The following is a 55,874-nucleotide window of genomic DNA, read 5'->3' on the forward strand; positions in this document are numbered from 1 at the left end:
GTATCTTCGGACCGGTCGGTCGTGAGCTTCGTGACAAGAAGTTCATGAAGATCGTCTCGCTGGCGCCGGAGGTCATCTAATCATGGCGAAGATCAAGAAGGGTGACCTGGTTCAGGTCATCACGGGTGCCACGCAGGAGCGTGGCGGCGACCGCGGTAAGCAGGGCAAGGTCCTCGACGTCCTTTCCGACAAGAACCGCGTCATCGTCGAAGGCGTGAACTACGTCACCAAGCACACCCGCGTCGGACAGACGCAGCGTGGCACCAAGACCGGAGGCCTCGAGACCGTCGAAGCCTCCATCCACATCTCGAACGTCGCACTCGTCGACCCCTCGACCAAGAAGCCGACCAAGGTCGGCCACCGGGTCGAGGAGCAGACGAAGGACGGCGTGAAGCGCACCGTCCGCGTGCGCTACGCGAAGAAGAGCGGTAAGGACCTCTGATGAGCACCGACACTGCCGCGCCGGCTGGCAAGATCCAGCCGCGCCTGAAGCAGAAGTACAACACCGAGATCAAGAAGGCGATGCAGGAAGAGTTCGGTTACTCGAACGTCATGCAGATCCCCGGACTGGTCAAGGTCGTCGTGAACACCGGTGTCGGCGAGGCAGCTCGCGACAGCAAGGTGATCGATGGCGCGGTCGACGACCTCACCAAGATCACCGGCCAGAAGCCGATCGTCACGAAGGCCCGCAAGTCCATCGCGCAGTTCAAGCTGCGTGAGGGTCAGGCCATCGGCGCGCACGTCACCCTCCGTGGTGACCGCGCGTGGGAGTTCGTCGACCGCCTCGTCTCGCTCGCTCTGCCCCGAATCCGCGACTTCCGCGGTCTCTCGGCCAAGCAGTTCGACGGCAACGGCAACTACACCTTCGGTCTCCAGGAGCAGAGCGTGTTCCACGAGATCGATCAGGACAAGATCGACCGGGTTCGCGGTTTCGACATCACCGTCGTCACCACCGCGAAGACGGATGACGAGGGTCGGGCACTGCTCCGCCACCTCGGCTTCCCGTTCCGCTCGGAAGACGCACAGGCGTAACACCCTTGACGGGCTCAGTGGTCTCGTGTCACTGAGCCCGTCGATGTGCACGTACAATTGAAAATTGCGTGTCATCGCAGGCCGTCTGTCGTGTAACGGCAGCCGGAACCTCATGAACAAAGGAAAACAACAATGACAATGACAGACCCGGTCGCAGATCTGCTGACCCGTCTGCGCAACGCGAACTCGGCGCACCACGATTCCGTGACCCTGCCGTCGAGCAAGCTCAAGACGCACATCGCTGAGATCCTCCAGCAGGAGGGCTACATCGCCGGTTGGGAGACCTCTGACGCTCGCGTCGGGAAGAACCTCACGCTGACGCTGAAGTACGGTCCCAACCGTGAGCGCTCCATCGCCGGTATCAAGCGCGTCTCGAAGCCCGGTCTCCGCGTCTACGCGAAGTCGACCGAGCTGCCCACGGTCCTCGGCGGCCTCGGCGTGGCCATCCTGTCCACTTCCTCCGGTCTTCTCACCGACCGTCAGGCTGAGCAGAAGGGCGTGGGCGGAGAAGTTCTCGCCTACGTGTGGTAATTCGAAATGTCGCGTATTGGACGACTTCCCATCGACGTTCCTGCGGGCGTGACCGTTTCGGTCGACGGCCGTGAGGTCGCGGTGAAGGGCCCCAAGGGTGAGCTCACCCTCACGGTGGCCAGCCCCATCGAGGTCGCGGTCGAGGAGAACCAGGTTCTGGTCTCCCGTCCCGACGACGAGCGCGAGTCGCGGTCGCTTCACGGCCTGACCCGCACGCTCATCAACAACAACATCATCGGCGTGACCCAGGGATACACCAAGGGTCTCGAGGTCGTCGGCACCGGTTACCGCGTGCAGCAGAAGGGGAGCTCGGTCGAGTTCGCCCTCGGCTTCTCGCACCCGGTCCTGGTCGACCCGCCCGCCGGCATCACGCTCACGGTCGAGGGCACCACCAAGCTCACCGTCAGCGGGATCGACAAGCAGGCTGTCGGTGAGGCAGCTGCGAACATCCGCAAGATCCGCAAGCCTGAGCCGTACAAGGGCAAGGGTGTGCGCTACGCCGGCGAGAACGTGCGTCGCAAGGCCGGAAAGAGTGGTAAGTAACCATGGCTCTCAAGTCAAAGTCTGACGCCCGCGCGCGTCGTCACGCCCGCCTTCGCAAGAAGGTCGTCGGCACCGAGGCGCGTCCGCGTCTCGTCGTCAACCGTTCGGCCCGCCACGTCTTCGTGCAGCTGGTCGACGACAGCAAGGGTCACACCGTCGCGTCGGCTTCGACGCTCGAGACCGACCTGCGCTCGCTCGAGGGTGACAAGACCGCCAAGGCCCGCAAGGTCGGCGAGCTCCTCGCCGAGCGCGCGAAGGCCGCAGGCGTTTCCGAGGCAGTGTTCGACCGTGGCGGCAACCGCTACGCCGGTCGTGTCGCCGCCATCGCCGACGGCGCCCGTGAGGGGGGTCTGGCACTGTGAGTGACAACAAGGAGAACGAAGTGACCGAAGCGGCTGCTGCCACTTCCGAGACGGCTGCAGGCACCACGCAGGCAGAGCCGACTCGCGATCAGCGCGACGGCCGCCGTGGTGGCCGTGGTGACCGCAACCAGGGTGGCCGCGACCGCAACTCGCGCGACCGTGGTGACAACCAGTTCCTGGAGCGCGTCGTCACCATCAACCGTGTCTCGAAGGTCGTGAAGGGTGGTCGTCGCTTCAGCTTCACCGCTCTCGTGGTCGTCGGTGACGGCAACGGTCTGGTCGGCGTCGGCTACGGCAAGGCCCGTGAGGTCCCCCTGGCCATCTCGAAGGGTGTCGAAGAGGCCAAGCGCAACTTCTTCCGCGTTCCGCGCGTCGGCAGCACCATCCCGCACCCCGTGCAGGGTGAGGCCGCCGCTGGTGTGGTCCTGCTCCGCCCGGCCGCTGCCGGTACCGGTGTCATCGCCGGTGGTCCGGTCCGCGCCGTGCTCGAGTGCGCCGGCATCCACGACGTGCTGTCGAAGTCGCTCGGCTCGTCGAACACGATCAACATCGTGCACGCGACGGTCACCGCCCTGAAGCAGCTCGAGGAGCCTCGTGCGGTCGCCGCACGTCGTGGCCTCGAGTTCGACCAGGTCGCCCCTGCGCGTCTCGTCCGCGCCGAGGCCGAGGCCATCGCCGCACAGAAGGTAGGTGCCTGATGGCCGCGCGACTGAAGGTCACGCAGATCAAGTCCAAGGTGAGCGAGAAGCAGAACCAGCGCGACACGCTGCGCAGCCTCGGTCTCAAGCGGATCGGTGACACCACCGTCCGCCCCGACGACGCGCAGACGCGCGGTTACGTCAAGACCGTCGCCCACCTCGTCAAGGTTGAGGAGATCGACTAATGGCTGAGAAGAACGAGGCCGTCGAGGCTGAGAAGGCCCCGAAGAAGGCTGCAGCCCCCAAGGCCGCCGCCGAGAAGAAGCCTGCTGCGAAGAAGGCTCCGGCCAAGAGCGCAGCAGCCGACGCCAAGGCTGAGGCTCCCGCCAAGAAGCCGGCTGCCAAGAAGGCTGCGCCCGCGAAGGACGCTCCGGCGTCCCGCCCCGGCGTGCTGAAGGTGCACCACCTGCGTCCCGTCCCCGGATCCAACACCGCCAAGACTCGCGTCGGCCGTGGTGAGGGCTCCAAGGGTAAGACCGCTGGTCGTGGTACCAAGGGCACCAAGGCGCGCAACACCGTTCGCGTCGGCTTCGAGGGTGGGCAGATGCCGCTGCACATGCGCACCCCGAAGCTGCGTGGGTTCAAGAACCCGTTCCGCGTGGAGTACCAGGTCGTGAACCTGGAGAAGCTCGCGGAGCTGTACCCCAAGGGTGGCGACGTCACCGTGGGCGACCTGGTCGCCAAGGGTGCCGTTCGCAAGAACGAGAAGGTCAAGGTTCTCGGTAACGGCGACATCGCCGTGAAGCTCACCGTTTCGGTCGACAAGGTCTCGGGTTCCGCCGAGCAGAAGATCGTCGCGGCGGGCGGATCCGTCAAGTAACCGCAGTGCAAGAGGGGCCGGAGATTCTCCGGCCCCTCTTGTGGTTTCACACTGCGAGACCTCGCTCTGGGGCCGCATCCGGCGGGCCTGGTATCGGTGGCGAATTCCGGGAAGCCCGGTTTGCGTTACCCTGGTCTTTCAGCCGTCCTTCGGGAATCGGCAACCTTTTCAGGAGGAACGTCCTTGTTTAGCGCCATCGCGCGGATCTTCCGCACCCCCGACCTGCGTCGGAAGATCGGTTTCACCCTCGCCATCATCGCGATCTACCGGCTCGGCTCCAACGTCCCGGCACCGTTCGTGAACTTCCCGAACGTCGAAGAGTGTCTCGCGGCCAACGCGGGCACCGATGGTCTGCTCGGACTGGTCAACCTCTTCTCCGGTGGCGCGCTGCTGCAGCTGTCGATCTTCGCGCTCGGCGTCATGCCGTACATCACCGCGACGATCATCACGCAGCTCCTGCGCGTGGTCATCCCGCACTTCGAGGCGCTGCACAAGGAAGGTCAGGCCGGTCAGGCCCGCCTGACCCAGTACACGCGCTACCTCACGATCGCTCTCGCGCTGCTCCAGTCGACGACCCTCGTCACGGTCGCGCGCAGCGGTCAGCTCTTCGGGACGACAGATCTCGCGGCCTGCCAGCAGCTCCTGACCAACGACGTGTGGTGGGCGCAGCTGCTCATCATCATGGCGATGACGGCCGGTACCGGTCTGATCATGTGGTTCGCCGAGCTCGTCACCGAGCGCGGCATCGGCAACGGCATGTCCCTGCTCATCTTCACCTCGATCGCCGCGACGTTCCCCGGCGCCATGGGGCTCATCTGGCAGACCAAGGGCTTCGAGGTCTTCCTCCTGGTGCTGCTCGTCGGAATCGTCGTGATGGGGCTCGTCGTCTTCGTCGAGCAATCCCAGCGAAGGATCCCCGTCCAGTACGCCAAGCGCATGGTCGGTCGCCGTACCTACGGCGGGACGAACACCTACATCCCGATCAAGGTCAACATGGCGGGTGTGATCCCCGTGATCTTCGCGTCGTCGCTGCTGTACATCCCTGCGCTCATCGCTCAGTTCAACACCCCACAGGACGGCTCGACGCCGCCCGCCTGGGTCTCGTGGATCAGCGCGAACTTCACGACGGGCAACAGCCCGGTCTACATGGCCGCGTACTTCCTGCTGATCATCGGCTTCACCTACTTCTACGTGGCGATCACGTTCAACCCGGTCGAGGTCGCGGACAACATGAAGAAGTACGGCGGCTTCATCCCGGGCATCCGTGCAGGGCGTCCCACGGCCGAGTACCTCGACTACGTGCTCACCCGCATCACGCTTCCCGGCTCGCTGTACCTCGGTCTCATCGCGCTCATCCCGCTGATCGCGCTGGCCACGGTCGGCGCCAACCAGAACTTCCCGTTCGGTGGCGCGTCGATCCTGATCATCGTCGGTGTCGGTCTCGAGACGGTCAAGCAGATCGATGCGCAGCTCCAGCAGCGTCACTATGAAGGGCTTCTCCGATGACAGCATCCGCACGTCTTCTCATCGTCGGTCCGCAGGGCTCCGGAAAGGGCACGCAGGGCGTGCGCATCGCCGAGTTCTACGGCATCCCGGTCGTGTCGACCGGTGACATCTTCCGCGCGAACACCAAGGAGGGCACGCCCCTCGGCCAGCAGGTCACGGCGATCCTCGACAAGGGCGACCTCGTTCCGGACGAGCTGACGAGCGAGATCGTGCGCGACCGGCTTTCGCAGCCCGACGCCGCGCAGGGCTTCCTGCTCGACGGGTACCCGCGCAACACCGCGCAGGTCGCTCACCTGGAGTCGTTCCTCGCGGAGCGGGGGGAGGCCCTCGACGCCGTCATCCTCCTCGACGTGCCGCGCGAGGAGAGCCTGTCGCGTCTGTCCCTGCGCGCGACCGAGCAGGGACGTTCGGATGACACCCCGGAGGCCATCGGCCACCGCCTCGACATCTACGAGCGCGAGACCGCGCCGATCCTCGAGGTCTACGGCGCCAAGGGCATCGTCGACCGCATCGACGGCGTCGGCTCCCTCGACGAGATCACCGAGCGCATCGCGGATGCTCTGGCCGCGCGCGGTCTGCGTCTCGCGGCCTCCGCCTCCTGAGATGTTCCGCCGGTCGATCTACAAGACCCCGGCTCAACTGCGAGCCATGGTCGAGCCCGGGCTCATCACCGCCGCAGCACTGGACGCCGTCCGCCCGATGATCAAGGCCGGCGTCACCACGCTGGAGCTCGACACCGTCGCGAACCGCGCGATCTTGTCACGCGGTGCGGAGTCCAACTTCCAACTCGTGCGCGGCTACCACCACACCACCTGCATCTCGGTGAATGAGCAGGTCGTCCACGGCATCCCGGGGGAGCGGGTGCTGCAGCCGGGGGACATCGTATCCGTCGACTGCGGTGCGCAGTTCCAGGGATGGAACGGCGACAGTGCCATCACCGTCGTGGTGCCCGATCCGGAGCGGCCCGAACTGGTCGCACAGCGCGAGGAGCTCTCCCGCGTCACGGAGGGCTCGATGTGGGCCGGAATCGCCGCCATGGCATCCGCGTCGTCGATCGATGAGATCGGTGCGGCCATCCAGGGGTACATCGAGGCGCAGGGCCCTTCCGCGGTCTCCGGTGAGCCGTACGGCATCCTTCGCGAGTACGTCGGTCACGGCATCGGGCGCAAGATGCACGAGGCCCCCAGCGTCTTCAACTACCGCACACCCGATCGCGGGGAAGACGTCAAACCGGGACTCGTGCTCGCGATCGAGCCGATGGTCACCGCCGGCGGAGAAGCGACCTTCATCGAAGAGGATGACTGGACCGTCACGACCGTCGACGGAACCGATGGCTCCCATTGGGAACATAGCGTCGCCCTGCATGATGGAGGTATCTGGGTGCTGACCGCGCCCGATGGTGGAAGAGCCGGACTCGCCCCGTTCGGGGTCGAGCCTCGAGAGATCGGAAAGTAATGGCAGCGGCGAAGAGCAACACCAACTGGTTCGCGATCGGCGTCTCCATCGCCGTGGTCGTGGTGCTGGTGGCGATCGGTGGACTCGTGGTGTTCCTCAACAACCAGGCGACCTCACCCGGCGCCGCACCCAGTGCCAACGACACGTTCGACCCGGAGACGGGCGCGATCTCCTTCGGGGACGGTGAAGACACGGTCGCGGTGTTCCTGGACTTCCAGTGCCCCATCTGCAAGAGCTTTGAGGATCAGTACGGAGAGCAGCTGGAGGCGGCTGCGGCAGACGGGCGCATCACGCTCGAGTACCACCCGATCGCGATCCTCGACCGTTTCTCGCAGGGCACGGACTTCTCGTCGCGCTCTGCCGGTGCGGCCTTCTGCGTCGCGGAGTCGAACCCTGACCTGTACCTCGATTTCGCGAAGACGCTGTTCGAGAACCAGCCGGCGGAGAACTCTTCCGGTCTCACGAACGACCAGATCGCCGGCTTCGCGACACAGGTCGGTGCGGACGACGCGGTCTCGTGCATCACCGACGAGACGTACCGCAAGTTCGGTGCGGCGCAGGCGAAGGCCCACGAGATCGCCGGAACGCCGACCATCGAGGTCAACGGCGAGCGTCTCGACCTCCAGGCCGGGGACATCTCCAAGATGGAGCAGCTGATCGGCTGACCGGTCGGCTTCGCGCCCCGGACGCCCGAGTTGCCGGATGGTAATCGAGCGTCTAACATAGATCTTTGGTGCTTTGTGCCTTGATTCGGCGTGTCCGTCGGTGCAGCACCACAACCCATTCACCCACCGCAGATCGACCGATCTGCAGAAGCGTCAGCGAGGCTATGGCTAAGAAAGACGGTGTCATCGAGATCGAGGGCGTGATCTCCGAGGCTCTGCCCAACGCGATGTTCCGCGTTGAGCTCAGCAACGGACACAAGGTCCTTGCAACGATCTCCGGCAAGATGCGGCAGAACTACATCCGTATCATCCCCGAGGACCGTGTGGTCGTGGAGCTCAGCCCCTACGACCTGACCCGCGGCCGTATCGTCTACCGCTACCGCTGATCGGTCGAGAAGTAACGGCCTGCCCCGGTCCGGGGCGGTACGAAGACAGCGAACAGGAAACATCATGAAGGTCAACCCCAGCGTCAAGCCCATCTGCGATCACTGCAAGGTGATCCGCCGTCACGGCCGCGTCATGGTGATCTGCAAGAGCAACCCGCGTCACAAGCAGCGCCAGGGCTGAGTCCCTCGCTGTGCGGCATCGCTCACGCACATCTCACAACTGAACACACACGACGGCAGGATCAGAACCCGCGGAAGCGGGGGACACCTCGGGCGGAGGCCCGGGCACCGATCCTGTCCCACACCTCCACAACACCCAGGAGAACCGCATGGCACGTCTTGCCGGCGTTGACATCCCGCGCGACAAGCGCGTGGTGATCGCCCTTACCTACATCTACGGCGTCGGCCGTACCCGCTCGGTCGAGATCCTCAAGGCGACGGAGATCGACGAGAGCATCCGCGTGAAGGACCTCAGCGACGACCAGCTGATCGCCCTCCGCGACTACATCGAAGGCAACTACAAGGTGGAGGGTGACCTGCGCCGCGAGGTCGCCGCAGACATCCGCCGCAAGGTCGAGATCGGCTCCTACGAGGGCATCCGCCACCGTCGTGGTCTCCCGGTCCGTGGTCAGCGCACCAAGACCAACGCCCGTACCCGCAAGGGCCCGAAGCGCACCGTCGCAGGCAAGAAGAAGGCCCGCTAAGCGCGGCCCCAGGGACTAGGAGAACATTTTCATGGCTGCACCCAAGGCCGCCGCGCGCAAGCCGCGCCGCAAGGAAAAGAAGAACATCGCGCTGGGCCAGGCCCACATCAAGTCGACGTTCAACAACACCATCGTTTCGATCACCGACCCGTCCGGCGCCGTCATCGCCTGGGCATCGTCGGGTGGCGTGGGCTTCAAGGGCTCCCGCAAGTCGACCCCGTACGCCGCCGGCATGGCAGCCGAGTCCGCAGCCCGTCAGGCCGCGGAGCACGGTGTCAAGAAGGTCGACGTCCTCGTGAAGGGTCCGGGCTCCGGCCGCGAGACGGCGATCCGCTCGCTGCAGGCCGCCGGCCTCGAGGTGGGTTCGATCCAGGACGTCACTCCGCAGGCGCACAACGGTTGCCGCCCGCCGAAGCGTCGCCGCGTCTGATACGCGCTTCGAGCCGCTCGGCCCTCCATGGTCCGAGCGGCTCGACGCCCGCGTACGGGCATCGACTTCCACAACTCAAGACCTCACCCCACCACATGTCATATAGCGGGCATGTGATCGAAAGGAACACAGAGTGCTTATTGCACAGCGTCCCACACTGACCGAGGAAAAGATCGTCGAGAACCGTAGCCGGTTCATCATCGAGCCTCTGGAGCCCGGCTTCGGTTACACGATCGGCAACGCGCTGCGCCGCAGCCTGCTGTCGTCGATCCCCGGTGCTGCTGTCACCAGCGTTCGCATCGACGGCGTGCTGCACGAGTTCAGCACCATCCCCGGCGTGAAGGAGGATGTCACCGAGATCATCCTCAACATCAAGCAGCTCGTCGTCTCCTCGGAGCGCGATGAGCCCATCACCGCGTACCTGCGCAAGACCGGAGCGGGCGAAGTCACCGCCGCCGACATCTCGGCTCCGGCCGGTGTCGAGGTGCACAACCCCGAGCTGGTCATCGCGACGCTCAACGACACCGCCAAGTTCGAGCTCGAGCTCACGATCGAGCGTGGCCGTGGCTACGTCTCCGCGACGCAGAACCGCAACGAGTACGCCGAGGCCGGTCAGATCCCGATCGACTCGATCTACTCGCCGGTCCTCAAGGTCAGCTACCGCGTCGACGCGACCCGTGCCGGGGAGCGCACCGACTTCGACAAGCTCGTCCTGGACGTCGAGACCAAGTCGGCGATCAGCCCCCGCGACGCTGTCGCTTCGGCTGCCAAGACGCTCACCGAGCTGTTCGGTCTCGCCCGCGAGCTGAACGTCGAGGCCGAGGGCATCGAGATCGGCCCGGCGCCGGTGGAGGCTGTGAACTCCAGCGAGCTGTCGATGCCGATCGAGGACCTCGACCTGTCGGTCCGCTCGTACAACTGCCTGAAGCGTGAGGGCATCAACACCGTTTCTGAGCTCGTCGCCCTGTCGGAGACGCAGCTCATGAACATCCGTAATTTCGGCCAGAAGTCGGTCGACGAGGTGCGCGACAAGCTCATCTCGCTCGGTCTGTCGCTCAAGGATTCGGTGCCCGGTTTCGACGGCTCCCACTTCTACGGCGGCAGCGAAGACGAGTCCTTCTGATACCCGACCTTTCTGACCAGGAGTTAGACGATTATGCCCAAGCCCACTAAGGGTCCCCGCCTCGGAGGCGGCCCCGCACACGAGCGCCTCATGCTTGCCAACCTCGCGGCGGCGCTCTACACCCACAAGTCGATCAAGACGACCGAGACCAAGGCGAAGCGCCTTCGTCCCCTCGCTGAGCGTCTGATCACCTTCGCCAAGCGTGGCGACCTGCACGCGCGTCGTCGCGTGCTGTCGGTCATCGGTGACAAGGAAGTCGTGCACATCCTTTTCTCCGAGATCGCGCCGCTCGTCGCCGAGCGTGAGGGTGGCTACACCCGCATCACGAAGGTCGGCAACCGTAAGGGCGACAACGCTCCGATGGCCGTGATCGAGCTCGTCCTCGAGCCCGTCACCCCGAAGGCGAAGTCGACCAAGAAGGCCGCTGCGCCGAAGGCCGAAAAGGTCGAGGAGCCGGCTGAGGTCGTCGAGGAGACGCCCGCTGAGGAGGCTCCCGCGGAGGACGCCGCTGACGCCGGCGCCGAGTCGCAGGCCGAGGGCGAAGCCGCTGAGGCTGCTGCCGAGGACGCTGTCGAGAAGAAGTCCGAGTAAGCACCTCGCTCACGAAGAAGCCCGCCGCCCCATTCGGGGTGGCGGGCTTCTTCGTTTCCGAGCCGGTCAGCGTGCACGCAGATCCTTGCGGAGGATCTTTCCGGAGCTCGACTTCGGGATCACCTCGATGAACTCGACCTGTCGCACCTTCTCGTGCGGCGCGACGTGGGCGGCGACATGCGCCATCACGGCCTCCGCATCGAGGTCGGCGTCCGGCTGTCGAACCACGAAGGCCTTCGGGACCTCCTGACCGTCGGCGTCGAGCGCGCCGATGACAGCAGCATCGGCGATGGCGGGATGCTCGAGCAGCACCGCCTCGAGGACGGCCGGGGCGACCTGGTAGCCCTTGTATTTGATGAGTTCCTTGAGCCGGTCGACGATGCGGTAGATGCCGTCCTGGGTGACGGTCGCGACGTCTCCGGTGTGCAGCCAGCCCTCGGCGTCGAGCATCTCGGCCGTGGCGTCGGGGCGGTTGAGGTAGCCGACCATCACCTGCGGTCCGCGCACCCACAGCTCACCCGGCTCGCTGGCACCCTCGGCCGGTACGGCCACGTCCTCGCCGGAGTCCGGATCGACCAGGCGTGCTTCGGTGTTGGGCACGAGCGGGCCGATGGCGGAACGATCGATGTCGTCACGGGTCTCGGAGATGAGGTTCACCGCCGGACTCGTCTCGGTCATGCCGTAGCCCTGCGTGACGGTGCAGCCGAGCCGGTTCGCCACCGCCGAGGCCAGGGCCCCGTCGAGCGGGGCGGCTCCGGAGAAGATCACCTTCACGGCGGAGAGGTCGTACTGGTCGACGATCGGATGCTTCGCCAGCGCGACCGCGATCGGGGGAGCGACGAACACCCAGGTCGTCCGGTGTTCCGCGATGATGCGGAGGAACTCCGGCAGGTCGAACCTGGGCATCGTGACGAGGCCCGCGCGCTGCCGTAGCGCGAAGTTGAGCAGCACCGTCATCCCGTAGATGTGGAAGAAGGGGAGCACGGCCAGCACGCGATCGCTCGCCTCGACGCCCAGGACCGGACGGCATTGCGACACGTTGGCGACGAGGTTGCGGTGGGTGAGCATGACACCCTTCGGGCGGCCGGTCGTGCCGGAGGAGTACGGCAGCACGGCCAGGTGTGTCGCCGGGTCGAACGACACGTCCGGCGCCGGGTGGCCTTCGCCCAGGAGCGCCGGAAGCGACGGGTGCCCCTCGGCGCCGTCGAGCACGATGACGTGGTCGGCCGCGAAACCGAGCTTCTCCGCGGCAGCAGAGGCACCGGGCAGCAGCGGAGACACCGTCACGAGCCACGTCGCTCCGGCGTCGGTGAGCTGATTCGCGATCTCCTCTGCGGTGTAGAGGGAGTTGATCGTCGTCGCGGTCGCTCCGGCGCGGAGGATGCCGTGGAACACCGTGGCGAACGCGGGGACGTTGGGGCAGAGGACTCCGATCGTGGTCCCGACTCCGACTCCGCGGGCGGCGAGGGCACCGGCGAAGAGATCGATCTGGCCTACGAGCTGTCGGTAGGTGGTGGTCGCCCCGCTCACTCCGTCGACGAGAGCGATCGTGTCGAGCTCCTCCTCGCCGAGACCTCCGAAGAGGAATTCGTGGATGGAGACCTCGGGGATCTCCACATCGGGGTAGGTGCTGCGAACCATGAGATCTCCTTCGATCCTGGGTGTGCTGACGGCGTCGTCGAGTGCGATCCAGTGTCGCATACAACGGCACTGCGTCCCAGGGGAAGATTCAGATCGTCCCGTTCACGCGGTAGCGCGTGCCGGGGCGACCCTTCGTGGCGTAGTCGAGTGCGCGGACCGCGCGTCCGGAGCTCGCGAGATGCTCGAGGTAGCGTCGTGCGCTCACCCGCGAGATGTCGAGATCCGCGCCGATCTCGGTGGCGGATGCGTCGGGACGCGCAGCGAGGGCGGCGGAGACCCGGTCGAGCGTCTCGGCGCTGAGCCCCTTGGGGATGCCGAAGCGCTGACGGAAGGCGATGATCGCATCGGCCGCCTCGACTCTGCGCACGACATCGTGGAGCTCGGTGTGGTCGCGCAGCAGCAGCGTCGCCCCGATCCCGCCGTCCTCGCCCTCGCTGCCGGTGCTGCGGGCGACCAGCACGTGGGAGCCGACGATCACCGGCCGTCCGGCGGACTCGCCCTCGCGCAGCACCGTGGTCAGCTCTTCGCCGAGCACGTCGGCAGCGGGGGAGCCGTCGAGTTCGGCGGCATCGCGGTCGAGGAACCGCGCCGCTGCGTCGTTGACGAGCGTGATACGGCCCTCGTCGTCGACGGTGATCACGCCCTCGCTGAGGCCGTGCAGCGTCGTCTCCTGATTCTTCACGAGTGCGGCGATCTGGTGGGGTTCGAGGCGGTAGATGCGCCGTCGGATGACCGAGGTGACCCACGCGGATCCGAAGACCCCGAGAACCGCCGCGGCGAGCATGGCGGAGATCAGCCAGGCGAGGTTGGACGTGAACTCCTCATTCAGCTCGGATTCGAGGATGCCGACGGACGCCGTGCCGATCACCTCGTCATGGTCGTCGCGGATGGGCACCTTGACTCGCCAGGACGTGCCCAGCGTTCCGGTCTGCGTGCCGACGTACACCTCGCCGGAGAGGGGGATGGAGGGGTCGGTGGAGACGGTCTCTCCGATGCGGTCCGGATTCGGGTGGGAGTAGCGGATGCCCTCCTCATTGGCGACCACCACGTAGGCGAGATCGGACGCCTCGCGGATGACCTCGGCGATGGGCTGGATCGCCGTCGACGGCTCGACGTCGTCGAACGCGGCGAGGACGGCGGGGAGGGCGGCGATCGACTGGGCGACGGCCTGCATCCGGTCCTTGTAGGCCTCGCGGAGTGCCTGCTCCTGGAACGCCCCGGCGACGATGCCGGTCGCGAGGGTCACCAGGAACACGATCAGCGCCTGCAGCACGAGCAGCTGCATGCGGAGCGTCATCTTCGAGGCCACCTGACCATTGTCGCCCCAGACGGCGGACCGTGCGAGCGGGGGACGGCACTGTCCCCGACCAATAGTTTCGAAACTCCGACCAATGGTTTCCGAAGCTTGAGCGAGGGCTCTCCGGCTCGCAAGGTGGACGCACAGCACCACGAACGCTCAAGGAGGAGCGCACATGAAGCACGCACGCATCGGAGTCCTGGCCGCCATCGCGGTGGCCGCACTCACCCTCACGTCCTGCGCCGGAGGCAGCGCACCGACGGACGACGGCGGCGGTGGGGACGCCGAGGCCGCTGCGGTCACCGACGTCTCGATCGTGGTCCCGGCCGATCCGGGCGGCGGATGGGACCAGACCGGTCGTGCGCTGTCCCAGGTGCTCACGGAGGACGACATCGTCAGCTCTGCACCCGTCACGAACGTCGGTGGAGCCGGCGGCACCGTGGGCCTGGCGCAGCTGGCCAACGAGAAGAACCCGAAAACGCTCATGGTGATGGGCCTCGTGATGGTCGGGGCCGTCGAGACGAACGCCTCGGCTGTGCGCATCGAGGACACGACACCGATCGCCCGGCTCACGGATGAGCCCCTCGTCGTGGTGGTCCCCGCCGACTCGAAGTACGACACGCTCGAGGACCTGGTGGAGGACATCGTCGACAACGGGCAGTCGGTCACGATCACCGGTGGGTCGGCGGGCGGCGCCGACCACATCCTCGCCGGGCTCATGCTCGAAGAAGCGGGCCTCGACGAAGCGGCGATCGCCGAGAAGCTCAACTACACCCCCAACTCCGGTGGCGGTGAGGCGGTGCCGCTGCTGATCGGCGGCAAGGTGTCCGCGGGCATCTCGGGCGTGGGCGAGTTCGCCCAGCATGTCGAGAGCGGTGCGCTCAAGGCGCTCGCCGTATCCAGCGAGGAGCCGGTCGAACAGCTCCCCGACGTCCCGACCATCACCGAAGAGGGGTACGACGTCGTCCTCACCAACTGGCGTGGTGTGATCGCCCCCGGGGGCATCTCCGACGGCGCCAAGGACGAGCTCGTGCGCGTCATCACCGAGCTGCACGAATCGGCGGCGTGGACCGAACAGCTGGAGACGAAGGGCTGGACCGACGCCTTCCTGGTCGGGGACGAGTTCGACGAGTTCCTCACGGGCAACATCGAGGAGGTCACGGCGACGCTGAAGAACATCGGGCTGGTGCAGTGACATGAGGGTCGCCCTCGGCGAACTCGTGTTCGCCGGCATCATGGTCGCGCTCGGCGTCTTCGCCGTCGTCGGCATCTTCCTGATCCATGTCCCCGTCGGTATGAAGGCCGGCCCCACCGTGTTCCCGATCTTCGTGTCGGTCATCCTGCTCGCCTCTGCAGTCGCCGTGCTGATCGGCGTGCTGCGCGGTGAGCGCGGCGGCGCCGAGGAGGCGGAGGACGTCGACACCACACTGCCGACCGACTGGGTGACGCTCGCCAAGCTGGTGGGTCTGGTGGTCGCGCACCTCCTGCTGATCGAGCCGCTCGGCTGGGCGCCGGCCGCCGCACTCCTGTTCGGCGGCGTCGCCTGGTCCCTCGCCGCGAAGCGCTGGTGGATGGCCTTCCTGATCGGGATCGTCGTCGCGGTCGTGATCCAGATCGCCTTCGGCGGCCTGCTCGGTCTCTCGCTCCCGTGGGGTCCTGCCCTCGGCTGGCTCGGAAGGATGTTCTGATGGACAGCTGGATGCTGCTCCTCGAAGGCTTCGCGACGGCGCTGCAACCCGAATACCTCGCCTTCGCTTTCCTCGGCGTCTTCGTCGGTACCGCGGTCGGCGTGCTGCCGGGGATCGGCCCCGCCATGACGGTCGCCCTGCTGCTTCCCCTGACGTACACGCTGGACCCCGCGGCGGCGCTGATCACCTTCGCGGGCATCTACTACGGCGGCATGTACGGCGGCTCGACGACGAGCATCCTGCTCAACACCCCGGGGGAGTCGGCGTCGATCGTCACCGCGATCGAAGGCAACAGGATGGCCAGAATGGGGCGGGGCGCAGCCGCACTCGCCACGGCGGCCATCGGCTCGTTCATCGCCGGCACGCTCGCCACGTTGGGGTTGACCCTGCTGGCGCCGCTGCTCGCACAGTTCGCGGTGAACCTCGGACCGGCCGACTACGTCGCCCTCATCGTCATCGCGTTCGTCACGGTGGGTGCGCTGATCGGCAGCTCGATCTCCCGGGGGATGCTCTCGCTCGGCGTCGGGCTGTTCCTCGGACTCGTCGGCACCGACTGGCTCTCGGGGCAGCAGCGCTACACGCTGGGGATCCCGGCGCTGTCCGACGGCGTCGACATCGTGCTGGTCGCGGTCGGACTGTTCGCCGTGGGGGAGACGTTCTACATCGCCGCGCGGCTGCGTCACGGCGGCGTCGACGTCATCCCCGTCACCCGGGGCTGGCGTTCATGGATGACGAAGGCGGACTGGCGCCGGTCGTGGAAGCCGTGGCTGCGAGGAACGGCGATCGGCTTCCCGATCGGCACGATCCCCGCCGGCGGTGCGGACGTCGCGACGTTCCTCTCGTACGCGACCGAACGCAAGCTGTCGAAGCACCGCGAGGAGTTCGGACGAGGTGCCATCGAGGGCGTCGCCGGTCCGGAGTCCGCGAACAACGCGGCTGCCGCCGGTGTGCTCGTGCCTCTGCTCACACTCGGGCTGCCGACGACCGCGACCGCGGCGATCATCCTCACGGCGTTCCAGTCGTACGGCATCCAACCGGGACCCCTGCTGTTCGAGAACCAGTCGAACCTGGTGTGGGCGCTGATCGCGAGCCTGTACATCGGCAACGTCATCCTGATCGTGCTCAACCTGCCGCTCGTGGGCATGTGGGTGAAGCTGCTGCAGATCCCGCGGCCGTACCTGTACGCGGGGATCCTGCTGTTCGCCGTCTTCGGGGCGTACGCCCTGCACAGCTCCCCGATCGACATCCTGATCCTGCTCATCGTCGGCATCCTCGGATACTTCATGCGCAGGTACGGATACCCGGTGGCGCCGCTGGTGGTCGGGATGATCCTGGGGCCGATGGCCGAGGAGCAGCTGCGCAAGGCGTTGCAGCTGAGCCAGGGAGACCTGAGCACGTTGGTGATGCAGCCGTTCGCAGCCATCGCCTACGGGGTGCTCGCTCTGCTGATCATCGGTGGGCTGTGGTTGCGTCGGCGGCAGCGTCGCTACGAGCAGGCGCTCACCGAGTCGATCGCCGTGCCGATCAAGGCGGACTCGGAGGTCTGAGTTCGGGACGGGAGGAGGCCGGGAGTAGGCTGATCCGGTGAGTGACGTACAGGCCAGGGCACGAGGGCCTCGCGCCTACATCACGTTCATCGGGATCGGCCTTCTCGCCGGTCTCCTCTCCGGCCTCTTCGGCGTCGGCGGCGGCACGGTCATCGTCCCGCTGCTGGTTCTCCTGCTCCAGTTCGACCAGCGCCTCGCGGCCGGAACCTCGCTCGCGGCGATCGTCCCGACGGCCAGCGTCGGCGTCATCTCGTACGCCACGACCGGATCCGTCGCCTGGATCCCCGCCATCATCCTGGCGGCCGGGGCCGTGCTCGGCGCGCAGATCGGTACGCGCCTGCTGCCGCGCATCTCGCAGACAGCCCTGCGCTGGGGCTTCGTCGGCTTCCTCCTCGTCGTGATCGTCAGTCTCTTCCTCGTCATCCCCTCGCGCGACGCCGCGTTCGAGCTCACCTGGCTGACCGGAATCGCCCTGGTCGGCGTCGGCATCGGCACCGGCATCCTCGCCGGTCTGATCGGGGTGGGTGGCGGCGTCATCGTCGTCCCCGTGCTGATGCTGGCCTTCGGCACCAGCGACCTCGTCGCGAAGGGCACCTCGCTGCTCATGATGATCCCGACGGCGATCTCGGGCACGGTGGGGAATCTGCGCAACCGCAATGTCGACCTGCTCGCCGCGCTGCTCATCGGCGTCTCCGCGTGCACCACGACCGCGCTCGGGGCGTGGCTGGCGACGATCGTCGATCCGACCCTCGGCAACATGCTGTTCGCGGCATATCTCGTGGTGATCGCCGTGCAGATGGCGATCAAGGCGGTCAGAGGGCGTAAGCGCGCCTGACCGAGAGGTGGATGAAAGGATCTTCATCCACGGCTCATCTGCACATCATGATCGACCGGCATCATGGGGTCATGCCCACTCCACGACGCCTCCTCCTCACCGGCGCCCTGATCGCCGTTCCGGTCGCCTTCGCGGTCGGGAGCGTCGTGCTGGCGCAGATGCCTCCGTCTCCCCACCTGCCCACGGAACCCGTGTCGGTGCAGCTCGCGCCGCCGACCGAGGAGCCGGCGCCACGTGTGACCCCGGCGCCCGCACCTGCTCCTGCTCCGGCACCCGCCCCGCAACCGGCGCCGGTGCCCGCGCCGCCCGCGGGCGACGACGACGATGACGACGGCGACGATGACTGACGCGCCCACGCTCCCGCTGGAGCTCGACGCGAAGGACACGCCTCGTCCCGACCCGCGCGCGGTGGCGCACGGGCCGACGGCCACCGGTGTCCCGTTGCGCACCCTGCGTCGCCGCACGCTGCCTGCGCGCTGGCGGATCACCCTGTGGATCATCCTCAGCACCGCCGTGACCCTCTTCGCCGTCGGGATGATCGGCCGCAGCATCTTCATCGCGGGCGTCGAGCAGTCCGCCAACGCCGAGATCGAGCAGGAAGCCGCCGAGTTCGCCCGCTTCGCGGAGGATGCGGCGGCGAGCGGCCACACCACGGCAGAGGAGCTCGTCACCGAGTACGTCGCCCGGCAATCCGCGCACGAGAACGAGGTCGTCGTCGCCACCGTCGGCGGCACGGTGATCGCGGTCGCGAACGGCTCGGCGACAACGACGGATCCCTCCGCCGTCTCGGACGTGCCCGGCGGGGAGGCGCTCGTGGCCGAGCTCCTCGGCGCCACGGAGACCTCCGGCGCTCAGGAGGAGCGCGAAGCCGGACCCCTGCGCTGGGGCCGGCTGGACTTCACGACCGGTGACGGCGACGGCTCGGTCCTGATCATGCAGTACACGCAGGACGCGCGGGCGCAGGTCGATGCCGGCTTCGCGACGATCGCGTGGGTGGCGCTGGTCGGCATCGTGCTCAGCTCCGGTGTCGCCTGGCTCGTGGCGGGCCAGATCCTGGCACCCGTGCGAGAGGTGTACCGGGTCGCGCGCGACATCGGGGAGCACGACCTCTCGGCCAGGGTGCCGGTGGAGGGGACGGATGACATCGCCGCCGTGGCCACGACCTTCAACCAGATGCTCGACCGCCTCGAAGCCGTGCACGCCACGCAGCAACGGTTCGTGGACGACGCAGGGCACGAACTGCGCACCCCGATCACGATCGTGCGGGGACAGCTCGAGCTGCTCAGTGAAGACCCCGAGGAGCGCGCCGCGACCCTGCGTCTCGTCAGCGACGAGCTCGACCGCATGAGCCGCATCGTCACGGACCTCCTCGTGCTCGCGCGGGCCGAGCAGCCTGACTTCGTGCGCGTCGCGGACTGCGACATCGCCGCCCTCACCCTCGACATCGAGGCCAAAGCGCAGAACCTGGGTGACCGCCGGTGGCAGCTCATGGAGGTGGCGGAGGGAGCGGTTCCGCTCGACCCCCAGCGGGTCACCCAGGCCGTGCTCCAGCTCGCGGCGAACGCGGTGCAGGTCACCGAGCCGGGCGATCGCATCCTCATCGGCTCCCGCTTCGACGGCGAGGGCTCCGAGCGGCGCCTGCGACTCTGGGTGCGAGACTCCGGTCCCGGAGTCGCCGTGACCGATGCCGAGCGCATCTTCGAACGCTTCGCCCGCGGGGACAGCTCCGGTGCACGCCGTGGATCGGGGCTCGGGCTCGCGATCGTGCGGGCGATCACCGATGGACACGGCGGCTCGGCGTGGGTCGACAGCGTGCTCGGCGAAGGCGCCACTTTCGGTATCGACCTCCCCGCGCCCACCCCTACGCGGTTCGACGCCGCGACAGAGAGGAGCGAGTGAGATGCGCAGCATCCTCATCGCCGAAGACGACCCGCACATCACCTCGTTCGTCCGCCGCGGGCTGCGCGCGGCCGGGTACGAGACCGCCGAGGCCGCCGACGGGCACACCGCACTGCTGATGGCACGCAGCGGCATGTTCGACCTGGTGCTGCTCGACATCGGGCTCGGAGTCATGGACGGCTTCGACGTGCTCGCCAACCTGCGCGGCGAAGGCGTCGCGACCCCGGTCATCATCCTCACCGCCCGTGACTCGGTCATCGACACCGTGCGGGGTCTGGAGAGCGGCGCCAACGACTACGTCACCAAGCCGTTCCAGTTCGCCGAACTCATCGCCCGGGTGCGGCTGCGCATCGGTGACGGTGAGGGACGCGCGGCCGGTCCGGTGCTCACCCACGGCGAGGTGCGCGTGGACGTGCGCGCACGCACGGTCACCGTCGAGGGGGACATGCGCGAGCTCACCTCGCGGGAGTTCGCCCTGCTCGAGGTGTTCCTGCAGAACGCGGGACAAGTGCTGTCGCGCGATCAACTGATCGGGCACGTCTGGGGGATGGACTTCGATCCGGCTTCCAATGTGGTCGACGTCTATGTGCGGGCGCTGCGCGGCAAGATCGGGGTCGACCGCATCGAGACCGTGCGCGGGGCAGGTTATCGATTCCGATGAGCGATCGTAACGAGACCACGAGCCCGAGCGCGGAGGCGACGGCCGTCGAGCGCACACGCTTCGCCACGATGCCGCCGCGACACGGACCGGTGCCCGTCGGACCCCGGTCCGCGCGGCCCCGAGCCGGGCGCGGGCGGTCCGTCCGCCTGGTCGTGCTCGGACTGGTGCTCGTCGCCGGGCTCGGGATGACCCTGTCCGCGCTGACCGGGACGACCGGCAGCGGCGCGCCGACCCTGCCGATCGCGGCGACGCTCACCGTCTTCCTGCTCGCCGTGTGGGCCTGGACCTCGACCGGCCTCGATGACACGCTCGTCGCCTTCCTCGCGGCGATCGCGCTGATCGTCACCGGGGTGCTGCCGCCGAGCGACTTCTTCGCCTCCCTCGGCGACGAGACGATCTGGCTGCTCATCGGCGCCTTCGTGATCGCCTCGGCGGTGTCTTCCTCCGGTCTCGCCCTGCGTGGTGCCTCGCACCTGCTGCGGCTCGCGCGGGGCCCGCGGAGCCTGTTCCACCTCACCACGGTCGCCCTGACGCTCACTGCATTCGCCGTGCCCGCCACGTCCGGGCGCGCCGCGCTGGCGGTCCCCGTGCACGGTGCGGTCTCGGCCGTCCTTCCCGGACGCGAGCGGGTGGTCCGCGCTCTCGCCCTCCTGATGCCGACCGTGGTCCTGCTCTCCGCCGTCGGGTCCCTGCTCGGCGCAGGGGCGCACATCGTGACCGACCAGTTGCTGCGTGCAGCGGGGGAGGAGGGCTTCACCTTCCTGACCTGGCTGCTCCTCGGGCTTCCGCTGGCCGTGGTCTCGTCGCATCTGGCGTGCGAGATCATCCTCTGGCGTTTCACCCGCAGGGAAGACCGCAGGGAACCACTCCGGATGAGCGCCGCCGAGATCGGTCGCGCCGCACCGACGGCGGTGACCGGGCCGCTCAGCGCCGCGGAGCGTCGGGCCGCGCTGCTTCTCGCCGGGGTGATCGTGCTCTGGAGCACCGAGCCGCTGCACCACCTCTCGCCCGCGTTGGTCGCCCTGCTCGGAGCCGTCGCCACCGTGACGCCGGGCATCGGCTGCGTGACGTTCCCCGCCGCGATCACGCGCGTGCCGTGGTCGCTGCTGCTGTTCCTGGCCGCAACCCTGGCCCTCGCATCCGCGCTCACCACGACGGGAACCGCTGCCTGGTTGAGCTCATCGGCGCTCGCTCCGCTCCGCGGTCTCGGCGCTGCCGGTGCCTTCGCCTTCGTGCTCGTGGTCATCGCGATCTCGACCGCAGCGCACCTGCTGATCCCGTCGCGGTCGGCGCGCTCGGCCGCCATCATCCCGGTCGTGATCGCTCTCGCTCCCGCGCTCGGCGTCTCCCCGATGGCGGCGGCGTTCGCCTCCACCGCCGCGGCCGGCTTCTGCCACACACTTCCCAGCTCCGCGAAGCCGGTCGCGATGTTCGCCGACCCCGAGATCGTGAGAGGGGGCTTCACCCCGCACGACCTGCGTCGGCTCTCGGTGGTGCTGGCGCCCGCGATGTTCGTGCTCGTCGCCGTCTTCGCCCTCTGGATCTGGCCGCTGATGGGCCTGCCGCTGCTGCTCTGATCCGCAGCCTCCGGCCCCACCGCATCCGCCGCATTCCCGCGTGCGCCGCCGGCGCACCGGTGCTCGTCGTGCCCGCATACCGGGCGTTCGTCGCCCGTCCGGGCGCAGAAGGAGGAACCATGTCGATCCACACCCCGCAACGCATCCTGGTCGCGCCGAGCGGATTCAAGGAGAGCCTCAGCGCCGAGGCCGTGGCCCAGGCGATCGCCGCCGGTGTGCGACGGGTCATCCCCGGCGTGCAGGTGGACGAATACCCCGTTCCCGATGGCGGGGAGGGCACCGCCGCCGCGCTCGCCGCAGCCACCGGAGGAGAGCTCATCGCGCTCCGGGTCACGGGCCCGGTCGGTGATCCGGTCGAGGCGCAGTGGGCGCGACTGGGCGGACACGCATCGGGTACGGCCGTCGTCGAGATGGCGTCTGCCGCAGGGCTGCGACTCGTGCCGCGCGACCGGCGGGACCCGGGGGCGACCACGACCCGCGGCGTCGGCGAACTGATCGCTGCGGCTCTCGACGCCGGTGTCGAGCGGATCGTGGTCGGCTGCGGCGACTCCGGCACGAGTGACGGCGGCGCCGGTGCGCTCGAAGCGCTGGGCGCACGCATCCTCGATCGCGACGGTGTACCGCTGGCCGCCGGGGGACGCCACCTCGGCGAGGCGGTCCACCTCGACCTCACCGGCCTTCATCCCCGTATCGGTGAGGTGGAGATCGTGCTCGCCTGCAACATCCACAACGTCCTGTGCGGGCCGCGCGGCGTGGCCAGGGTCTTCGGACCGCAGAAGGGCGCGACCCCGCAGCAGGTGGAGCAGCTTGCGGAGGCTCTCGACGTCTGGGCCGCTCTGCTCGAGGAGCAGAGCCCGTTCGGCGCGGCGATGGACGTGCGCACGGGTGCGGGCACAGGGGCATCGGGTGGACTCGGTGCCGGGTTGGCCGCGGTGCTCGGCGCCCGTCTCGCTCCTCGTTTCGAAGTGCTGCTCGACAGCGGGCTGCTGCCCGAACCTCTCGACGAGCTGATGTCGGGCGCGGACCTCGTGATCACGGCCGAGGGCGCCATCGACTTCCAGACTCCCCGCGGCAAGGTGCCCGCCGAGATCGCGATGCGCGCGCGGGTCGCGGGCGTCCCGGTCCTCGGCATCGCCGGATCGCTCGGCGTGGGCGCCCCGGCCGTGCACGACATCGGCATCGACGCGATCGCCTCGATCATCACCGTGCCGATGCCGCTCGAAGAAGCGGTGGAGCACGGCGAGGCGTTGCTGCGCGACGCCGCGGAGCGCAGTATGAGGATGGTTCTGCTCGGGTCGGCGATGTCGGCGCGAGCAGCGTGAAAGCTCCGCCTGGGTCCCGCGGGCGGCTTCACTGCCACCCCCTCGGTAGGATCGAGGGGTGGCAGTGAACCAAGAACTGGTCGGCCGGGAGTTCCCGCCGACGGCCCCGTACCTCGTCGGCCGTGAGAAGGTGCGCGAGTTCGCGCGTGCCGTCTTCGCCGACGCTCCGCAGCACACCGACGTCAAGGCGGCCCGCGCGGCGGGCTTCTCCGACGTGGTGGCGCCGCCGACCTTCGCGATGGTCATCCAGGACCTCACGCTCCAGCAGCTGCTGGGGCAGGAGGACTCGGGCATCGTGCTCGCGCGCACCATCCACGCGGAGCAGCGCTTCACGTACACGCGGCCCATCGTCGCGGGCGACGAGCTCACCGCACAGCTGCGCGTGACCGGCATCCGGATGATGGGGGGCAACGCGATGATCACCAGCGAGGCGGAGATCACCGACCCCGCGGGTGCCCACGTCGTGACCGCGACCAGCGTGCTGCTGGTCGGCGCGGACAGCACGGATGAAGGGGAGGCCGTCTGATGGGCTACACCGTCGGAGACGTGATCGCCGAGCGCACCGTGCACCTCACCCGCGAATCGCTCGTGCGCTACGCGGGAGCATCCGGAGACTTCAACCCCATCCACTACCGCGACGACGTGGCGGCGTCCGTCGGGCTCCCGGGCGTCCTCGCCCACGGCATGCTCACGATGGGCATCGCGTCCTCGGTCGTCGTCGCGGCCCTCGACCCCGCGACGCGGATCCTCGACTACGGCGTGCGCTTCACGAAGCCGGTCGTCGTCGACCCGGTCGACGGTGCGGACGTGAAGGTCGTCGCGACCGTCGGTGCGGTCGACGAGCAGGTCGCACGCATCGACCTCAAGGTCACGTTCGGCGAGACCACCGTGCTCGTCAAGGCGCAGCTGCGCGTCGCCGTCTGATGAGGGCGGTCTGATGCGGGAGATCGAGCCGGTTCGTCTGGCGGAGCTGACGACGCTCCGCACGGGCGCAGCGCCGGAGCGGATGTTCGAGGCGACGACGACCGAGGGTCTCGTCGAGTCCCTTCGTGAGACGTGGGTGCGCGGCGACGAGTGGTTCGTCCTCGGCGGCGGCTCCAACCTGTTCGTCGGCGACGAGCCCTTCGAAGGTACCGTGATCCGAGTGCGTACGGAGGGCATCGAAGAGCTTCCCTCCCCGCACCCGGGTCGCATCCGTCTGCGCGCGCAGGCCGGACACGGCTGGGACGATCTGGTCGCCTACGCGGTGGCCCACGGCTATGCGGGACTCGAGGCGATGAGTGGAATCCCCGGAACCGTCGGCGCCGCCCCCGTGCAGAACATCGGTGCGTACGGGCAGGAGATCCAGGAGACGCTGGTCGAGGTCGAGCTGATCGACGAGTCGACCGGCGAGATCTCGACCGTTCCGGCGGCCGACCTGGGCCTCGGCTTCCGTACTTCGGTGCTCAAGCACCACCACGGAAGCGTGCCGCAGCGTCGTGCCGTGATCCTCACGGTGACCGTCGACCTGCTGATCGCCGGGGAGCGCGTGGTCCGCGGCGAGCAGTTGCGGCGTGCGCTCGGCCTCGTCGACGAGACGCCGGTCCCGCTCAGCTGGGTCAGGGAGCGGATCCTCGCCACCCGCGCGTCGAAGGGGATGATCCTGGACGATGCGGATCCTGACACGCACGGCGTCGGATCCTTCTTCCAGAACGCCATCGTGACCGCGGCGGTGGCCAGGTCGCTGCCGCCCGAGTGCCCGCGCTGGCCGGTCGCCCCGGACCTCGATGCGGTGACCGTGATCCCTCTCGCCGCCTACGACGGGCAGGTTCCGCCGTCGAAGCCCGCGACCGTCTCCGACGTCAAGGTGAGCGCGGCCTGGCTGATCGAACAGGCCGGCATCCGCAAGGGGTTCAAGCTCCCGCGCTCACGCGCATCGGTGTCGACGAAGCACGCGCTCGCCCTGACCAACCGGGGTGGTGCGACGGCGGCAGAGGTCTCCGAGCTCGCACGGTTCATCCAGAGCAGGGTGCACGCCGAGTTCGGTCTCGTGCTGCAGCCGGAGCCCGTGCTGGTGGGCGTCGACCTGTAGGACCTCGACGGTCGCGGATACACTCGCGGCATGAGCGGACTGATCCCGTACCTGCTGTTCCCCGGCAACGCCGCAGAGGCGCTCCATCACTACCAGGGCGTGTTCGGGGGTGACCTGCAGCTGTTCGACTACGCCGCAGCAGGGCGTCATGACGGGCCGGGCGATGCGGTCGCGCACGGGCAGCTGAGCGGGCTCGTCGAGCTCGCCGGCGCGGATGCCGGTGCCGATGACGACGCCGTCCAGATGGGCGGCATGTTCCTGTCCCTCCTCGGCACGGCCGACGCTCTGACCCTGACCGAGTGGTTCGACAAGCTCGCCGCCGACGGGCGAGTGCTCGACGCCTTGCAGAAGCGACCCTGGGGTGACTACGACGGCACGCTCGTCGACCGCTACGGCATCCGCTGGCTGATCGGCTTCCATCCCGAGGACTGACCGCCGAGACCCCCGCCACACGTCGAGACCCCCTCGCAGCACCGCAGCTGCGAGGGGGTCTCGACGGTCAGCGGGGGTCTCGGCGGACGGAGCGGGACCGGACGGAGCGGGACCGGACGGAGCGGGACCGGACGGAGCGGGACCGGACGGAGCGGGACCGGACGGAGCGGGACCGGACGGAGCGGGACCGCGTCAGGCGAACAGGCGCTGGAGGCGCTGCACGCCCTCGAGCAGCTGGTCGTCGCCGAGCGCATACGACATGCGGATGTAGCCGGAGGGACCGAAGGCCTCGCCGGGCACGACCGCGACCTCGGCCTCGTCGAGGATGAGGTCGGCGAGCTCGAGCGAGGTGGTCGGCGTGACGCCGCGCCAGGTCCGACCGAGCAGGCCCTGCACGTCGGGGTAGACGTAGAACGCGCCGAGGGGGTTCGGGACGACGAGGCCGTCGATCTTCGACAGCTCCGACACGATGAGGCGGCGGCGACGGTCGAAGGCCTCGCGGAACTGCTCGGCCTCGGTCTGCGGACCGTTGAGCGCGGCGATGGCAGCCTTCTGCGCGACGTTGTTCACGTTGCTGGTGAGGTGCGACTGCAGGTTCCCGGCGATCTTGATGGCGTCGGTCGGGCCGACCATCCAGCCCACCCTCCACCCGGTCATGGCGTAGGTCTTCGCGACCCCGTTGACGAGGATCGTCTGACCGGCGACCTCGGGCACCGCCTCGACGATCGAGGTGGCCTTGACACCTTCATAGGTGAGGTTCTGGTAGATCTCGTCGCTGATGATCCAGATGCCGTGCTCGAGCGCCCACTGTCCGATGGCACGCGTCTCTTTCGCGGTGTACACCGATCCGGTCGGGTTCGACGGCGACACGAAGACGAGCACGGTGGTTCGTGCGGTGCGCGCGGCCTCGAGCTGCTCGACCGTGACCTTGTAGTCCTGGTCGGCGCCGGCGAAGACCTCGACCGGGGTGCCGTCGGCGAGACGGATGGCCTCGGGGTACGTGGTCCAGTACGGCGCGGGGAGCAGCACCTCGTCGCCGGGGTTCACGACGGCCTGGAACGCCTGGTAGACGGACTGCTTGCCACCGTTCGTCACGATGACCTGGCTGGGGGAGACCTCCAACCCGGAGTCGCGCAGGGTCTTCGCGGCGATCGCCTCACGCAGCGCCGGGAGGCCGGGAGCGGGCGTGTACCGGTAGCTCGCGGGGTCGGCGAGGGCCTCCGCGGCGGCGTCCACGATGAACTGCGGCGTCGCGAAATCGGGCTCGCCGGCGGCGTAGGAGATGACGTCCTTGCCCTCGGCCTTGAGGGCCTTGGCCTTGGCATCGACCTTGAGGGTCGCGGACTCGGCGATGGCGGACAGCTTGCGGGAGAGAGGAGCGCGTTCGGTCACGACTACGAGCGTACTCGGGTCGATGCGGCGCGGGAGGTGTGGGATGTCGCCAAGATCCGAGGTTCTTCCGGGTCCGGAAGGTCAGTCGGTCGGGAAGCCGTGCGCCTGCGCGACGGCGGGGAGGGTGATGTGCCCGTTCTGGACGTTCAGTCCCTTCGCGAGCGCGGCATCCTCGGACGCGGCACGCTCCCAGCCCTTGCCGGCGATCGCCGAGACGTAGGGCAGCGTCGCGTTGGTCAGCGCACGGGTCGCGGTCTCGGGAACCGCGCCGGGCATGTTCGCGACGCAGTAGTAGATCGAGTCGTGCACGGCGAACGTGGGGTCGTCGTGAGTGGTCGGGCGCGAGCCCTCGAAGCACCCGCCCTGATCGATCGCGATGTCGACGAGCACGGATCCCGGCTTCATCGCGGCGACCATGTCGTCGGTGACGAGTTTGGGGGCAGCGGCGCCGGGGATCAGCACGGAGCCGATCACGAGGTCGGCGGTCCTGAGCTCTTCGGCGATGTCGTAGCGGCTCGAGGCGCGGGTCTCCAGCGCGCCGCCGTAGCGGTGCTCGAGCTCGCGCAGGCGGGGGAGGGAGACATCGATCACGGTCACGTTCGAGCCGAGTCCGAGGGCGTTCGCGGCGGCATGCTCACCGGCGACGCCGCCTCCGATCACGACGGTCTTGGCGCGAGGGGTGCCGGCGATGCCACCGAGGAGCATTCCGCGACCACCTTGCGAGCGCAGCAGTGAGTGCGAGCCCATGACCACGGAGAGCCGTCCGGCGATCTCGCTCATCGGCACGAGCAGCGGCAGGCTGCGGTCGGGCAGCTGCACGGTCTCGTAGGCGACGGCCGTCGTCCCGGCATCCACGAGCGCGGTGGTCAGCGCGCGGTCGGCGGCGAGGTGGAGGTAGGTGAAGAGCGTGAGGTCGGGCCGCAGGAAGCCGTACTCCTGGGCGATCGGCTCCTTGACCTTGATAAGCAGATCGGCTTCGCCCCAGGCCTCGGCGGCGGTCGCGACGATCTCGGCGCCGGCGGCGCGGTAGGTCTCGTCCGTGATGCCGGAGCCGAGCCCTGCGCCGGTCTGCACGAGCACGCGGTGGCCTTCGTGGACCAACCGATCGGCGCCGGCGGGGGTGAGGGCGACGCGGTTCTCGTTGTTCTTGACCTCGGTGGGGACGCCGATCTTCATTGATCCTCCAGGGGTGTGATGAGGTGACTGACCCAGGATCGCAGAAACATCGCCAGATCAACAGAATCAGTGAAGATGATTCGTCGATGCCCGAAATCCTGAATAATGCTTCGTATGGAGATGCCTTCTGACGCCCCGGGGCCGAACAGCGTTCGGGCGCCCGCGCTCGATGCGATCGACGCGAGGATCGTGCAGCTGCTCACCGCCGACGGACGGATGACGAATGCGGAGCTCGCCGCTCGGCTCGGGGTCGCACCGTCGACCGCGCACACGCGGCTGCGCGCGCTGATCGATCGGGGGGTGATCACCGGGTTCCACGCGAGCGTCGACGAGCGGAAGCTGGGGGCCGGGCTCCAGGCGATCATCGGGGTGACCCTGCGTCCGAGCGGTCGCCGGGAGAGCATCGTCGAGTTCGCCGACCGGGTGCGTGTCCTCCCGCCCGTGATCCAGGTGTTCTTCCTCGGCGGTGACGATGACTTCCTCCTGCACATCGCGGTCGCCGACTCGTCGGAGATGCGGGAGTTCGTGCTCGAGCATCTGTCGGCCCAGAGCAGCGTCGCCTCCACCCGCACCAGCATCGTGTTCGACTATCACCGCAACTCGGTGGCCGCGTCGTTCCACTGAGCGGAGTGAGTCGTCAGCGGACGAGCGGGGAGTCCAGGACCGCCGCCAGGCGAGCCACCGCCTCCTCGACGAGTGCATCATCGAGGTGTCCGTACCCGAGGACGAGCGCATCCGGAGGATCGGCCGTGTCGGTGTAGCGGTGCAGCGGGGTGAGGGCGAGCCCCTCGGCGGACCCGGCATCGACCACGGCGGACGCGCGGGCGTGGGTCGGCAACGTCAGCACCAGGTGCATGCCGGCGGCGATGCCCGACACCCGCAGCTCGGGGAGCTCGGCCGTGAGCGCGTCGAGCAGCCGTTGCCTCCGACGACGGAACCGTGTGCGCGAAGCGCGCAGGTGTCGCTCGAAGTCACCCTGGGTGAGGAAGTGCGCGAGGGCAGCCTGATCGATCAGTGACGGCGCACTCGGGGACGGCGCGGGGGTGAGGCCCGGCGGCAGCACCATCCACCCGAGGCCCAGCGCGGGCGAGACCGATTTCGACAGCGAACCGATCAGCACGACGCTGTCGGGCGCGAGTCGCTGCAGTGCGGGGACGGGACGCCGGTCGTAGCGGAACTCGGCGTCGTAGTCGTCTTCGATGACGAGCCCCGCGCAGTCCCGTGCCCAGCGGACCAGCTGCTCGCGACGGGCGGGCGCGAGCGCGGCTCCGAGCGGGAACTGATGCGCCGGAGTCACGAGCGCGGCACGTGCTCCCGTGCGAGCGGCGAGGGCGGCGAGCATCTCGGTGTCGACGCCGTCGTCATCGACCGGGACGGGTACCGGACGCAGCCCGTTGTGTTCGGCGATCACGCGCAGTCGTGGCCAGCTCGGGTCCTCCACCAGGATCGTCCGGTGCCCGCGCCCGTGCAGTTCCCGCGTGAGGATGTCCATGCCGTCGGTCGCGCCGTGGGTGATCGAGACGCGATCGGGTTCGGCATCCGCATGGCGCGATCGGGCGAGGTAGGCGGCGACGGCGGCGCGGGCGGGAGCGTATCCGAAGGGATGCGCAGCGATGAGGTCGCGATCGGGGAGGTCGGCGAGACCGGCGCGCACGGCTGCCGCCCACCGTGATCGAGGAGTGGCACGGAGGTCGGGGATGCCCGGGCGCAGGTCGTAGCGGATGGGTGGCGCGGGGGCCGCTACGGGAGTCGGTGCGAGGTCGCGCGGCCACGGACGATCGGGGAGGCGGGCGGCGTTCGGCATCACCGGCCGTTCGGCGACCCTCGTCGCGGACCCGGTCCGCGCCTCCAGCACGCCCTCGGCGACGAGCTGCCCGTAGGCCTCGGTCACCACCCACCGTGAGACTCCCAGCGTCTCCGCCAGGGCCCGGCTCGGCGGCACCGCGGCTCCGGGGGAGAGTCGTCCCTCGTCGATCGCTCGGCGTACGGCTGACTCCACCCGATCCCGTAGTGGCAGGCGCACGGAAGGCCCGCTCTCGGCACCCAGGTCGAGGAGGGTCTCCCACGCGAGAATCGGTCTGGTGTTCTGCATCGTGATTGGAGTGTATCCCCGAGCCGATTCGTCTCTAGCGTGGAGCCATCCCCCGAGAAAGGACCTCCATGCAATACCGCACCCTCTCCGACGGCCGTACCTCGTTCGACGTCTCGACCCTGTGCCTGGGGGCCATGAACTTCGGCACCCGCACCGATGAGGCCACCTCGCGTGCGATCCTCGACCGCTTCGTCGAGGCGGGCGGCACGTTCATCGACACCGCCAACAACTACAGCCTCTGGGGCAACGGCACCGGTCGCGACAGCGAGGATCTGCTCGGGCGCTGGATGAGTGACCGCGGCAACCGTGACGCGCTGCGCATCGCCACCAAACTCGGCGCCGCGCAGAAGGATCCGTCCAAGCCTCTTTCGAACACGCCGCCGACGAACTTCGAGGGTCTCTCCGCCGAGGTCATCCGACGGCAGGCTCCCGAGAGCGCACGGCACCTGGGCATCGAACACATCGACGTGCTGTACGGGCACGTGGACGACAGCGAGGTTCCGCTCGCTGAGACGGTCGGCGCGTTCGGCGAGCTTCAGGCGGAGGGCCTCGTCGGCATCACCGGCATCTCCAACGTCCCGACCTGGAGGGTGGTGGAGGCGCGAGAGGAAGCGCGGCGACTCGGCATCGCGCCCTACGGCGTGGTGCAGCAGCAGTACAGCTACCTGTACCCCGCGCCACGCCTCGGGCGGAACAACTTCGTCACGCCCGGGCTGCTCGACTACGCGGCCTCCACCGGCGCCGCCGAGCGTCCGCCGCTCGCCCTCACCGTGTACTCACCGCTGCATCAGGGAGGGATCGCGCGTCTCGACAAGCCGCTGTGGGGCGGCGTCGATCATCCGTCCAGTCACGCTCGCCGTGCGCTGCTGCACGAGGTCGCCGGGGAGATCGGCGCGACACCGAACCAGGTTGCCCTGGCGTGGCTCCTCGGTGCACAGGTGCCGGTGATCCCGGTCGTCGGGGTATCGTCGCTCGCCCAATTGGAGGAGGCGTTGGGTGCGGCGGATCTCGTGCTCGACGCGGAGATCCGCGAACGCCTCGACGCCGAGCCGGGCGAGGCTCGCTGAGCAGGCTCGCGAGTCAGGCGCCGTTCCGCGCTCCCGGCCAAGCCTTTCCGGTCGGCCCGGCTCGGGATCGGGAAGAGCCCCCGGGTGCGGTGTCCGCCGCGATCCCGAGGGCTCTTCGTCTATCGCTCAGTCCTCGTCGACCAGGAACCGGCTGTAGGCGCCGAGTGTGAGAAAGGTCGGGAACTCCTCGCGCAGCGCGACCTCACGGAAGATCTCCGCCGCATCGTCGAAGCGGTCGCCGTGGCTGCGCGTCGCCTGGGCGAGCACCTGGGCGATGAGTCCCTCGATGTACTCGGCGGTGATGGGGGTGCCGTCCTCGGTGGTGCGGTCCTGGTGGATCCACTGCCACACCTGCGAACGGCTGATCTCCGCGGTCGCGGCATCCTCCATCAGGTTGTCGATCGCCACGGCGCCCAGTCCGCGCAGCCAGGCTTCGAGGTAGCGGATGGCGACCGAGACGTTGTCCCGCACACCCTGCGCGGTGATCGGCCGTCCGATGTGCAGGTCGAGCAGATCACGCGCCTCCACGTGCACGTCGTCGCGCTGACGGTCGACCTGATTCGGACGATCGCCCAGGACGGCGTCGAACTCCGCCTGCGCCGTGGGGATCAGGTCGGGGTGCGCGACCCAGGTGCCGTCGAAGCCGTCGCCCGCCTCGCGCTTCTTGTCGGCCGTGACCTTCTCGATGGCACGCGCCGTCACCTCGGGGTCACGACGGTTCGGGATGAACGCGCTCATGCCGCCGATGGCGAAGGCTCCCCGCTTGTGGCAGGTCTGCACGAGCAGGTCGGTGTACGCCCGCATGAACGGCACCGTCATCGTGACCTCGCTGCGGTCGGGGAGCACGAACCGCGCCCCGCGACCCCGGTAGTTCTTGATGATCGAGAAGATGTAGTCCCACCGCCCGGCGTTCAGCCCCGCGCAGTGGTCGCGCAGCTCGTAGAGGATCTCGTCCATCTCGAATGCGGCAGGCAGCGTCTCGATCAGCACGGTCGCGCGGATGGTGCCGTGCGGGATGCCGATGTACTCCTCGCTGAAGGAGAAGACGTCGTCCCACAGCTTCGCCTCTTCGCTCGACTCGAGCTTGGCGATGTAGAAGTACGGTCCGCGACCGCTCTCGATCAGCGCCTGCGCGTTGTGCAGGAAGTACAGCCCGAAGTCGACGAGCGAGCCGGACGCCGAGGTGCGACGACCCGCACGGTCGGTGAACGCGATGTGCTTCTCCGGCAGGTGCCATCCGCGCGGGCGCATCACGATCGTGGGGGTGCGCTCCGCCGTGACGCGGTACTCCTTGCCTTCCGGAGAGGTGAACGACAGCTCGCCGCGGATGGCGTCGCGCAGTGAGAGCTGCCCCTCGATCACGTTCTTCCAGGTCGGGCTCGTGGCATCCTCCTGGTCGGCGAGCCACACGCGTGCTCCGGAGTTGAGGGCGTTGATCGTCATCTTCGGGTCGGTCGGGCCGGTGATCTCGACGCGCCGGTCCTCGAGGCCGGGTCCTGCGCCGGCGACGCGCCAGTCGCGGTCTTCCCGGATGTGTGCCGTGTCCTCTCGGAAGCGCGGGTCGTGTCCGTTGCCGATCTCGAAGCGCCGACGCATCCGGTCGGCGAGTCTGTCATGGCGACGGGCGGCGAACCGGTGGTGCAGTTCGGTCAGGAAGGCGATCGCCTCGGGCGTCAGGATCTCCTCGTAGCGTTCGCGGAGGGGTCCGGTGACCTCGATCGCAGGGCCCAGCTGGGTCGTCTGGATCGGGCCCGTGGTCGGGGGAGCGGTGGGAGTGGTCATGATCGTGGGTCCTTTGCGTTGCGGGGATGCCGAGAGACGGTCGACGCCCCCTCCTGTCGTCGACACCCCCTCCGGCTCGCGTGGGAGGGCGGGGGTCTCGACGGGGAGAGGGGGCCTCGACGGAGGCGGCATCGGCTGACGGATCAGTGGAACTGTGCGGCCTCGGTGGAGCCGGCCAGGGCGAGGGTCGCGCTTTCGGGGTTGAGCGCGGTGGAGATGACGTCGAAGTATCCGGTGCCCGCCTCGCGCTGGTGCTTGGTGGCGGTGTAGCCGTGGGCTTCGGCGGCGAACTCGGCTTCCTGCAGCTCCACGTAGGCGCTCATGGCGCGATCGGCGTAGCCGCGGGCGAGGTCGAACATCGAGTGGTTCAGGGCGTGGAAGCCGGCCAGGGTGATGAACTGGAACTTGTAGCCCAGGTCTGCCAACTCCTGCTGGAACGTCGCGATCTCGGCGTCCGACAGGTGCTTCTTCCAGTTGAAGCTCGGCGAGCAGTTGTAGGCCAGGAGCTTACCGGGGAACTGTGCGTGGATGGCCGCGGCGAAGTCCCGGGCGAGCTGGATGTCGGGCTCGCCCGTCTCGACCCACAGCAGATCGGCGTAGGGGGCGAAGGCGAGACCGCGGCTGATGACCGACTCCAGGCCGGGGCGGATCCGGTAGAACCCCTCGGTGGTGCGCTCGCCGGTGGTGAACTCCTGGTCGCGCTCGTCGACGTCGCTGGTGAGCAGGTCGGCGGCGAGGGCGTCCGTGCGGGCGATGATCACGGTCGGGACCCCTGCCACGTCGGCCGCGAGGCGAGCGGCGTTCAGGGTGCGGATGTGCTGCTGGGTGGGCACGAGCACCTTGCCGCCGAGGTGGCCGCACTTCTTCTCGCTGGCCAGCTGGTCCTCCCAGTGGATGCCGGCAGCACCGGACTGGATGAGCGACTGTGCGAGCTCGTAGGCGTTGAGGGGTCCGCCGAAGCCGGCCTCCGCGTCGGCGACGATCGGGGCGAGCCAGTCCTGGGTGGTCTCGCCCTCCGCGTGCTCGAGCTGGTCCTGACGCAGGAGCGCGTTGTTGATGCGGCGCACGACGGCCGGCACCGAGTTCGCGGGGTAGAGCGACTGGTCGGGGTAGGTCTGTCCGGCCAGGTTGCCGTCGGCGGCGACCTGCCATCCGGAGAGGTAGATGGCCTTGAGGCCGGCGCGCACCTGCTGCACGGCCTGGCCGCCCGTGTAGGCGCCGAGTGCCCGGACGTAGTCCTCGGTGTGCAGGAGGTTCCAGAGGTTGTCGGCGCCTCGGTGGGCGAGCGTGGCCTCTTCGCGGACCGAACCCCGGATGCGGATGACGTCCTCCGCCGAGTACGTGCGCTCGACGCCGTCCCAGCGGGGATCGGTGTCCCAGATCTCCTGGAGTTCAGCGGCCGTCTGAACCTGGTCGCCGGCTCGCAGACCGGCGGGGCGGGGCGTCGGGGTGTGGGCGGTGTTCGTCATGGTGTCTCCTCGGTGGATCCGGCTGCGGTGCCGGTGTGGCGTGGTTCCACTGTGCGTGAAGTTCAGGCATCTGAACGACCGATTCCACGCAGAAGTTTCGTCATTCTTCTGCTTCTGTGACAGAATCGCCTCCACTCGCTCCGACCATCGGCGGTCGAAGTGCAAAAACGCGCCGGAAGCGCCTCGTGGAGGGGCGTTTCTGATCCCGCGCGGGGTGCGAGCAAGAGGCGAGCAAAAGAGGAGTGGGATGGATACCGCAGAAGAGACCGACGCCCTCACGATCGGTCGACGCATCCGACAGCTGCGCACCGCGCGCGGGATGACGCTCGACGACCTCGCCTCGGCGGTCGATCGCGCCCCCAGTCAGATGTCGATGATCGAGACCGGCAAGCGAGAGCCGAAGCTCACGCAGCTGCAGACGATCGCCCGCGCGCTCGGCGTCACCATCGACGCGCTGCTGGAGGGGGAGCCGCTCGACGAACGCAGCGCGGTCGAGATCGCGCTGGAGCGGGCGATGAAGGGACAGACGTTCCAGGCCCTCGGCATCGAGCCGTTCCGGATCGCGAAGAGCGTGCCGACCGACGCGTTGAAGGCGCTGCTGGCGCTGCACGGCGAGATCGACCGGCTCAAGGACGAGCGGGCCGCCACCCCGGAGGAGGCCCGGCGGGCGAACGTGGAGCTGCGGCACCTCATGCGTCGTCAGGACAACCACTTCGCCGACCTCGAGGCGAAGGCCGCGGAGATCCTCGCCGCCGTCGGGCACCCCGGTGGCCCCCTCACCCAGCGCACCGCCTCCGAGATCGCGGCGTACCTCGGGTTCACGCTGCACTACGCGCCCGACCTCCCGCAGACCACCCGCAGCGTCGCGGACCTCGCGAACGGAAGGCTGTACCTGTCCAGCAGCGTGCCGGCCAAGGGCGATGCCCGCACCGCGGTGCTGCAGGCGCTGTCGAGCCGCATCCTCGGGCACTCCGAGCCGCGCAGCTACGCCGAGTTCCTGCGGCAGCGTGTCGAGACCAACTACCTCACCGGGGCGCTCCTCATCCCCGAGGGGCACGTGGTCCCGGCGCTGAAAGACGCCAAGCAGCGGCGGGCGATCTCGATCGAGGATCTGCGCGACGCGTACTCGGTGTCGTACGAGACGGCGGCGCATCGCTTCACGAACCTCGCGACGCGGCATCTCGACATCCCGGTGCACTTCCTCAAGGTGCACGAGTCGGGCACGATCACGAAGGCGTACGAGAACGACGACGTGAACTTCCCCACCGACCGTCTCGGGGCGATCGAGGGACAGATGTGCTGCCGCAAGTGGACGTCGCGAGTGGTGTTCGACGAGGACGACCGCTTCAACCCGTACTACCAGTACACCGATACCGGCAACGGGACCTACTGGTGCACCGCGCGGGTCGAGGCGTCGAGCGAGGGGCTGCACTCGGTCAGCGTGGGCGTGCGCTTCGATGACACGCGGTGGTTCGTCGGGCGCGACACCTCGCACCGCGGTGTCTCGAAGCACTCCGTCGAGGTCTGCTGTCGACGGGCACCTGCCGAGCTGGAGGAGCGCTGGCGCGAGAACTCCTGGCCCAATGTGAAGACCCCGCGCACGCTGCTGGCGACCCTGCCGACCGGGTCGTTCCCCGGCGTCGACACGACCGACGTGTACGAGTTCCTGGAGGCCCACGCCCCTCGATGAGTCCCTGCCACCCTTTCGCAGTTCGTCAAAAGTTAGTTCGATCTTGCTTAGTCAATCTTGACTATGTTACTTTCATCGAGCCATCAACGACGAACGGCCGAGAAGGGACCCTCATGGCTACTTCCTCTGCGGAAACCCGATTCCGCATCACTGCCACCCTGACGTGCGTTCTCGCCGCCACGCTGACGCTCGGAGCATGCTCCGCGCAGACGCCAGGCGGCGATACCGCCCCCACGAGTGCGAGCGACACCGACGCCTGCAAGCGGAATCAGGATGCCGGCACCATCACCTACATCTCCGGTTACGGCTACTCCGCCAGCGCCGGGCAGCTCGACGTGTTCCTCGCCGAGGAGCTGGGCTACTTCGACGATCTCTGCCTGGACGTGGAGATCAACGCCTCCGGTGCGAACGGGCAGCAGCTCGTGGCATCCGGCCAGGCGCAGTTCACCGCTCTCGGCTCCGCATCCGATGTGATGCTGGCAGCGGCGAACAGCAAGAACCTCACGGCGGTCGCGACCTACGGCACCACCCCGCCGTTCTCGATCTTCGGCAACGAGAAGCTCGAGAGCCTCACCGACCTCGAGGGGGGATCGCTCGGATACTTCATCAACCTGACCCCGATCGCCTCGGCCATGCTCGATGAGGCCGGTGTCGACGTCTCGAAGGTCGAGATGGTCAAGATGACCAACTACGACCCGACCGTCGTCGTGCGTGAGCAGGTCGACGCCATCGTCGGCTACGCGTCCAACCAGCCGCAGTCGCTCAAGGCGCAGGGTCTGCCGTTCAGCGAGTTCCTCCCCTCCGACCTCGGGGTCGAGGGCACGTACAACGTGATGGAGGTCAACTCCCGCTTCCTCGACGAGCACCGCGAGGTCGCCGCGGACTTCATGCGGGCGAGTCTCAAGGCGCTGCAGTACTGCCTGGACGAGTCGGACGCCTGCATCGACACACTCGCGAAGCTGGCCGAGGACAACAATCAGGGCGCCGCGTTCCCGCGCGATCAGCTCGCCCGCACGTGGGAAGTGGAGTCCGCATGGGTCCGGGAGAGCGCCGGCGGTAACCCCGGCGTGCAGAACGAGTCCATGTGGGAGCCCGAGTACGCCCTCGTGAAGAAGTACGGCGGCGTCAAGGACCTGCCCGCGATCGCCGACATGATGGACGCCGACCTGGTCGCCGACCTCTACGACGGCGACACTCTGACATGGCCGGCGAAGTGATGTCGGTCGCACAGGGCACGGGCGTCGAGGTCAGGAACGTCTCGAAGTCGTTCGGCGTCGACGGCGCCGAGGTCACGGTGCTCGACGACGTGAACCTCACGATCGGCATGGGCGAGTTCGTGTCGGTGATCGGCCCGAGCGGCTGCGGCAAGTCCACGCTGCTCAAGGTCGTCGCCGGTCTCCTCGAGGCCGATTCCGGCACGGTCACGATCGACGGTGAGAGCGTCACGGCGGCATCGCGGGACAAGAAGATCGGCCTCGTGCCGCAGTCGCCCGCGCTGCTGCCGTGGAAGACCGTGCGCGAGAACGTCGAGCTCCCGGTGCGCATCAACGCCAAGGCGAACGCCGGAAGGGCTCTGCGCGACCCGGCGGAGCTGCTGTCGACGTTCGGTCTCGGCCAGGCGATGACGAAGTACCCCGGGCAGCTGTCCGGCGGCATGCAGCAGCGTGCCGCGATCGCCAGGGCCTTCGTGTTCGACCCCGCCATCATGTTGATGGACGAGCCGTTCTCGGCCCTCGACGAGATGAACCGGGACCTGCAGCGCATCGCCCTCCTGGAGTTCTGGCAGTCCAACCGGAAGGCCGTCATGTTCGTCACGCACTCCGTGCCGGAGGCGATCATGCTCTCCGACCGCATCGTGGTGATGGCCGCCCACCCGGGGCGCATCGCCCAGGTGATCGACGTCGACCTCCCGCGGCCGCGCACCGAGGAGGCCTATGCGACGGACGAGTTCCGCGAGCTGGAGGCAGTCGTGCGCGGTGCGCTGCGCGCGCAGACGGAGAAGGCCCATGTCTGAGCTGACGATGAGAGACACCACCGCGACCCTCGCGACCGCCCGCCTGAAGGCCCAGCCGCGCCGGGGCGTCCCGCCGTGGCTGCGCTGGGGGGCGTGGGGTCCCACCCTGATCACCTTCGTGATCGCCGCACTGCTGTGGCAGATCGTGGCCTGGACCAACCCGTATGTGCTTCCGACGCTCGAGGCGATCGGCGGGAGTCTCGTCGACGATGCCGGCATGTACTGGTCGAACTTCCTCGTCACCCTGCTCGAGGTCGTGGTCGGTGCCGCCGCAGGCATCCTCGCCGGCTTCCTGCTGGCGGTGGTGATGACGGAGTTCCAGATCATCGAACGGGCCGTGATGCCGCTCGTGATCATCGTGATGGTGACGCCGATCGTGGCGATCGCCCCGGCGCTGGTCGTGGCCTTCGGCTTCGGGATGGTCCCGAAGTTCATCGTGACCGGGCTCGTGGTCTTCTTCCCGATGCTGGTGAACTCGCTCGCCGGTCTGCGTGATGTCGACCAGAAGGCGCTCGACGTCTTCAAGACGCTGCACGCCTCGCGGTGGGAGATCTTCCGCGAGCTGCGCTTCCCCGGCAGCATGCCCTACGTGTTCGCGGGGCTCCGCATCGCCCTGCCGCTCGCGGTCGTCGGCGCGGCGGTCGCCGAGTTCGTCGCGGCAGGTCAGCAGGCCGGCCTCGGTTCGCTCGTGACCACCTCGGCCGCGCAGGCGAACCTGCCCGTCACCTGGGCCAGCATCGCCCTGCTGTGTCTGCTCGGTGTGCTGCTGATCATCGTCCTCGCCCTGGTGCGCAAGCGCGTGCTCTGGTGGAGCGACGGCGAGGTCACCGCCAAGGGCTGACGCCGCACCCCCATCCCGGGACGGGGACCCCCGACCCGTCCCGGGGTTCCTCCGGCGTGCCCGGAACCACCCCAGAACGACCAGAACCACCCACAAGGAAGGCACCCGCACATGACCGATCAGAACACCGTCAAGCCGCTGCGTCTCGGCCTCTTCGAGAACGCCCAGGCGAACGACTCCGGCACGGCGACCTGGCGACACCCCGACAACGGGCGCTACCTGTTCGACAAGCTCGAGTACTGGCGCGACACCGCGCGGATGGTCGAGGACGCGGGGTTCGACTTCCTCTTCCTCGCGGATGCCTGGGGCTGGGCCGACGTCGCCGGCGAGCGTCCCGACATCTGCTCGGTGGAGGGGCTGGACCTGCCGCGCCTCGACCCCGCGATCATCCTCGCCGCCCTCATCCCGGAGACCACGCGACTGGGACTCGTCGCCACGGGGTCGACGCTGCTGGAGCCGCCCTATGCCTTCGCGCGCCGCATGGCGACGCTCGACATCCTCTCCGGCGGACGCATCGGCTGGAACGTCGTCACCACGGGCACCGCCGACACCGCGGTGCAGGGCTTCGGTGTGCCGATGGTCGGCCACGACGAGCGCTACCTCATGGCCGACGACTTCATGCAGGTCGTGTACAAGCTGTGGGAACAGGCCTGGGAGGAGGGCGCGCTGGAGCGCGACAAGTCCGGCCGCTTCGCCGATCCGTCCAAGGTGCACCGCATCGCGCACGACGGCCCCTACTTCCGCTCGCACGGCTACGGCAACACCTCGCGCTCGCCGCAGGGCACCCCGGTGCTGTTCCAGGCCGGTGCGTCACCCGCAGGCCGCGAGTTCGGAGGCAAGCACGGGGAGGCGATCTTCGTCGGCAGCGGCTCGGTCGAGCAGCTCCGTGCCCACTCGGCCGCGATCCGTGAGGAGGCGGTCAAGAACGGCCGCGCGGCCGACGAGGTGAAGATCATGTCGGCGTTCGCCGCGATCGTCGGCAGCACGGAGGAGGAGGCGCAGCGCAAGCACGCCGAGGTCGCCGATGCGCAGAACCCCGACGTCACGGTCGCCTCGTACGCCTGGTTCACCGGGCTCGACCTCTCGGCCTACGCGCCGAGCACCCCGATGTCGGAGCTGAGCACCGAGCTGTCGCAGACGCAGGTGGCCCGCTTCGCCGACAAGACCGTGGGCGACGTGCTCGGCGACTGGCACGCGCACGGCGTCGGTGCCCGCCCGATCGTGGGCACCCCCGAGCAGGTGGCGGACCGGATGATCGAGCTCGCCGACGGCGCCGACCTCGACGGCTTCCTGTTCGCCCCCGTCATCCCGCCGGCCTCGACCGTCGACTTCATCGAGCACGTGCTGCCGATCCTCAAGGAGCGCGGTGCGGTCGTCGAACCCTCGTCCGAGCCGCAGTCGTTGCGTGAGCGTCTGATCGGCACGCCCACTCCTGCGCTCGCCGACTCGCACACGGGCTCGCAGTACCGGCGGACGATGTCGCGTGTCTGACACCCGCACCGGTGTCGCCGTGGTGGGGAGCGCGAACCTCGACCTGGTCGTCGAGGTCTCGCGCCCCCCGCTCGTCGGTGAGACCCTGCTCGGTCGCGCCGGCGGACGCTTCTCCGGAGGGAAGGGCTTGAATCAGGCCGTCTCCTCCGCGCGCAGCGGCTCTCGCACCCGCTTCTGCGCGGTCGTCGGGCAGGATGAGGCCGCTGACGTGCTCGAGCGGACGCTGTCGGACGCCGGCGTGACGACTGTCCTGCGCCGCAGCGCCGCAGCTCCCACCGGGGTGGCCCACGTGCTGGCCTTCGCTGACGGAGACAACAGCATCATCGTGGCTGCCGGTGCGAACGCCGAGCTCGACGCGGACGATGCGATCGCCGGGATCGAGGGCGCCGCGGTCGTGCTCGCCCAGCTGGAGGTGCCGGCCGCGAGCGTGTCCGCCGCGCTGCATGCGGGACGGATCGCCGGTGCGCTGACGATCCTCAACGCCGCGCCCGCCCACCCCGCCGCGGTCGAGATGCTCCCCGATGTCGATGTGCTGGTGGTGAACGAGACGGAGTGCGCCGAGCTCGGCGGTATCGACCGGCTGCATGCGGCGGGTGCACAGACCATCGTGCTCACCCAGGGCGCCGGGGGAGTGGTCCTCCACCGCGCGGGGCGCGACCCCCTGCACACCGAGGCCTTCCGGATCGACCCGGTCGACACGACCGGGGCCGGCGACGCGTTCTGCGGGGCCCTGGCTGCGTCCCTCGCCCGCGGCGACGGGATCGAGGAAGCCCTGATCGGCGCCTCCGCGGCTGGAGCCATCGTGGCCCAGCACCGTGGGGCGACCACCGCGGCCTTGTCCGCCGAGTCGATCGCGACGCTCGTCGCCTCGCGCTGAGTCGCTACTCCGTGCGGGCGGTGTCGTCGTCCGTGCTCACCGTCTCTCCGGCGAAGGTGTATTCGCCGCCGCGGAGGCGCTCCAGCAGGTCGAGCAGCCACTGCTTCTCGGCAGTGAGGCGGGCGGTGGAGAGGTCGAAGATCTCGCGTACGTACTTCGGGGTCGTCTCGGAGCGCAGCGTGTCCTGCACGTCGAAGCCGTTCTGGGTGATGATCGCGTCGCTCTTGATGAGGCGATGTTCGAGGCCGGCGATGACCTCCTGCCGGCTCAGCACGAACATGAACGAGGCGACGGTCATGATGGCCTGGGTGTCGAAGGCGGCGACGTTCCAGAGGTTCTCCCGCAGCATCCGCTGGAGCTCGACCTCGCCGGACGGTGTGATGCGATAGGTCGTGCGCGCGGGGCGCTTGCCCTCGGCCTCGGTGCCGCTCTCGGCGATGTAGCCGTCGACCTCGAGGGCGCGCAGGGCGTTGTAGATGGATCCGGGCTGGATGTGCGCCCACTCGTCGACATGCCACGTCATGAGCTCTCGGCGGAGGAAATACCCGTGTACGGGTTGGAACTGCTTCACGGCGCCGAGGACGACGAGGCGGGTGGTCGACATGCCCCTCATGCTAACGGCTGGGGTCCAAGATTCCGGTTGTTTGCATGATCAAAGTTGCCTATTATCGAAACTAGTCAAAGTTGACTAACGAAAGGAAGCCGAAATGACGTCTGCCGTGACCGAAGCCCTCCCGCGCGACCTCGCCCTCCGCCGGGCGTTCTCGGTATACCCGACCGGCGTCGTCGCCCTTGCTGCGCACATCGACGATCGGGCTGTGGGGATGGCGGTCAACTCCTTCACGTCGATCTCGCTCGAACCGGCACTCGTCGCCATCAGCGCGGCGCGCACCTCGAAGACCTGGCCGGTGCTGCGCGAGGTCCCCGAACTCGGCATGAGTGTGCTGGCCTCGCACCACGAGCCGCTCAGTCGTTCGCTGTCGGCGCGTGAGGGAGACCGGTTCGGCGGTCACGAGTGGCAGCGCACCGACGGTGGGGCCGTGCTCATCTCGGATGCCGCGCTCTGGCTCACCTGCCGCCTGCACAGCACATTCGACGGCGGGGATCACGAGATCGCGCTGTACGAGATCACCGATCTCACGCTGTTCGACGACGTCGAGCCCCTCGTCTTCCACCAGAGCCGCTATCGCGCCATCGCCGCCCCCGAGAGCGCGTGAGCGCTCAGCCGCTCGGGGCGATCGCCGGCCTCGTCGTCCCCGGTGACGGTCGGGGACGGGAGCTCGGCTTCCCGACGGCGAACCTGGAGCTCGCGGACGACAGCCTCCCCGACGACGGCATCTACGCGGCATGGGTCCGGATCGATGGAGCCGCGCATCCCTGGGCGGCGAGCGTCAGCGTCGGAGCGAACCCGACCTTCGACGGCGACCGTGAGCGGCGGGTCGAGGTGCATCTGCACGACGCGGACATCGACCTGTACGGCCGACGATTGGATGTGACCCTGATCGCGCTGCTGCGTCCGATGCTCCGATTCGACCGCGTCGACGACCTGATCGCCCAGACCGCGGAGGATGTGGTCCGCTGCCGCTCCGTGTTGGGCGCGCCGCCGATCGGTCCTGGCTGATCGTTCCGGTCGCACTCTCTCTCGGAAAAGCGCCGGATTGGCGGCACGAACTGCGACCGGAACGACTTGCCAGGGCTCAGTCGCGAGCCGTCTGCAGGATCGTCCAGAGCTCCGCGCGCGCGGGGAAGGTCGACAGATCGATGTCGAGCAGCGCACCCGCATGGGCGATGCGGGAGCGCAGCGTGTGCCGATGCACCCCGAGTGCGATCGCGGCGGATTCGGCCTTGGCGTCGTGCTCCAACCAGGTGCGCAGCGAGCGCTCGAGCTCGGCGCCGGTGCGGGCATCGTGTTCGCGGATCGGTGCGAGGCGTGATTCCGCGACCAGGCGTGCCTCATCCGTCGCGAGTGCGGTGAGGATGCGGGAACCGACGGTGTCGGCATAGCGTGCGACGCCGTGGGTGCCCTGTTGCCGCAGTGCGGTGAGTGCCTGAGCGTGCGCCCGGGAGAAGGAGCCGTACCCCTCGGGCTCGGAGACGCCGATGCGGATGCCGAAGCGCGCGGCCGCCTCATCGAGCAGGGACTCATCACCGACGGAGAGGCACATCGTCACGCCGTCCTCGGACTCGGCCAGGAAGACGGCGGTGCCGTGCTCGACCCGGTTCCGCTCCCACCAGTCCGCGAGCGGGCCGGCCGGGGCATCGGCGGCGACGGCCACGACCACCGGAGCGGGCGGCATGCTCCCCAGAACTCTTCTGGCCAGGCCCGGGTCGTCGGCGAGGAGCGAGCCGAGGAGCTGTGCATGCAGGCGTCGGCGGCTCCGTGCGAGCTGTTCGCTCTGCTCCATCGCGAGTCCGGCCATCGCGATCACCGATGTCACGACCGACCGTGCTTCCGGGTCCAGCGCGTCGATGGCGAGGGCGATCACCCCGCGCAGATGCCCGCCGCGACCGACGGTGAACAGCATGAACGTGTGCTCGCCGAGGACCAGCGACTGCCCGGCTTCGAGCCCACGGGTGAGGATCTCCATCACCCGCTCGCCCAGGGCGTCGCGCACCTCGGTGTCGAGGCGGTCCCGGGGGTGGGAGGCGACGACCGTTCCCGCGGCGTCGAACATCCCCGCCCAGACCTCGAGCCGTCGTCCGAGTTCCGCGATCGTCGCATCGAGACCGCTCGGGCGCAGGGCTGCGAGGGCGAGGGCGCGCTGTGTGTCCAGCGCCCAGGATCGGCGGGCATAGGCCTGCGCGGCGATCGCCTCGGAGTGGGCGCGGGCGACCGCGATGAACGGTGTGCGGTACGGCACGGTGAACAGGGGCATGCCGTGCGTGGCGCAGGCGGCGACCAGCTCGTCCGGAACGCCCGAGCGGTGCACCTCGGTGCCGAAACCGAGTCCGAGGACACCGCGATCGGCGAGGCGACCGACGTAGGTGTCGATGCCGACGGCCTCGTCGAACTGTGTGCCGGTGGTCAGCAGGGCGAGGTCTTCCGAGAGGAACGGTGTCGGATCGGCCAGGTCCGAGCTGTGCACCCAGCGCAGGGGACGGTCGAGAGCTCCGTCCGCCAGCTCGGTCTCGCGGGGGACGAGTGCGAGTCCGAGATCGCGGCGACGCAGCAGGGCGCGCAGTGTCGGCTGCTCGGTCGTGGGCACGGCGCGTCCTCCCGTATGTACAACGTGGCGAATTCTCTCCTCAGATTGTACGCGTCGGCGAGTGCGGGGGTCTTCGGCACCGCCGTACGCTCGCGAACATGGCACTCCTCGACACCGCAGCCCCCGCAGTCCCTCTCGGCGGACCCGACCTCCCGCAGGAGCGTCGTCTGGTCACGGACCTCCCCGGGCCCCGCTCGGCCGAGGTGCTCGCGCGCAAGGCGGATGCCGTGGCAGCGGGTGTCGGCCACACCGTGCCGATCGCCGCCGTCGCGGCCGGCGGCGGAGTCGTCGTCGATGCCGACGGGAACTCCCTCATCGACCTCGGCTCGGGCATCGCCGTGACCACGGTCGGCAACGCGCACCCGAAGGTCGCCGCCGCCGTCGCCGCCCAGGCCGCGCAGTTCACCCACACCTGCTTCATGATCTCGCCCTACGAGTCGTACGTCGACGTCGCCGAAGCGCTCAACCGCGTCACTCCCGGTGGATTCGCCAAGAAGAGCGCCCTGTTCAACTCGGGAGCGGAGGCGGTCGAGAACGCCATCAAGATCGCCCGCAAGCACACCGGTCGCCAGGCGGTCGTCGCCTTCGACCACGGCTACCACGGCCGCACCAACCTGACCATGGCGCTCACCGCCAAGTCGATGCCCTACAAGAGCGGGTTCGGCCCGTTCGCCCCCGAGGTCTACCGCGCGCCGATGTCGTACCCGTTCCGTGACGGGCTCGAGGGTGGCGAGGCCGCTGCCCGCGTGATCCTCCAGCTCGAGAAGCAGATCGGCGCCGACAACCTGGCCGCGGTCATCATCGAGCCGATCCAGGGCGAGGGCGGCTTCATCGTCCCCGCCGACGGCTTCCTGCCGGCGATCGTCGACTGGTGCCGCGCGAACGGCGTCGTCTTCATCGCCGACGAGGTGCAGACCGGATTCGCCCGCACGGGGCACATGTTCGCGAGCGAGATCTTCGGCATCGAGCCCGACCTGATCACCACCGCCAAGGGGATCGCCGGCGGTCTTCCGCTCGCCGCCGTCACCGGCCGCGCGGAGATCATGGACGCCTCGCACTCCGGTGGTCTGGGCGGCACCTACGGCGGGAACCCGATCGCGTGCGCCGCGGCGCTCGCGTCGATCGACGTGTTCGAGAACGACGGGGTGATCGAGCGTGCCCGGGAGATCGGCACGATCCTCATGGACCGCCTCACCGCGATCCAGGAGAGCGATCCTCGCATCGGCGACATCCGCGGCCACGGTGCGATGATCGCAGCCGAGTTCGTCGACCCCGAGACCAAGGCACCGAACGCCGCTCTCACGGCCGCGGTCGCCAAGGCCTGCATCGCGCAGGGCGTCATCGTCCTCACCTGCGGAACCTACGGCAACGTCATCCGCTTCCTTCCTCCGCTCTCGATCGGCGACGACCTGCTGAACGAAGGCCTCGACGTCGTGGCCGCCGCCCTCGCCGCGGCCACGGAATGATGTGCAGGCCGCGCCTCCGCGTGGCCTGACCCCCTGTCCGGTCGCGACCCCAATCGGGGGATTTCGGGTCGCGACCGGCACTACTTCCCAACGAAGGAGTTGCAGATGTCTGAGATCACCCGCGATGTACTGATCATCGGTGCCGGAGCCGCAGGGCTCACGGCGGCGAACGACCTCCGGAAGGCCGGCCTGTCGGTCGCCGTGCTGGAAGCCCGCGACCGCGTCGGCGGACGACTGTGGACCGACGTCATCGACGGCGCCATGCTCGAGATCGGCGGCCAGTGGGTCTCGCCCGATCAGGATGCACTCAAGGACGCGATCGAGGAGCTGGGGCTCGAGACCTACAGCCGCTACCGCGAAGGGGACAGCGTCTACATCGGACCCGATGGGCAGGTGCACCGCTTCACCGGCGAGATGTTCCCCGTCGCCCCGGAGACCGAGGCGGAGATCGCTCGGATCACCGACATCCTGGATGCGCTCGTCGCCGAGATCGACCCGGATCGTCCCTGGGCGCACCCGAGCGCCGCCGACTGGGACTCCATCACCTGGGACGCGTGGCTGCGTCAGCAGACCGACGATGACGAGGCCGTGCGGAACCTGGCCTTCGCCACGGGATCCGCGATGCTCACCAAGCCGACGCACGCGTTCTCCCTGCTCCAGTCGCTGCTGATGGCCTCGTCCGCCGGTTCCTACTCGAACCTCGTGGATGCCGACTTCATCCTCGACAAGCGGGTCGTCGGCGGGCTCCAGCAGGTGCCGCTGCGTCTCGCCGAGCGTCTGGGCGACGATGTGCTCCTCAACCAGCCCGTGCGCAGCCTCGAGTGGTCGGATGCCGGCGTCGTCGCCACCACCGACGACCTCACGGTCCGTGCCCGCCACGCGATCCTCGCCCACGCGCCGGTGCTGTACAGCCGCATCTCGTTCGTGCCGCCGCTGCCGCGCCGCCAGCACCAGCTGCACCAGCACCTCTCGATGGGCTTCGTCATCAAGGTGCACGCGGTCTACGACCGTCCGTTCTGGCGCGAGCAGGGCCTCAGTGGCACCGCGTTCAGCCCGTACGAGCTCTCGCACGAGGCCTATGACAACACGAACCATGGCGATGAGCGCGGCACCCTGGTCGGCTTCGTGTCCGACGCCAACGCCGACGGGGTCTTCGAGCTCTCGGCCGAGGAGCGCAAGGAGCGCATCCTCGAGTCGCTGTCGCACTACTACGGTCCCGAGGCCAAGAACCCGGTCGTCTACTACGAGAGCGACTGGGGCAGCGAGGAATGGACACGCGGCGCCTATGCCGCGAGCTTCGACATGGGTGGCCTGCACCGGTACGGCGCGGACCTCCGCACCTCGGTCGGCCCGATCCACTTCGCCTGCAGCGACATCGCCGGTGCCGGGTACCAGCACGTGGACGGCGCGATCCGGATGGGGCACCTGGTGGCCTCGAACATCGTCGAAGCAAGCCGTGAGAACGGCTCCGCAGAGAGCGTCGGCTGATGAGCGGCTCGGTCGTCGTGGGGTACACGGCGACGGATGCGGGAGCGGATGCTGCCGCCCTCGGTGCGCGGCTCGCCCGCAGCCTCGGCGCGACGCTGCACCTGGTGATCGTGCTTCCCAACGAGGGCACGCGCAACGCCGCGGTGCCGCCGGAGCGGGCCTACGAGGAGCACATCAGGGCGCAGGCCAGGAAGTGGCTCGGCGAGGCCGTGGTCAGCCTCCCGCAGGAGCTGACCCGCAGCGGTCACGTGCGCTTCTCCGAGTCGTTCGCCGAAGGGCTGATCGCCGCCGGTGAGGAGTTCGGCGCCAGGGTCATCGTGATCGGCGCAGCGGGTGGTGGCATCTTCGGACGCCACCGTCTCGGCAGCGTCGCCTCCGAGCTCCTGCACTCGTCGACGATCCCGGTGGCCCTCGCCCCCGTGGGGACCGCGCAGCAGGACGACCACGTGATCCCGCGCGTCACCGTCGCGGTCGGCTCGCGACCGGGCGCCGACGCCCTTCTCGACGAGGCCGTGGCCATCGCCGGCGACAGCGGTGTCGATCTCCGACTCGTGTCCCTCGTGCCGTTCGACGTGCCTCCGGGGCTCGACACCGGCGCGATCCGCACGGTCGGCGAGACGCATGCGCAGGAGGTGCTGGCGGTGGCGACGGAGCTGCTGCCGGACGGTCGCACCGCCGCGGTCGAGAAGGCACCGGGCGACTCCGTCGAGGATGCCGTCGCGCAGCTCCACTGGCTTCCCGGGGAGGTCGTCCTCGTCGGCTCCAGCCGCCTGGCCCAGCCCCGTCGTCTCTTCCTGGGGTCCACGGCAGCGAAGATGCTGCACGAGCTCCCCGTCCCCATGATCGTCGTCCCGCGCACCCGCAACGAGGCAGGAGAACGCTGATGAGCAGCACCAACCGGGCGACGGAGCCCGAATCCGGTGTCACCACCGGTATCTCCACGAAGGGCCTGAGCGCCGGAACGGTCGGCCTCATCGGCGCGGTCGTGATCGGCATCTCGTGCATCGCGCCCGCATACACGTTCACCGCGGCCGTCGGCCCGGTGGCGTCCACGGTGGGGTCGCAGATCCCCGCCATCATCCTCGTCGGGTTCATCCCGATGCTCCTGGTCGCCTTCGGCTACCGCGAGCTGAACAACCGGATGCCCGACTCCGGCACCTCCTTCACGTGGGCTGCCCGTGCCTTCGGACCGTGGGTCGGCTGGATGGCGGGCTGGGGCCTGGTGGTCGCCACGATCCTGGTGCTGTCGAACCTCGCCGGCATCGCGGTCGACTTCCTGTTCCTGCTGATCTCGCAGATCACCGGCAATCCGGACATCGCCGGGCTGGCGAGCGTCACCTGGATCAACATCAGCGTGTGCCTGCTGTTCATGCTCGGCGCGACCTGGGTCTCGTACCGCGACATGCAGACGACGCAGAAGCTGCAGTACTGGCTGGTGAGCTTCCAGATCCTCGTCCTCGTCTTCTTCGCGATCTCGGCGATCGTCCAGGCCGTCGGCGGCAACGGCTTCGACTACCAGCCGTTCGATCTGAACTGGTTCAACCCCTTCGCGATCTCGTCGTTCAGCGCGATCGCGGCCGGGCTCTCGCTCTCGATCTTCATCTTCTGGGGCTGGGACGTCACGCTCACCATGAACGAGGAGACCAAGGACCCCGAGAAGACCCCGGGGCGTGCGGCCACCCTCACGGTGCTCACGATCGTCTCGCTGTACCTGCTGCTCGCCGTCGCGATGATCATGTTCGCCGGCGTCGGAACCGGTGCACTGGGACTCGGCAACGAGGACATCCAGGAGAACGTCTTCTTCCACCTCTCCGGCCCGATCCTCGGTCCGCTCGCGTTCCTCGTCTCGCTCGCCGTGCTCACCAGCTCGGCCTCGTCGCTGCAGTCGACGTTCGTGGGACCGGCGCGCACGCTGCTCGCGATGGGGCACTACGGCGCGCTGCCCAAGTCGTTCGCGAAGGTCAGCCCGCGCTTCTTCACGCCCGGGTACGCGACGATCGTCTCGGCGATCGTGGCATCGGCCTTCTACGCCGTCATGCGCGTGGTCAGCGAGGACACGCTGTGGGACACCATCCTCACGCTCGGCATGATGATCTGCTTCTACTACGGGATCACCGCCTTCGCGTGCGTCTGGTACTTCCGCAAGCAGTGGTTCGACTCGACGCGGAACTTCTTCTTCACGTTCCTGTTCCCGCTCGTCGGCGGAGCGATCCTCGCGGTGCTGTTCTTCACCACGCTGATCGACTCGATGGACCCCGCCTACGGGTCCGGTTCGCAGATCGGCGGCGTCGGCATCGTCTTCATCCTCGGGATGCTGATCATCGTCGTCGGCATCGTCGTCATGATCTGGAACGCGGTCCGACGGCCCGCGTTCTTCCGCGGACAGACGCTGAGCATCGACGCACCGCCCAGCCGACGCCCGCGCTCCTAGCCCTCCTCACAGAAAGAGAATCATGAGCACCCAGACCGAACAGGCCCTCCTCGACAGCATCCCCACCGGTCTCTTCATCGGCGGTCAGTGGATCGACGGCGAGACCGGCGGCACTTTCGACGTGCAGGACCCCGCGACCGGTGCCGTGATCCGCACCATCGCCGACGCGACGCCCGCGGACGGCATCCGTGCGCTCGACGCGGCGGTCGCTGCTCAGGACGACTGGGCTGCGACGGCTCCTCGCGTGCGCAGCGAGATCCTTCGTCGGGCGTTCGACCTCGTGCAGGAGCACAAGGAGGATCTCGCCCTGCTCATGACCCTCGAGATGGGCAAGCCGCTCGCCGAGGCCCGGGGTGAGGTCGGCTACGGCGGCGAGTTCCTGCGGTGGTTCAGCGAGGAAGCCGTGCGCATCAGCGGCCGATACGGCATCAACCCGGAGGGCACCGGCCACATGGTCGTGTCGCAGCGCCCGGTCGGACCGTCCTTCTTCGTGACGCCGTGGAACTTCCCCTTCGCGATGGCGACGCGCAAGATCGCCCCCGCGCTCGCCGCCGGCTGCACCGTCGTGATCAAGCCCCCGGCACTCACGCCGCTCACCACGATCTTCTTCGTCTCGCTGCTGGAGAAGGCCGGACTGCCCGCGGGCGTGGTCAACGTCGTGCAGACGTCGAAGTCCAGCGCGCTCTCGGCGCCCATCATCGCCGACCCGCGTCTGCGCAAGCTGTCGTTCACCGGTTCGACCGAAGTCGGCCGCAAGCTGATCGCCCAGGCGGCGGAGGGCGTGCTGCGCGTGTCGATGGAGCTCGGAGGCAACGCGCCGTTCGTGGTGTTCGACGACGCCGACCTCGACAAGGCCGTGGACGGGGCGCTCGCCGCGAAGTTCCGCAACATCGGACAGGCCTGCACCGCGGCCAACCGTTTCATCGTGCACAAGGACGTCGCGGGCGAGTTCGCGAAGCGCGTGACCGAGCGTGTCAACAGCATGAAGATCGGTCGGGGCACGGAGGACGGCGTCGCGATCGGTCCGCTCATCGACGCGGATGCCGTCGCCAAGGCCGGCGAGCTCGTCGACGACGCGGTCGGACGCGGTGCGACCCTCCTCGCGGGTGGCAAGGCCGTCGAGGGCACGGGCACGTTCTACGAACCCACCGTGCTCACCGATGTCGTCGCCGGGAGTGCGATCCTCCGCGAGGAGATCTTCGGACCGGTGCTCGCGATCGCGACCTTCGAGACCGAGGACGAAGCCGTGCACCTGGCGAACGACACGGAGTACGGGCTCGTCTCGTACGTCTTCACCGAGAACCTGCAGCGCGGACAGCGGATGATCGACAAGCTCGAGACCGGCATGATGGGTCTCAACGTGGGCGTGGTCTCCAACGCGGCTGCCCCCTTCGGCGGCGTCAAGCAGTCCGGCGTCGGCCGCGAGGGCGGGTTCGAGGGCATCCACGAGTACCTGTCCACCAAGTACACGCTGATCCCGGTCTCCTGATTCCGATGCGCGGGGCCCGCGCCGTCGGGCCCCGCCCCACCACACGAGAGGACATGTCATGACCGACTACGCCGTCATCAACCCCGCCACCGGAGAGACGCTGGCGTCCTTCGACACCTTCACCGACGCCCAGATCGAGGAGGCCGTCGCCGCCGCCGACGAAGCCCACCGCGAGTGGTCGCGCTCGTCGACCGTCGCCGAGCGCGCCGCGCTCCTGCACCGCGCGGCCGAGCTGCACCGCGAGCGACGGGAGGAGCTCGCCGACATCTTCGTGCGCGAGATGGGGAAGCCCCGTGAGGCCGCGCTCGGCGAGGTCGACTTCGCCGCGGACATCGCCGACTACTACGCCGACCAGGCGGAGTCGATCATGGCGGACCAGCCGATCGCGATCCTGGGGGAGGGCTCGGCCGTCATCCGCCGCTCCTCGCTCGGACCGCTCGTCGGCATCATGCCGTGGAACTTCCCGGCGTACCAGATCGTCCGCTTCGCCGCCCCGAACCTGATCGTCGGCAACACGATCCTGCTGAAGCCGGCGCCGCAGTGCCCGGAGTCCTCGACCGCGATCGAGAAGATCTACCACGATGCCGGCTTCCCGAAGGGCGCCTACCAGAACGTGCTCGCGACGAACGAGCAGATCGCGACGATGATCGCCGACCCGCGCGTGCAGGGTGTCTCGCTCACCGGCTCCGAGCGCGCCGGCGCCGCGGTCGCCGAGATCGCCGGCCGCAACCTCAAGAAGGTCGCGCTGGAACTGGGTGGCTCCGACCCGTTCATCGTGCTCTCCACCGACGACCTCGACGCCACCGTGCAAGCCGGCGTCGATGCTCGTCTGGACAACAACGGACAGGCCTGCAACGGCGCGAAGCGGTTCATCGTGGTGGACGGGCTGTACGACGCCTTCGTCGAGAAGTTCACGGCGGCGATGGCGGCGGTCGAGGCGACCGACCCCATGCTCGACGACACGGTCCTCGGTCCGGTGTCCTCCGAGACGGCCGCGGTCACCCTGCAGAAGCAGATCGACCAGGCCGTCGAGCAGGGGGCGACCCTGCTCACCGGCGGAACGCGCGAGGGCACGTTCTTCGCTCCGACCGTGCTGGCCGACGTGACGCCCGAGATGAACGTGTACCGCGAGGAGCTCTTCGGGCCTGCTGCCGTCGTCTACCGTGTCGCGGACGAGGACGCTGCGGTCGAGCTCGCGAACGACACCACGTTCGGTCTCGGCTCGTACGTCTTCACCACGGATGCCGAGCAGGCCGAGCGCGTCGCCGACAAGATCGAGGCGGGCATGGTCTACGTCAACCTCGTGCTGGCTGACAGCCCCGAGCTGCCCTTCGGCGGTGTCAAGCGCAGCGGCACGGCCCGCGAGCTGGGCCACCTGGCCGCCGACGAGTTCGTCAACAAGAAGCTCATCCGCATCGGCTGAGCGCCACGATGAACGGCCCCTCGCAGACCGCGAGGGGCCGTTCGCGTGCCGTCATCGGAACGCGTGACGAATGGCCTGTCGGTGGAGACATCGAGTGGGAGACAATGGCGGCATGAGCGCGCACACCGACCCCATCGAGACCCTGACCTCGGACCGGAGCTGGGAGCTGCTCGGCACGCAGGAACTGGGACGCCTCGTCACCCATGTGGGCGACACGATCGACATCTTCCCGGTGAACTACGTGGTCGACGGCGAAGGCATCCTGTTCCGCACCGCGCCGGGCAGCAAGCTGTTCGAGCTGACCGTCAACACCGACGTGCTGTTCGAGGTCGACGACCACACCGACACGGATGCCTGGAGCGTGATCATCCGCGGGTACGCCACCGCACTGGAGTCGGATGCCGACGTGCAGCGCGCGGAGGCCGCGGGGCTTCGGCCCTGGATCCCCACTCTCAAGCGCGTCTTCGTGCGCATCGCCCCGACCTCGGTCTCCGGGCGGGCGTTCCGCCGCAGTGCCGAGCCGGAGCGCGACGGTCCCCAGGAGTACTGACCGCACCAGCACTGCGCGGCGCGTGTCCTGAAGGAGATCTCCCGTTCTGAAGGAGATGTCACAGGATGAAGGAGCGAAGACAGCATTCGCTCCTTCAGAGCATGAGATCTCCTTCGTGTGGGTGCCCGGGCGTAGGGTCGAAGCATGGCCAACGTCGCTGAGAACATCGTCAAGACTCTGCACGCCAATGGGATCGACCGGGTCTACGGCATCCCCGGGGACTCGCTGAACGGCTTCACGGACGCCCTGCGCAAGGACGGCACGATCCGATGGGTGCACGTGCGCCACGAGGAGTCCGCCGCGTTCGCCGCCGCTGCGGATGCCGCCACGACGGGAGAGCTCGCGGTCGTCGCAGGATCCTGCGGACCGGGCAACCTGCACCTCATCAACGGACTGTACGATGCGAACCGCTCGCGTGTGCCGGTGCTCGCCATCGCCGCGCAGATCCCCACCACCGAGATCGGCACGGGGTACTTCCAGGAGACGCATCCGCAGGAGCTCTTCCGCGAGTGCAGCGTGTACGTCGAGTACGTCGCCGATCCCGCACAGATGCCGCGCCTGCTGGAGATCGCCATGCGCGCCGCGATCGAGGAGCGCGGCGTCGCGGTGCTCGTGATCCCGGGGGACGTCGCCCTCGCCGACATCGCCGACGATCGCACCGTCGTGATCGAGCGCAGCCATCCCGTGATCGTGCCGAGCGCTGCGGAGCTCGAGAAGGCGGCGACGCTGCTGAACGCGGCGAACAGCGTCACGATCCTCGCGGGTGCCGGTGTGGAGGGCGCCCACGACGAGGTCATCGCCCTCGCCGACACGCTCGGCGCGCCGATCGTGCACGCCCTCCGCGGCAAGGAGTTCATCGAGTACGACAACCCCTTCGACGTCGGGATGACGGGGCTTCTGGGCTTCGCCTCCGGATTCCGCGCGATGGAGGCCGCCGACGCCCTGCTCGTGCTGGGCAGCGACTTCCCCTACGAGCAGTTCTATCCGGACGGTGCGAAGACGATCCAGGTCGACATCCGGGGTGCACAGCTCGGGAAGCGGCATCCCCTCGATCTGGGGCTGGTCGGTGACGTGCGCGCGACCGCCGATGCCCTGCGGCCGCGTCTGGCACGCAAGGACGACCGGAGCCACCTCGATGACGCCACCGCCCACTATCGCAAGACGCGCAAGAAGCTCGACGAGCTGGCGGTGCCCGCGAAGGGCGACCGCCCCATCCATCCGCAGTATCTGGCTCGGCTCCTGGACGAGTACGCGACCGACGACGCGATCTTCACCGCCGACGTGGGGTCACCGACCGTGTGGGCGGCCCGCTACCTGTCGATGACCCAGGACCGCCGGCTGATCGGTTCGTTCACGCACGGTTCGATGGCCAATGCGCTGATGCACGGGATCGGGGCGCAGGTGGCTCACCCCGACCGACAGGTCGTGGCCCTCGCGGGTGACGGTGGTCTCTCGATGATGCTCGGTGAGCTGCTGACCCTGACGCAGAACGAACTGCCCGTGAAGACCATCGTGGTCAACAACTCGTCGCTGAACTTCGTCGAGCTCGAGATGAAGGCCGCGGGCTTCGTGACGTACGGGACCGGATTGGAGAACCCCAGCTTCGCCGCGATCGCCGAGGCGATGGGGATCTTCGCCCGTCGTGTGGAGCGCAGCGAGGATCTGCCGGAGGCCGTGCGCGAGGTGCTCGCCCACGACGGCCCCGCCCTGTTGGACGTGGTGACGGAACGGCAGGAGCTGTCGATGCCGCCCGCGATCGAGGCCGCCCAGGTCAAGGGCTTCGCGCTGTACGCGATCCGCACGGTGATGTCCGGGCGCGGAGACGAGCTCCTCGACCTCGCCAGGGCGAACTGGCGCCAGCTCTTCTGAGCGGGCGCTCAGCTCTCCAGATGCGAACGGATCTCGGCGGCTTCACCGTGCCGACCGAGCGACTCGAAGACGTTGCCGAGTTCGAGTGCGGCCACCTGCAGCAGGGGAGGGTGGCCGGCGGCGTGCTCGATCGCACTGCGGTAGACGGGTACCGCATCGGCTGACCTGTCGTTTCCGGCGAGCACGCGTCCGGCGAACAGCTCAGAGCTCCCTGCAGAGCCCAGGTCTCCGAGCGCGGCGAACCC

At 68.6% G+C, this 55,874-nt stretch carries 60 protein-coding genes (2 of these 60 cut by a window edge); 50 read left to right on the forward strand and 10 right to left on the reverse strand.

Annotated features, from left to right (window positions below; translation table 11 throughout):
• The 19 genes from rplN to rplQ all read left to right on the forward strand — a co-directional run.
• Positions 1-80, forward strand: the final stretch of a protein-coding gene (rplN, locus tag KV397_RS03555) for a 50S ribosomal protein L14 (RefSeq protein ID WP_017201583.1). It extends 289 nt beyond the left edge of the window; only the last 80 of its 369 coding nucleotides appear in the window; its start codon lies off the left edge, out of view; its stop codon occupies positions 78-80.
• Positions 81-82: 2 nt separating this feature from the next.
• A complete protein-coding gene (rplX, locus tag KV397_RS03560; protein ID WP_047524105.1) occupies positions 83-442 on the forward strand; it encodes a 50S ribosomal protein L24 in 360 nt (119 codons plus the stop codon).
• Positions 442-1,032: a 50S ribosomal protein L5 gene (rplE, locus tag KV397_RS03565; RefSeq protein WP_047524104.1), complete on the forward strand. Its 591-nt coding sequence runs from the start codon at positions 442-444 to the stop codon at positions 1,030-1,032. The genes rplX and rplE overlap by 1 nt, the downstream gene beginning before the upstream one ends.
• A gap of 132 nt (positions 1,033-1,164) precedes the next feature.
• Positions 1,165-1,563 (forward strand): 30S ribosomal protein S8, encoded by a 399-nt coding sequence (gene rpsH / locus KV397_RS03570; RefSeq protein ID WP_047524103.1) that lies wholly within the window; start codon positions 1,165-1,167, stop codon positions 1,561-1,563.
• Between the two features lie 6 nt (positions 1,564-1,569).
• Positions 1,570-2,106 carry a 50S ribosomal protein L6 gene (gene rplF, locus KV397_RS03575; RefSeq protein WP_047524102.1) on the forward strand — a complete coding sequence of 179 codons (537 nt, stop codon included), beginning with the start codon at positions 1,570-1,572 and terminating at the stop codon, positions 2,104-2,106.
• Positions 2,107-2,108: 2 nt separating this feature from the next.
• Positions 2,109-2,468, forward strand: coding sequence for a 50S ribosomal protein L18 (gene rplR, locus KV397_RS03580; protein WP_017201578.1), 360 nt, complete (start codon positions 2,109-2,111; stop codon positions 2,466-2,468).
• A gap of 20 nt (positions 2,469-2,488) precedes the next feature.
• Positions 2,489-3,166 carry a 30S ribosomal protein S5 gene (gene rpsE, locus KV397_RS03585; RefSeq protein ID WP_269406194.1) on the forward strand — a complete coding sequence of 226 codons (678 nt, stop codon included), beginning with the start codon at positions 2,489-2,491 and terminating at the stop codon, positions 3,164-3,166.
• Positions 3,166-3,351, forward strand: coding sequence for a 50S ribosomal protein L30 (gene rpmD / locus KV397_RS03590; protein ID WP_017201575.1), 186 nt, complete (start codon positions 3,166-3,168; stop codon positions 3,349-3,351). The genes rpsE and rpmD overlap by 1 nt, the downstream gene beginning before the upstream one ends.
• Complete coding sequence (gene rplO, locus KV397_RS03595) at positions 3,351-3,986, forward strand: 50S ribosomal protein L15 (RefSeq protein ID WP_052193795.1); 636 nt, start codon at positions 3,351-3,353, stop codon at positions 3,984-3,986. The genes rpmD and rplO overlap by 1 nt, the downstream gene beginning before the upstream one ends.
• A gap of 183 nt (positions 3,987-4,169) precedes the next feature.
• Positions 4,170-5,492, forward strand: a complete 1,323-nt coding sequence (gene secY / locus KV397_RS03600; RefSeq protein WP_047524101.1) for a preprotein translocase subunit SecY — start codon at positions 4,170-4,172, stop codon at positions 5,490-5,492.
• Positions 5,489-6,094, forward strand: a complete 606-nt coding sequence (locus tag KV397_RS03605; protein WP_248570188.1) for an adenylate kinase — start codon at positions 5,489-5,491, stop codon at positions 6,092-6,094. The genes secY and KV397_RS03605 overlap by 4 nt, the downstream gene beginning before the upstream one ends.
• 1 nt (position 6,095) lies before the next feature.
• Entirely contained in the window at positions 6,096-6,947 is an 852-nt protein-coding gene (gene map / locus KV397_RS03610) for a type I methionyl aminopeptidase (protein ID WP_131492367.1), read from the forward strand.
• On the forward strand, positions 6,947-7,612 hold the full coding sequence (locus KV397_RS03615) for a DsbA family protein (protein ID WP_131492366.1): 666 nt from the start codon (positions 6,947-6,949) through the stop codon (positions 7,610-7,612). Before map ends, KV397_RS03615 begins: the two co-directional genes overlap by 1 nt.
• A 164-nt stretch (positions 7,613-7,776) precedes the next feature.
• Positions 7,777-7,998, forward strand: a complete 222-nt coding sequence (gene infA, locus KV397_RS03620) for a translation initiation factor IF-1 (RefSeq protein ID WP_017201569.1) — start codon at positions 7,777-7,779, stop codon at positions 7,996-7,998.
• Positions 7,999-8,062: 64 nt separating this feature from the next.
• Positions 8,063-8,179 carry a 50S ribosomal protein L36 gene (rpmJ, locus tag KV397_RS03625; protein ID WP_005050492.1) on the forward strand — a complete coding sequence of 39 codons (117 nt, stop codon included), beginning with the start codon at positions 8,063-8,065 and terminating at the stop codon, positions 8,177-8,179.
• Between the two features lie 148 nt (positions 8,180-8,327).
• Positions 8,328-8,702: a 30S ribosomal protein S13 gene (gene rpsM / locus KV397_RS03630; protein WP_047524098.1), complete on the forward strand. Its 375-nt coding sequence runs from the start codon at positions 8,328-8,330 to the stop codon at positions 8,700-8,702.
• Between the two features lie 31 nt (positions 8,703-8,733).
• Positions 8,734-9,132, forward strand: a complete 399-nt coding sequence (rpsK, locus tag KV397_RS03635) for a 30S ribosomal protein S11 (protein ID WP_017829189.1) — start codon at positions 8,734-8,736, stop codon at positions 9,130-9,132.
• A gap of 133 nt (positions 9,133-9,265) precedes the next feature.
• Positions 9,266-10,255, forward strand: a complete 990-nt coding sequence (locus tag KV397_RS03640; RefSeq protein WP_047524097.1) for a DNA-directed RNA polymerase subunit alpha — start codon at positions 9,266-9,268, stop codon at positions 10,253-10,255.
• Positions 10,256-10,288: 33 nt separating this feature from the next.
• Positions 10,289-10,846 carry a 50S ribosomal protein L17 gene (gene rplQ, locus KV397_RS03645; protein ID WP_153242811.1) on the forward strand — a complete coding sequence of 186 codons (558 nt, stop codon included), beginning with the start codon at positions 10,289-10,291 and terminating at the stop codon, positions 10,844-10,846.
• Positions 10,847-10,912: 66 nt separating this feature from the next.
• Here the strand turns inward: rplQ and KV397_RS03650 are convergent, their stop codons facing one another.
• Both KV397_RS03650 and KV397_RS03655 read right to left on the reverse strand, forming a co-directional pair.
• On the reverse strand, positions 10,913-12,487 hold the full coding sequence (locus KV397_RS03650) for an AMP-binding protein (protein ID WP_131492352.1): 1,575 nt from the start codon (positions 12,485-12,487) through the stop codon (positions 10,913-10,915).
• Between the two features lie 88 nt (positions 12,488-12,575).
• Positions 12,576-13,796 (reverse strand): PAS domain-containing protein, encoded by a 1,221-nt coding sequence (locus KV397_RS03655; protein ID WP_232763535.1) that lies wholly within the window; start codon positions 13,794-13,796, stop codon positions 12,576-12,578.
• A 163-nt stretch (positions 13,797-13,959) separates the two neighbouring features.
• Here KV397_RS03655 and KV397_RS03660 point away from each other — a divergent pair, with 163 nt between their 5' ends.
• The 13 genes from KV397_RS03660 to KV397_RS03720 all read left to right on the forward strand — a co-directional run bounded on the left by KV397_RS03660 (position 13,960) and on the right by KV397_RS03720 (position 25,816).
• Positions 13,960-14,979: a Bug family tripartite tricarboxylate transporter substrate binding protein gene (locus KV397_RS03660; RefSeq protein ID WP_261812181.1), complete on the forward strand. Its 1,020-nt coding sequence runs from the start codon at positions 13,960-13,962 to the stop codon at positions 14,977-14,979.
• A gap of 1 nt (position 14,980) precedes the next feature.
• Positions 14,981-15,472, forward strand: coding sequence for a tripartite tricarboxylate transporter TctB family protein (locus KV397_RS03665; protein WP_134352082.1), 492 nt, complete (start codon positions 14,981-14,983; stop codon positions 15,470-15,472).
• Positions 15,472-17,019 (forward strand): tripartite tricarboxylate transporter permease, encoded by a 1,548-nt coding sequence (locus KV397_RS03670; protein WP_261812182.1) that lies wholly within the window; start codon positions 15,472-15,474, stop codon positions 17,017-17,019. Before KV397_RS03665 ends, KV397_RS03670 begins: the two co-directional genes overlap by 1 nt.
• Positions 17,020-17,056: 37 nt before the next feature.
• Positions 17,057-17,854, forward strand: a complete 798-nt coding sequence (locus KV397_RS03675; protein ID WP_261812183.1) for a sulfite exporter TauE/SafE family protein — start codon at positions 17,057-17,059, stop codon at positions 17,852-17,854.
• A 71-nt stretch (positions 17,855-17,925) separates the two neighbouring features.
• Complete coding sequence (locus KV397_RS03680; protein WP_131492347.1) at positions 17,926-18,201, forward strand: hypothetical protein; 276 nt, start codon at positions 17,926-17,928, stop codon at positions 18,199-18,201.
• Positions 18,194-19,753, forward strand: coding sequence for a sensor histidine kinase (locus KV397_RS03685; RefSeq protein ID WP_261812184.1), 1,560 nt, complete (start codon positions 18,194-18,196; stop codon positions 19,751-19,753). Before KV397_RS03680 ends, KV397_RS03685 begins: the two co-directional genes overlap by 8 nt.
• Position 19,754: 1 nt before the next feature.
• A complete protein-coding gene (locus KV397_RS03690) occupies positions 19,755-20,414 on the forward strand; it encodes a response regulator transcription factor (RefSeq protein WP_261812185.1) in 660 nt (219 codons plus the stop codon).
• Positions 20,411-21,991, forward strand: coding sequence for an SLC13 family permease (locus KV397_RS03695; RefSeq protein ID WP_261812186.1), 1,581 nt, complete (start codon positions 20,411-20,413; stop codon positions 21,989-21,991). Before KV397_RS03690 ends, KV397_RS03695 begins: the two co-directional genes overlap by 4 nt.
• Positions 21,992-22,110: 119 nt before the next feature.
• Positions 22,111-23,313, forward strand: coding sequence for a glycerate kinase family protein (locus KV397_RS03700; RefSeq protein WP_131492343.1), 1,203 nt, complete (start codon positions 22,111-22,113; stop codon positions 23,311-23,313).
• A gap of 58 nt (positions 23,314-23,371) precedes the next feature.
• Positions 23,372-23,839 (forward strand): FAS1-like dehydratase domain-containing protein, encoded by a 468-nt coding sequence (locus KV397_RS03705; protein ID WP_047524846.1) that lies wholly within the window; start codon positions 23,372-23,374, stop codon positions 23,837-23,839.
• Positions 23,839-24,237, forward strand: coding sequence for a MaoC/PaaZ C-terminal domain-containing protein (locus tag KV397_RS03710; RefSeq protein ID WP_047524845.1), 399 nt, complete (start codon positions 23,839-23,841; stop codon positions 24,235-24,237). Before KV397_RS03705 ends, KV397_RS03710 begins: the two co-directional genes overlap by 1 nt.
• Before the next feature lie 13 nt (positions 24,238-24,250).
• Positions 24,251-25,384 carry a UDP-N-acetylmuramate dehydrogenase gene (locus KV397_RS03715; protein ID WP_261812187.1) on the forward strand — a complete coding sequence of 378 codons (1,134 nt, stop codon included), beginning with the start codon at positions 24,251-24,253 and terminating at the stop codon, positions 25,382-25,384.
• A gap of 30 nt (positions 25,385-25,414) precedes the next feature.
• Entirely contained in the window at positions 25,415-25,816 is a 402-nt protein-coding gene (locus tag KV397_RS03720; protein WP_047524843.1) for a VOC family protein, read from the forward strand.
• 192 nt (positions 25,817-26,008) lie between these two features.
• Here KV397_RS03720 and KV397_RS03725 read toward each other — a convergent pair whose 3' ends face one another.
• Both KV397_RS03725 and ald read right to left on the reverse strand, forming a co-directional pair.
• Positions 26,009-27,208 carry a pyridoxal phosphate-dependent aminotransferase gene (locus KV397_RS03725; RefSeq protein WP_131492341.1) on the reverse strand — a complete coding sequence of 400 codons (1,200 nt, stop codon included), beginning with the start codon at positions 27,206-27,208 and terminating at the stop codon, positions 26,009-26,011.
• An 81-nt stretch (positions 27,209-27,289) separates the two neighbouring features.
• Positions 27,290-28,384, reverse strand: coding sequence for an alanine dehydrogenase (ald, locus tag KV397_RS03730; RefSeq protein WP_131492340.1), 1,095 nt, complete (start codon positions 28,382-28,384; stop codon positions 27,290-27,292).
• A gap of 105 nt (positions 28,385-28,489) precedes the next feature.
• On the opposite strand from ald, the gene KV397_RS03735 reads away from it, so the two are divergent.
• Positions 28,490-29,008: an Lrp/AsnC family transcriptional regulator gene (locus tag KV397_RS03735; RefSeq protein WP_131492339.1), complete on the forward strand. Its 519-nt coding sequence runs from the start codon at positions 28,490-28,492 to the stop codon at positions 29,006-29,008.
• A gap of 13 nt (positions 29,009-29,021) precedes the next feature.
• On the opposite strand, the gene pdxR is transcribed toward KV397_RS03735, so the two are convergent.
• Positions 29,022-30,476: a MocR-like pyridoxine biosynthesis transcription factor PdxR gene (gene pdxR / locus KV397_RS03740; RefSeq protein ID WP_261812188.1), complete on the reverse strand. Its 1,455-nt coding sequence runs from the start codon at positions 30,474-30,476 to the stop codon at positions 29,022-29,024.
• A gap of 68 nt (positions 30,477-30,544) precedes the next feature.
• Here pdxR and KV397_RS03745 point away from each other — a divergent pair, with 68 nt between their 5' ends.
• On the forward strand, positions 30,545-31,543 hold the full coding sequence (locus tag KV397_RS03745) for an aldo/keto reductase (protein ID WP_261812189.1): 999 nt from the start codon (positions 30,545-30,547) through the stop codon (positions 31,541-31,543).
• A 126-nt stretch (positions 31,544-31,669) separates the two neighbouring features.
• On the opposite strand, the gene aceB is transcribed toward KV397_RS03745, so the two are convergent.
• Both aceB and aceA read right to left on the reverse strand, forming a co-directional pair.
• Positions 31,670-33,325 carry a malate synthase A gene (gene aceB, locus KV397_RS03750; RefSeq protein ID WP_153242787.1) on the reverse strand — a complete coding sequence of 552 codons (1,656 nt, stop codon included), beginning with the start codon at positions 33,323-33,325 and terminating at the stop codon, positions 31,670-31,672.
• 143 nt (positions 33,326-33,468) lie between these two features.
• Entirely contained in the window at positions 33,469-34,794 is a 1,326-nt protein-coding gene (gene aceA, locus KV397_RS03755; RefSeq protein ID WP_131494298.1) for an isocitrate lyase, read from the reverse strand.
• Between the two features lie 247 nt (positions 34,795-35,041).
• Between aceA and KV397_RS03760 the strand changes: the two genes are divergently transcribed.
• The 6 genes from KV397_RS03760 (at position 35,042) to KV397_RS03785 (ending at position 41,707) form a co-directional block, all read left to right on the forward strand.
• On the forward strand, positions 35,042-36,484 hold the full coding sequence (locus tag KV397_RS03760; RefSeq protein WP_261812190.1) for a helix-turn-helix transcriptional regulator: 1,443 nt from the start codon (positions 35,042-35,044) through the stop codon (positions 36,482-36,484).
• 113 nt (positions 36,485-36,597) lie between these two features.
• Positions 36,598-37,701: an ABC transporter substrate-binding protein gene (locus tag KV397_RS03765; RefSeq protein ID WP_131494301.1), complete on the forward strand. Its 1,104-nt coding sequence runs from the start codon at positions 36,598-36,600 to the stop codon at positions 37,699-37,701.
• A complete protein-coding gene (locus KV397_RS03770; RefSeq protein WP_131494303.1) occupies positions 37,686-38,498 on the forward strand; it encodes an ABC transporter ATP-binding protein in 813 nt (270 codons plus the stop codon). Before KV397_RS03765 ends, KV397_RS03770 begins: the two co-directional genes overlap by 16 nt.
• Positions 38,491-39,339, forward strand: a complete 849-nt coding sequence (locus KV397_RS03775; RefSeq protein WP_261812191.1) for an ABC transporter permease — start codon at positions 38,491-38,493, stop codon at positions 39,337-39,339. The genes KV397_RS03770 and KV397_RS03775 overlap by 8 nt, the downstream gene beginning before the upstream one ends.
• A 111-nt stretch (positions 39,340-39,450) precedes the next feature.
• Positions 39,451-40,830, forward strand: a complete 1,380-nt coding sequence (locus tag KV397_RS03780) for an NtaA/DmoA family FMN-dependent monooxygenase (RefSeq protein ID WP_261812192.1) — start codon at positions 39,451-39,453, stop codon at positions 40,828-40,830.
• On the forward strand, positions 40,823-41,707 hold the full coding sequence (locus KV397_RS03785; RefSeq protein WP_261812193.1) for a ribokinase: 885 nt from the start codon (positions 40,823-40,825) through the stop codon (positions 41,705-41,707). The genes KV397_RS03780 and KV397_RS03785 overlap by 8 nt, the downstream gene beginning before the upstream one ends.
• A gap of 4 nt (positions 41,708-41,711) precedes the next feature.
• On the opposite strand, the gene KV397_RS03790 is transcribed toward KV397_RS03785, so the two are convergent.
• Positions 41,712-42,311: a PadR family transcriptional regulator gene (locus tag KV397_RS03790; RefSeq protein ID WP_256534909.1), complete on the reverse strand. Its 600-nt coding sequence runs from the start codon at positions 42,309-42,311 to the stop codon at positions 41,712-41,714.
• 103 nt (positions 42,312-42,414) lie between these two features.
• Here KV397_RS03790 and KV397_RS03795 point away from each other — a divergent pair, with 103 nt between their 5' ends.
• Together KV397_RS03795 and KV397_RS03800 are read left to right on the forward strand one after the other, a co-directional pair.
• Complete coding sequence (locus tag KV397_RS03795; protein ID WP_261812194.1) at positions 42,415-42,924, forward strand: flavin reductase family protein; 510 nt, start codon at positions 42,415-42,417, stop codon at positions 42,922-42,924.
• Positions 42,921-43,328, forward strand: a complete 408-nt coding sequence (locus tag KV397_RS03800) for a riboflavin kinase (RefSeq protein ID WP_131494310.1) — start codon at positions 42,921-42,923, stop codon at positions 43,326-43,328. Before KV397_RS03795 ends, KV397_RS03800 begins: the two co-directional genes overlap by 4 nt.
• A 76-nt stretch (positions 43,329-43,404) precedes the next feature.
• Here KV397_RS03800 and KV397_RS03805 read toward each other — a convergent pair whose 3' ends face one another.
• On the reverse strand, positions 43,405-44,913 hold the full coding sequence (locus KV397_RS03805; protein ID WP_261812195.1) for a PucR family transcriptional regulator: 1,509 nt from the start codon (positions 44,911-44,913) through the stop codon (positions 43,405-43,407).
• A 98-nt stretch (positions 44,914-45,011) separates the two neighbouring features.
• Between KV397_RS03805 and gabT the strand changes: the two genes are divergently transcribed.
• The 8 genes from gabT to poxB all read left to right on the forward strand — a co-directional run bounded on the left by gabT (position 45,012) and on the right by poxB (position 55,629).
• On the forward strand, positions 45,012-46,379 hold the full coding sequence (gabT, locus tag KV397_RS03810; RefSeq protein ID WP_261812196.1) for a 4-aminobutyrate--2-oxoglutarate transaminase: 1,368 nt from the start codon (positions 45,012-45,014) through the stop codon (positions 46,377-46,379).
• A 105-nt stretch (positions 46,380-46,484) separates the two neighbouring features.
• Positions 46,485-47,867, forward strand: coding sequence for a flavin monoamine oxidase family protein (locus KV397_RS03815; RefSeq protein ID WP_261812197.1), 1,383 nt, complete (start codon positions 46,485-46,487; stop codon positions 47,865-47,867).
• Positions 47,867-48,751: a universal stress protein gene (locus tag KV397_RS03820; protein WP_261812198.1), complete on the forward strand. Its 885-nt coding sequence runs from the start codon at positions 47,867-47,869 to the stop codon at positions 48,749-48,751. The genes KV397_RS03815 and KV397_RS03820 overlap by 1 nt, the downstream gene beginning before the upstream one ends.
• A complete protein-coding gene (locus KV397_RS03825) occupies positions 48,751-50,298 on the forward strand; it encodes an APC family permease (protein WP_047522358.1) in 1,548 nt (515 codons plus the stop codon). The genes KV397_RS03820 and KV397_RS03825 overlap by 1 nt, the downstream gene beginning before the upstream one ends.
• Before the next feature lie 22 nt (positions 50,299-50,320).
• Positions 50,321-51,787, forward strand: a complete 1,467-nt coding sequence (locus KV397_RS03830; protein WP_047522356.1) for an NAD-dependent succinate-semialdehyde dehydrogenase — start codon at positions 50,321-50,323, stop codon at positions 51,785-51,787.
• Between the two features lie 58 nt (positions 51,788-51,845).
• The gene (locus tag KV397_RS03835) at positions 51,846-53,210 is read left to right on the forward strand and encodes an NAD-dependent succinate-semialdehyde dehydrogenase (protein ID WP_131494322.1); all 1,365 of its coding nucleotides are present in this window, start codon (positions 51,846-51,848) and stop codon (positions 53,208-53,210) included.
• A gap of 112 nt (positions 53,211-53,322) precedes the next feature.
• The gene (locus KV397_RS03840) at positions 53,323-53,760 is read left to right on the forward strand and encodes a pyridoxamine 5'-phosphate oxidase family protein (protein ID WP_047522352.1); all 438 of its coding nucleotides are present in this window, start codon (positions 53,323-53,325) and stop codon (positions 53,758-53,760) included.
• Between the two features lie 144 nt (positions 53,761-53,904).
• Positions 53,905-55,629 (forward strand): ubiquinone-dependent pyruvate dehydrogenase, encoded by a 1,725-nt coding sequence (poxB, locus tag KV397_RS03845; protein WP_261812199.1) that lies wholly within the window; start codon positions 53,905-53,907, stop codon positions 55,627-55,629.
• 8 nt (positions 55,630-55,637) lie between these two features.
• Here poxB and KV397_RS03850 read toward each other — a convergent pair whose 3' ends face one another.
• Positions 55,638-55,874: the final stretch of a hypothetical protein gene (locus KV397_RS03850; protein ID WP_261812200.1), read on the reverse strand. Its footprint extends 2,562 nt past the window's final position; 237 of the gene's 2,799 nt are visible here — the last part of the coding sequence; its start codon lies beyond the right edge, outside the window; the stop codon is at positions 55,638-55,640.

This window comes from Microbacterium aurugineum (assembly GCF_023101205.1).
In the GTDB taxonomy this organism is placed as follows: Bacteria; Actinomycetota; Actinomycetes; order Actinomycetales; family Microbacteriaceae; genus Microbacterium; species Microbacterium aurugineum.

Coding starts and splice junctions, on each gene's coding strand:
- rplX (WP_047524105.1), top strand. CDS start 83: ATGGCGAAGATCAAGAAGGGTGACCTGGTTCAGGTCATCACGGGTGCC.
- rplE (WP_047524104.1), top strand. CDS start 442: ATGAGCACCGACACTGCCGCGCCGGCTGGCAAGATCCAGCCGCGCCTG.
- rpsH (WP_047524103.1), top strand. CDS start 1,165: ATGACAATGACAGACCCGGTCGCAGATCTGCTGACCCGTCTGCGCAAC.
- rplF (WP_047524102.1), top strand. CDS start 1,570: ATGTCGCGTATTGGACGACTTCCCATCGACGTTCCTGCGGGCGTGACC.
- rplR (WP_017201578.1), top strand. CDS start 2,109: ATGGCTCTCAAGTCAAAGTCTGACGCCCGCGCGCGTCGTCACGCCCGC.
- rpmD (WP_017201575.1), top strand. CDS start 3,166: ATGGCCGCGCGACTGAAGGTCACGCAGATCAAGTCCAAGGTGAGCGAG.
- rplO (WP_052193795.1), top strand. CDS start 3,351: ATGGCTGAGAAGAACGAGGCCGTCGAGGCTGAGAAGGCCCCGAAGAAG.
- KV397_RS03605 (WP_248570188.1), top strand. CDS start 5,489: ATGACAGCATCCGCACGTCTTCTCATCGTCGGTCCGCAGGGCTCCGGA.
- map (WP_131492367.1), top strand. CDS start 6,096: ATGTTCCGCCGGTCGATCTACAAGACCCCGGCTCAACTGCGAGCCATG.
- KV397_RS03615 (WP_131492366.1), top strand. CDS start 6,947: ATGGCAGCGGCGAAGAGCAACACCAACTGGTTCGCGATCGGCGTCTCC.
- infA (WP_017201569.1), top strand. CDS start 7,777: ATGGCTAAGAAAGACGGTGTCATCGAGATCGAGGGCGTGATCTCCGAG.
- rpmJ (WP_005050492.1), top strand. CDS start 8,063: ATGAAGGTCAACCCCAGCGTCAAGCCCATCTGCGATCACTGCAAGGTG.
- rpsM (WP_047524098.1), top strand. CDS start 8,328: ATGGCACGTCTTGCCGGCGTTGACATCCCGCGCGACAAGCGCGTGGTG.
- rpsK (WP_017829189.1), top strand. CDS start 8,734: ATGGCTGCACCCAAGGCCGCCGCGCGCAAGCCGCGCCGCAAGGAAAAG.
- rplQ (WP_153242811.1), top strand. CDS start 10,289: ATGCCCAAGCCCACTAAGGGTCCCCGCCTCGGAGGCGGCCCCGCACAC.
- KV397_RS03650 (WP_131492352.1), bottom strand. CDS start 12,487: ATGGTTCGCAGCACCTACCCCGATGTGGAGATCCCCGAGGTCTCCATC.
- KV397_RS03660 (WP_261812181.1), top strand. CDS start 13,960: ATGAAGCACGCACGCATCGGAGTCCTGGCCGCCATCGCGGTGGCCGCA.
- KV397_RS03665 (WP_134352082.1), top strand. CDS start 14,981: ATGAGGGTCGCCCTCGGCGAACTCGTGTTCGCCGGCATCATGGTCGCG.
- KV397_RS03670 (WP_261812182.1), top strand. CDS start 15,472: ATGGACAGCTGGATGCTGCTCCTCGAAGGCTTCGCGACGGCGCTGCAA.
- KV397_RS03680 (WP_131492347.1), top strand. CDS start 17,926: ATGCCCACTCCACGACGCCTCCTCCTCACCGGCGCCCTGATCGCCGTT.
- KV397_RS03685 (WP_261812184.1), top strand. CDS start 18,194: ATGACTGACGCGCCCACGCTCCCGCTGGAGCTCGACGCGAAGGACACG.
- KV397_RS03690 (WP_261812185.1), top strand. CDS start 19,755: ATGCGCAGCATCCTCATCGCCGAAGACGACCCGCACATCACCTCGTTC.
- KV397_RS03695 (WP_261812186.1), top strand. CDS start 20,411: ATGAGCGATCGTAACGAGACCACGAGCCCGAGCGCGGAGGCGACGGCC.
- KV397_RS03700 (WP_131492343.1), top strand. CDS start 22,111: ATGTCGATCCACACCCCGCAACGCATCCTGGTCGCGCCGAGCGGATTC.
- KV397_RS03710 (WP_047524845.1), top strand. CDS start 23,839: ATGGGCTACACCGTCGGAGACGTGATCGCCGAGCGCACCGTGCACCTC.
- KV397_RS03715 (WP_261812187.1), top strand. CDS start 24,251: ATGCGGGAGATCGAGCCGGTTCGTCTGGCGGAGCTGACGACGCTCCGC.
- KV397_RS03720 (WP_047524843.1), top strand. CDS start 25,415: ATGAGCGGACTGATCCCGTACCTGCTGTTCCCCGGCAACGCCGCAGAG.
- ald (WP_131492340.1), bottom strand. CDS start 28,384: ATGAAGATCGGCGTCCCCACCGAGGTCAAGAACAACGAGAACCGCGTC.
- KV397_RS03735 (WP_131492339.1), top strand. CDS start 28,490: ATGCTTCGTATGGAGATGCCTTCTGACGCCCCGGGGCCGAACAGCGTT.
- pdxR (WP_261812188.1), bottom strand. CDS start 30,476: ATGCAGAACACCAGACCGATTCTCGCGTGGGAGACCCTCCTCGACCTG.
- KV397_RS03745 (WP_261812189.1), top strand. CDS start 30,545: ATGCAATACCGCACCCTCTCCGACGGCCGTACCTCGTTCGACGTCTCG.
- aceB (WP_153242787.1), bottom strand. CDS start 33,325: ATGACCACTCCCACCGCTCCCCCGACCACGGGCCCGATCCAGACGACC.
- aceA (WP_131494298.1), bottom strand. CDS start 34,794: ATGACGAACACCGCCCACACCCCGACGCCCCGCCCCGCCGGTCTGCGA.
- KV397_RS03760 (WP_261812190.1), top strand. CDS start 35,042: ATGGATACCGCAGAAGAGACCGACGCCCTCACGATCGGTCGACGCATC.
- KV397_RS03765 (WP_131494301.1), top strand. CDS start 36,598: ATGGCTACTTCCTCTGCGGAAACCCGATTCCGCATCACTGCCACCCTG.
- KV397_RS03770 (WP_131494303.1), top strand. CDS start 37,686: ATGGCCGGCGAAGTGATGTCGGTCGCACAGGGCACGGGCGTCGAGGTC.
- KV397_RS03775 (WP_261812191.1), top strand. CDS start 38,491: ATGTCTGAGCTGACGATGAGAGACACCACCGCGACCCTCGCGACCGCC.
- KV397_RS03780 (WP_261812192.1), top strand. CDS start 39,451: ATGACCGATCAGAACACCGTCAAGCCGCTGCGTCTCGGCCTCTTCGAG.
- KV397_RS03790 (WP_256534909.1), bottom strand. CDS start 42,311: ATGTCGACCACCCGCCTCGTCGTCCTCGGCGCCGTGAAGCAGTTCCAA.
- KV397_RS03795 (WP_261812194.1), top strand. CDS start 42,415: ATGACGTCTGCCGTGACCGAAGCCCTCCCGCGCGACCTCGCCCTCCGC.
- gabT (WP_261812196.1), top strand. CDS start 45,012: ATGGCACTCCTCGACACCGCAGCCCCCGCAGTCCCTCTCGGCGGACCC.
- KV397_RS03815 (WP_261812197.1), top strand. CDS start 46,485: ATGTCTGAGATCACCCGCGATGTACTGATCATCGGTGCCGGAGCCGCA.
- KV397_RS03820 (WP_261812198.1), top strand. CDS start 47,867: ATGAGCGGCTCGGTCGTCGTGGGGTACACGGCGACGGATGCGGGAGCG.
- KV397_RS03825 (WP_047522358.1), top strand. CDS start 48,751: ATGAGCAGCACCAACCGGGCGACGGAGCCCGAATCCGGTGTCACCACC.
- KV397_RS03830 (WP_047522356.1), top strand. CDS start 50,321: ATGAGCACCCAGACCGAACAGGCCCTCCTCGACAGCATCCCCACCGGT.
- KV397_RS03835 (WP_131494322.1), top strand. CDS start 51,846: ATGACCGACTACGCCGTCATCAACCCCGCCACCGGAGAGACGCTGGCG.
- KV397_RS03840 (WP_047522352.1), top strand. CDS start 53,323: ATGAGCGCGCACACCGACCCCATCGAGACCCTGACCTCGGACCGGAGC.
- poxB (WP_261812199.1), top strand. CDS start 53,905: ATGGCCAACGTCGCTGAGAACATCGTCAAGACTCTGCACGCCAATGGG.